Source organism: Bifidobacterium pongonis (genome assembly GCF_019331805.1).
Classification (GTDB): domain Bacteria; phylum Actinomycetota; class Actinomycetes; order Actinomycetales; family Bifidobacteriaceae; genus Bifidobacterium; species Bifidobacterium pongonis.
This window is the reverse complement of sequence record NZ_JAHBBE010000022.1, coordinates 1-42,555: the sequence shown is the minus strand read 5'-3', so window position 1 is coordinate 42,555 and position 42,555 is coordinate 1. Positions and strand designations below refer to the sequence as shown.

At 58.5% G+C, this 42,555-nt stretch carries 34 protein-coding genes and 1 tRNA gene; 20 read left to right on the top strand and 15 right to left on the bottom strand.

All coding sequences use genetic code 11. The features are described from left to right. Nucleotides 1–354, top strand: a 354-nt coding sequence (locus tag KIH75_RS06630) for a hypothetical protein (RefSeq protein WP_219055975.1), incomplete at its 5' end; no start/stop codon positions are given. A 339-nt stretch (nucleotides 355–693) separates the two neighbouring features. Here KIH75_RS06630 and KIH75_RS06625 read toward each other — a convergent pair. After that, nucleotides 694–2,052: a hypothetical protein gene (locus KIH75_RS06625; RefSeq protein WP_219055974.1), complete on the bottom strand. Its 1,359-nt coding sequence runs from the start codon at nucleotides 2,050–2,052 to the stop codon at nucleotides 694–696. Nucleotides 2,053–3,010: 958 nt separating this feature from the next. Here KIH75_RS06625 and KIH75_RS06620 point away from each other — a divergent pair. After that, nucleotides 3,011–4,060, top strand: coding sequence for a DUF4236 domain-containing protein (locus KIH75_RS06620; protein WP_219055973.1), 1,050 nt, complete (start codon nucleotides 3,011–3,013; stop codon nucleotides 4,058–4,060). Between the two features lie 594 nt (nucleotides 4,061–4,654). Here KIH75_RS06620 and KIH75_RS06615 read toward each other — a convergent pair. Beyond that, nucleotides 4,655–5,017, bottom strand: a complete 363-nt coding sequence (locus KIH75_RS06615) for a YccF domain-containing protein (protein ID WP_219055972.1) — start codon at nucleotides 5,015–5,017, stop codon at nucleotides 4,655–4,657. A gap of 336 nt (nucleotides 5,018–5,353) precedes the next feature. Here KIH75_RS06615 and KIH75_RS06610 point away from each other — a divergent pair, with 336 nt between their 5' ends. The 3 genes from KIH75_RS06610 to KIH75_RS10310 all read left to right on the top strand — a co-directional run bounded on the left by KIH75_RS06610 (nucleotide 5,354) and on the right by KIH75_RS10310 (nucleotide 10,684). Further along, nucleotides 5,354–6,793: an MATE family efflux transporter gene (locus tag KIH75_RS06610; RefSeq protein WP_219055971.1), complete on the top strand. Its 1,440-nt coding sequence runs from the start codon at nucleotides 5,354–5,356 to the stop codon at nucleotides 6,791–6,793. Between the two features lie 282 nt (nucleotides 6,794–7,075). Further along, nucleotides 7,076–8,527 carry a tyrosine-protein kinase domain-containing protein gene (locus tag KIH75_RS06605; protein WP_420829185.1) on the top strand — a complete coding sequence of 484 codons (1,452 nt, stop codon included), beginning with the start codon at nucleotides 7,076–7,078 and terminating at the stop codon, nucleotides 8,525–8,527. Between the two features lie 213 nt (nucleotides 8,528–8,740). Continuing rightward, nucleotides 8,741–10,684, top strand: a complete 1,944-nt coding sequence (locus tag KIH75_RS10310; protein WP_219055969.1) for a DUF4012 domain-containing protein — start codon at nucleotides 8,741–8,743, stop codon at nucleotides 10,682–10,684. 128 nt (nucleotides 10,685–10,812) lie between these two features. Here KIH75_RS10310 and KIH75_RS06595 read toward each other — a convergent pair whose 3' ends face one another. After that, on the bottom strand, nucleotides 10,813–11,067 hold the full coding sequence (locus KIH75_RS06595; protein ID WP_219055968.1) for a hypothetical protein: 255 nt from the start codon (nucleotides 11,065–11,067) through the stop codon (nucleotides 10,813–10,815). Nucleotides 11,068–11,281: 214 nt separating this feature from the next. On the opposite strand from KIH75_RS06595, the gene KIH75_RS06590 reads away from it, so the two are divergent. Further along, nucleotides 11,282–11,842 carry a hypothetical protein gene (locus KIH75_RS06590; RefSeq protein WP_219055967.1) on the top strand — a complete coding sequence of 187 codons (561 nt, stop codon included), beginning with the start codon at nucleotides 11,282–11,284 and terminating at the stop codon, nucleotides 11,840–11,842. A 334-nt stretch (nucleotides 11,843–12,176) separates the two neighbouring features. Here the strand turns inward: KIH75_RS06590 and KIH75_RS06585 are convergent, their stop codons facing one another. The 3 genes from KIH75_RS06585 to glgB form a co-directional block, all read right to left on the bottom strand. Next, complete coding sequence (locus KIH75_RS06585; RefSeq protein ID WP_420829184.1) at nucleotides 12,177–13,169, bottom strand: sensor histidine kinase; 993 nt, start codon at nucleotides 13,167–13,169, stop codon at nucleotides 12,177–12,179. A gap of 105 nt (nucleotides 13,170–13,274) precedes the next feature. Beyond that, nucleotides 13,275–14,003 carry a response regulator transcription factor gene (locus KIH75_RS06580; protein ID WP_219055965.1) on the bottom strand — a complete coding sequence of 243 codons (729 nt, stop codon included), beginning with the start codon at nucleotides 14,001–14,003 and terminating at the stop codon, nucleotides 13,275–13,277. A gap of 28 nt (nucleotides 14,004–14,031) precedes the next feature. Next, complete coding sequence (gene glgB, locus KIH75_RS06575; protein WP_219055964.1) at nucleotides 14,032–16,290, bottom strand: 1,4-alpha-glucan branching protein GlgB; 2,259 nt, start codon at nucleotides 16,288–16,290, stop codon at nucleotides 14,032–14,034. 145 nt (nucleotides 16,291–16,435) lie between these two features. Here glgB and KIH75_RS06570 point away from each other — a divergent pair, with 145 nt between their 5' ends. Both KIH75_RS06570 and ispF read left to right on the top strand, forming a co-directional pair. Further along, nucleotides 16,436–17,029, top strand: coding sequence for a CarD family transcriptional regulator (locus KIH75_RS06570; protein ID WP_219055963.1), 594 nt, complete (start codon nucleotides 16,436–16,438; stop codon nucleotides 17,027–17,029). Between the two features lie 120 nt (nucleotides 17,030–17,149). Further along, nucleotides 17,150–17,686 (top strand): 2-C-methyl-D-erythritol 2,4-cyclodiphosphate synthase, encoded by a 537-nt coding sequence (ispF, locus tag KIH75_RS06565; RefSeq protein ID WP_219055962.1) that lies wholly within the window; start codon nucleotides 17,150–17,152, stop codon nucleotides 17,684–17,686. Nucleotides 17,687–17,871: 185 nt separating this feature from the next. Here the strand turns inward: ispF and KIH75_RS06560 are convergent, their stop codons facing one another. The 4 genes from KIH75_RS06560 to KIH75_RS06545 all read right to left on the bottom strand — a co-directional run bounded on the left by KIH75_RS06560 (nucleotide 17,872) and on the right by KIH75_RS06545 (nucleotide 22,353). Continuing rightward, the gene (locus KIH75_RS06560) at nucleotides 17,872–18,351 is read right to left on the bottom strand and encodes a hypothetical protein (RefSeq protein WP_219055961.1); all 480 of its coding nucleotides are present in this window, start codon (nucleotides 18,349–18,351) and stop codon (nucleotides 17,872–17,874) included. A 224-nt stretch (nucleotides 18,352–18,575) separates the two neighbouring features. Beyond that, complete coding sequence (locus tag KIH75_RS06555; RefSeq protein ID WP_219055960.1) at nucleotides 18,576–19,412, bottom strand: metal ABC transporter permease; 837 nt, start codon at nucleotides 19,410–19,412, stop codon at nucleotides 18,576–18,578. A 180-nt stretch (nucleotides 19,413–19,592) separates the two neighbouring features. Continuing rightward, nucleotides 19,593–20,471: an ABC transporter ATP-binding protein gene (locus KIH75_RS06550; protein WP_219055959.1), complete on the bottom strand. Its 879-nt coding sequence runs from the start codon at nucleotides 20,469–20,471 to the stop codon at nucleotides 19,593–19,595. Between the two features lie 676 nt (nucleotides 20,472–21,147). Then, entirely contained in the window at nucleotides 21,148–22,353 is a 1,206-nt protein-coding gene (locus KIH75_RS06545; protein ID WP_236028091.1) for a metal ABC transporter solute-binding protein, Zn/Mn family, read from the bottom strand. Between the two features lie 108 nt (nucleotides 22,354–22,461). Between KIH75_RS06545 and KIH75_RS06540 the strand changes: the two genes are divergently transcribed. From KIH75_RS06540 to pyk, 6 genes are all read left to right on the top strand, one after another. Beyond that, nucleotides 22,462–23,349, top strand: a complete 888-nt coding sequence (locus KIH75_RS06540) for a bifunctional methylenetetrahydrofolate dehydrogenase/methenyltetrahydrofolate cyclohydrolase (RefSeq protein WP_219055957.1) — start codon at nucleotides 22,462–22,464, stop codon at nucleotides 23,347–23,349. Between the two features lie 155 nt (nucleotides 23,350–23,504). Further along, entirely contained in the window at nucleotides 23,505–24,977 is a 1,473-nt protein-coding gene (gene rpsA / locus KIH75_RS06535; protein WP_219055956.1) for a 30S ribosomal protein S1, read from the top strand. 262 nt (nucleotides 24,978–25,239) lie between these two features. Beyond that, complete coding sequence (gene coaE, locus KIH75_RS06530) at nucleotides 25,240–25,851, top strand: dephospho-CoA kinase (protein ID WP_219055955.1); 612 nt, start codon at nucleotides 25,240–25,242, stop codon at nucleotides 25,849–25,851. Between the two features lie 21 nt (nucleotides 25,852–25,872). After that, nucleotides 25,873–27,984, top strand: a complete 2,112-nt coding sequence (gene uvrB, locus KIH75_RS06525; RefSeq protein WP_219055976.1) for an excinuclease ABC subunit UvrB — start codon at nucleotides 25,873–25,875, stop codon at nucleotides 27,982–27,984. 85 nt (nucleotides 27,985–28,069) lie between these two features. Continuing rightward, nucleotides 28,070–29,086: a TerC family protein gene (locus KIH75_RS06520; RefSeq protein ID WP_219055954.1), complete on the top strand. Its 1,017-nt coding sequence runs from the start codon at nucleotides 28,070–28,072 to the stop codon at nucleotides 29,084–29,086. A gap of 568 nt (nucleotides 29,087–29,654) precedes the next feature. Next, nucleotides 29,655–31,100 carry a pyruvate kinase gene (gene pyk / locus KIH75_RS06515; RefSeq protein WP_219055953.1) on the top strand — a complete coding sequence of 482 codons (1,446 nt, stop codon included), beginning with the start codon at nucleotides 29,655–29,657 and terminating at the stop codon, nucleotides 31,098–31,100. Nucleotides 31,101–31,397: 297 nt separating this feature from the next. Here the strand turns inward: pyk and KIH75_RS06510 are convergent, their stop codons facing one another. Further along, nucleotides 31,398–32,012: an NUDIX domain-containing protein gene (locus tag KIH75_RS06510; RefSeq protein WP_219055952.1), complete on the bottom strand. Its 615-nt coding sequence runs from the start codon at nucleotides 32,010–32,012 to the stop codon at nucleotides 31,398–31,400. Between the two features lie 345 nt (nucleotides 32,013–32,357). Here KIH75_RS06510 and KIH75_RS06505 point away from each other — a divergent pair, with 345 nt between their 5' ends. The 6 genes from KIH75_RS06505 (at nucleotide 32,358) to KIH75_RS06480 (ending at nucleotide 39,264) form a co-directional block, all read left to right on the top strand. Beyond that, nucleotides 32,358–33,656 carry a hypothetical protein gene (locus tag KIH75_RS06505; RefSeq protein WP_219055951.1) on the top strand — a complete coding sequence of 433 codons (1,299 nt, stop codon included), beginning with the start codon at nucleotides 32,358–32,360 and terminating at the stop codon, nucleotides 33,654–33,656. Nucleotides 33,657–33,812: 156 nt separating this feature from the next. Beyond that, nucleotides 33,813–33,886 (top strand) — tRNA-Leu (locus KIH75_RS06500). A 410-nt stretch (nucleotides 33,887–34,296) separates the two neighbouring features. Continuing rightward, nucleotides 34,297–34,932, top strand: coding sequence for a hypothetical protein (locus KIH75_RS06495; protein ID WP_219055950.1), 636 nt, complete (start codon nucleotides 34,297–34,299; stop codon nucleotides 34,930–34,932). 585 nt (nucleotides 34,933–35,517) lie between these two features. After that, nucleotides 35,518–35,955 carry a TnpV protein gene (locus KIH75_RS06490; protein ID WP_219055949.1) on the top strand — a complete coding sequence of 146 codons (438 nt, stop codon included), beginning with the start codon at nucleotides 35,518–35,520 and terminating at the stop codon, nucleotides 35,953–35,955. Nucleotides 35,956–36,395: 440 nt separating this feature from the next. Continuing rightward, nucleotides 36,396–36,656, top strand: a complete 261-nt coding sequence (locus KIH75_RS06485; RefSeq protein ID WP_219055948.1) for a HipA domain-containing protein — start codon at nucleotides 36,396–36,398, stop codon at nucleotides 36,654–36,656. A 202-nt stretch (nucleotides 36,657–36,858) separates the two neighbouring features. Then, nucleotides 36,859–39,264, top strand: coding sequence for a cell division protein ZapB (locus KIH75_RS06480; RefSeq protein WP_219055947.1), 2,406 nt, complete (start codon nucleotides 36,859–36,861; stop codon nucleotides 39,262–39,264). 65 nt (nucleotides 39,265–39,329) lie between these two features. On the opposite strand, the gene bcp is transcribed toward KIH75_RS06480, so the two are convergent. The 4 genes from bcp to KIH75_RS06460 form a co-directional block, all read right to left on the bottom strand. Next, nucleotides 39,330–39,887, bottom strand: coding sequence for a thioredoxin-dependent thiol peroxidase (bcp, locus tag KIH75_RS06475; protein ID WP_219055946.1), 558 nt, complete (start codon nucleotides 39,885–39,887; stop codon nucleotides 39,330–39,332). Nucleotides 39,888–39,988: 101 nt separating this feature from the next. After that, nucleotides 39,989–40,399 carry a hypothetical protein gene (locus KIH75_RS06470; RefSeq protein WP_219055945.1) on the bottom strand — a complete coding sequence of 137 codons (411 nt, stop codon included), beginning with the start codon at nucleotides 40,397–40,399 and terminating at the stop codon, nucleotides 39,989–39,991. Between the two features lie 5 nt (nucleotides 40,400–40,404). After that, nucleotides 40,405–41,139: a hypothetical protein gene (locus KIH75_RS06465; RefSeq protein WP_219055944.1), complete on the bottom strand. Its 735-nt coding sequence runs from the start codon at nucleotides 41,137–41,139 to the stop codon at nucleotides 40,405–40,407. A 434-nt stretch (nucleotides 41,140–41,573) separates the two neighbouring features. After that, a complete protein-coding gene (locus KIH75_RS06460; RefSeq protein WP_219055943.1) occupies nucleotides 41,574–42,275 on the bottom strand; it encodes an HAD domain-containing protein in 702 nt (233 codons plus the stop codon). Nucleotides 42,276–42,555: the final 280 nt, after the last annotated feature.

The window sequence follows — 42,555 nt, the reverse complement described above, 5'->3', positions numbered from 1 at the left end:
CGAACGAATGGTCGAACCGCCGCTACCTGGACATGTCCCGGCTCGATGACAACCTCGTGGAAGCGAACTGATCATCGCGCCATGGACGGCCATGATCCAAAGTGCGCAACTTTTCGGGCACTACCGATGTTCGATGACGGAAATCGTGCTTTGAAAACCGATGACGAAAACTTTGTCGCGCTGATTGGGAAAATCAACCAGTATGCCAAGCGAATCGATATTACTTCAGAAGCTATATGGCGTAATCCTCAGGAAGACGGAAATGCAACCAAATTTACAGTGGCCTATAGCCTTGTGCGGAAACTGAATGACGAAATTAGTCAGCTGACCAAGAGTCAAGCGTCAAACCAATAAAATTATACCGGTGGTTTCAGCTCCGACAATGTGATATTGGGTAAGTCCAGCATGCTGATATGGAGCCGAATCCAGGATTGGTCGCAGCGTCTTCGTCGTCAATTACTTTCCGTCCTATCTGCTGATTCCGACGGTTCGCGTCGTTGACGAGTTCTAGCATCGCCTCGCTTGGCTTGCGTTGGTGCCCTTCGGGGATATTGAGGTAGTGCCCGAAAACCTGAACCACACAAGAATACGGATGTTATCAGGAACCGACTTTGAACCGCATTTCCGACCGTCCAATTTGAAGAAAATCGAATCCAATGACCGGAAGCGCGGTTTTGCGTCTACGCAATCAAGCTACCAATCAAGCATTTCCGCAGTGCAGCTCTTTGAAGCCCCCAACGTCTCAAAAAGCAAGTATCTGCACCATGTCTCTAAAGTATTTACCAATTCTTGGAAGCCGAGATCATCGTACTCCTGAGCCCCATGACTTATTTTGTTACGAATATTCATAACTGCAGCGAAAGCGCTGTTCACGCCCGCCTGCTCGCGGATGATTCTTGCGACAAACGAGTTCGCGTCAAGCCTTTTTTCCACTTCTGGAACAGTTTCTTTGCATAACTTCAGAAGACCATCAGCCGTAGCGCGCATAAATGATTTCCTCGGAAAAGCTGATTCTAATAAAGAGAATTGTTCATTACTCAAGATACCCTTTTCTTCGATTATTTGCAGTATTTCCTTCCTCTCCTTCTTGTATTCCTTATCGGATTGCTTAATTTCCATCTTGTACCGTGAATTATATTCACCTTCAAGAGCTTGAATCAGAAGAAGAAATCTTGAGCGCAACAGGCCTTCCCTTTGCAACGCCAAATTCCCATATGTTCCAACGATAGGATGGCTTTGCGTCTCTTGCCATTTTAAAAGAAACGATTTCATCTCATCAAGAGAAACGCTCTTCCGAGGTTGCCGTCTTACGCCTTCGCACTCTTCTGGACCAAGTTGATTCATTATGGCCTCGCCTACAACTTGAAATCTGCAATCCGCACTGCCAATCTTTCCTCGCGCAAAAACCCAGTCAATTAACTCAATCTGATCCGCAACGAGGGAACACAGTATCTGCAACGGTCCAATCCAAGCATCCATCAAATCGGCAATCGGATATTCACGGCCAATATTCACGCTTATCGAGCTGCCAGAACATCCAGACAATATCCTGTCAATCTGTTCGATATCGCATTCGAATGCGTCAAACGTCACAGGGCACGGCTCATCATCCGTCACACGGGCAACATCATCCACACAAACGATTAACGTTTGTGCACTAATATGAACTTCAAAAACATAATTATCCATTACAGGATTTAATGCAAAAACCGTTTGATTGGTCTGAAGAAGAGTTCCTCTCAACATTTCCAGCCTCATCCCGGAGACGGTGGGGAGACCTCCCCACTCCGAATCCTGAGCACCGGGGAAAAGCTTCGCAATGCGAAACGTTTCGAAAAGATCATTCGAGATGGAAACACTACTGCGAATCCCAGTACGATCCCGAATGCTCACCTGCCCCTTGCAAGCGTGACATGTACCATCCTGCAACGGAATATACCATTCAACGTCGTAGGTACCGTTAGCAAGAAAGCTAACATTGTTATCGGCGCCAGCAGAAAAACGTTTGATTTCATCACAATATTCTTCATTCAGCTCATTCTCAATCGCCAAAGTACATTCCTCTACTAACTGCCTTACGAATACCACGCCCAGCAACGCTATCGGCAAATCCCCGCCTCATCCAAGCGCAAGATTCGCCGGCACTACTCCTGCCAGTATATGCACACCCTATTGTCGCTATCCGTCTTGGCCATCTCCAAATTCTTTCACCAAGACCGCCGACTACAACCGTTGTGGCCGTATCAAAAACTTTGACGGCAAAATAGCGCATCAGGAGTTTGCAAAACATATGGAAGATAATTACGGTATTGGAAAGCCGAGCACACTTCTAGCCAAATCAGAAGCCGTACGTAAGTGTCGAAGAAAAGTGATATTTGCAGCATTGCGCTGACTTGGGGGTTGTGAATGAAACCCAGACGAAAGTGCAACCATACGCAGGAAGTGTGAGGCGTGCTTGATGCGGACCGCATTGCGCTCAACATGCACGACGAAACGAAAAACCGCATTCGACTACGCCGAAGAAGCTGAGTCTTGCCTGTATTTTGCCCCTTGAAATGAAAATTCAAGGCTGGAAGTTGGTGCTCGTATTGCATACAAGGTCGAACCAGCCGAGGCGAACCCGGAGAAGAACCAGTAACACGTCACATATGCTATCTGCGATAGATGTGGTTTCGTCTGCCGTTGTGGACGCGCCTAATTGGTGGTGAAAGAAATGGCTGATGTATCATGGCAACCAACAGCAGCTCCCTAGGCCTCCTAACAGTGCCCAACCCTGGGAGCTCTTTTCGTAGCACCCAGAGAGCGGAACGCATGGAACACAAGATGCTGCATATCGGAACGGAATAATGCATTCTTTGCGCTGGAAGTAAGAGCTCTGAGGCTAGTATGCAATTGCTATGAACGTCATGTGTGGACTCGGCTTTCAACCGATTTGGACGGTTCTTACCTAGGCCAGCCCTCGTCTCCCCGTATAATCGACTGTGAGAGATGGTAGTCAAAGGAGAGTTCCATGGGGTTTCGAGTTCGTAAGAGCATCAGCCTGGGCAAGGGTGTGCGCATTAATCTCGGCAAGGACGGCGTGAGCAGTGTATCGTTCGGCAAACGCGGCGCGCCGCATGTCACCGTTGGCAAGCGGGGGACGTATGTGGGTGCCAGCATTCCGGGAACCGGCATCAGCTACAGCCATAAGATTTCCGACAACAAACACGCTAAAACATCCTCGTCCGGATCCTCGGCGAAATCCCACGGAAAGCATTCAGCCGAGCCGATGTACGCTGTGACGTCCGAGGAGCAAATACCTATCGTGCCGACCTCCGAAACGTATAGAGGATCGCACCAGACCAATGCGTCTGCCGCTTCTGAACCATCCTCGTCCACCGGGCCGTCCAACGGGGGAGCGGGCAAGCCTCCGGTGAATACCTCCCAAGGCGGTCGCACATCATCTGGCAAGCAACCAGGAAAATGGAAGCGGCGGATCACGCTTGTCATCGTCGCGCTCATCGCTTTCTGCATCGGCTCTATCACGGTCGATCCCACTGCGAGCACCCAATACCACGACCTGCAGCTGCAGCTGACCGAACAGCAGCGGCAGAACGATACGCTGAAAAAGCAGATCAACGATCTTGACCAGCAGCTTGAAGACATCCAGAATCTGAAGAACCAGCTCGACCAGCAGAAGACCGAGCAGGATAAACGGCAGCAGGAACAGGACGAACGCCAATCCCAGCTCGACGCTCGCGAGAAGAACATCGCCCAACGAGAGGAAGCCAAGAAGCAAGCCCAAGAACAGGCAGTCCAAGCCGCGCAGAAAGCCCAAGCCGAGCAACAGGCCCAAGTCGAAGCCCAGGCCCAGGCTCAAGCTCAAGCCGCGCAGCAGGCACAGGCGCAAGCCCAGCAGGCTCAGCCCCAAGCGCCCCAGCAGAATCAAGCAGTTTCATCAGGACTGGCGCACGGTGGTGCATTCTGTTCCCCTGCGGGCGCAACGGCCCAGTCAGACAGGAGCTCGTCGATCCTCACCTGCCGTACCGCCTCCGACGGCCGCCTGCGTTGGATGCGTTAGCCCAACAAAAGTGCATGGGCGTGACGAAAAGTGCAGCGGCTGCGCTAAAAATGGTGCAAACCATGTGTATTTGCCGGGCACTGGCGTATCTCACTCTGGTGTTCCCCGTGGATTGCGCCATCGAAATCGCGGTGGTGAATGGGGACGTCGTAGACCGGGAGAAAAGTCTCCGCAAGGATGCCCACCCGGCTTATTTATGGCAGATTCGAAGAGTTGGTTTTTACTAGGTGGCTTATATATGGCACCCTTTCCTCGATATCCCGAGTATGAGCTGCGGAATTCCAACGGTCATACTCGGGGTTTTCCGTTTTTGGTGCCATATATAAGCGAAGTAGCATTTCCGAACTGTCGAAATCTGCCATACATAAGCGAAGTAGGGTCCCTACGTCGGAAAAACGGCAAAACAGCAGCAAAAACCGGCGCCGATCAGCCTCCGAAAACACAGGGGAGAGCCAATCAGTGCCGGTCATACACACAAAGTGCCGTCATAATGCCATCATGGGCGCATATCAACGGAGTTCAACAGTGCTCAGCGGAGCACAATGGAATGCAACGGAGTTCGGCGGAACGAAATGTGCTCAGGAACGCCAAACATCACCCGCGGATCTGCGAACCAAACGGCCACAAAGCCAGCTTGGCCATCTTGAACGACTGAATGCCGAACGGAATGCCAATAATGGTGATGCAATTCAGTAGTCCGGCACCTACATAGCCAATCGCCATCCACACACCGGCCAGCACGAACCAGATGATGTTCAGCAGCACGGATCCCACGCCGCCGCCGTACTCCACGGTCTTGCCGAACGGGGTCAACGTCAGTCCCGCCATCTTGAACGCCTGCATACCCAGCGGAATGCCCACAATGGTGATGCACAGCACCAGTCCGATAACCGCCCAACTGGCGGCGAGCAACAGTCCGCCCAAAATCAGCCACAGAATATTACCAAGAAGTCTCATGATGCCATCCTAACGAGTGCTAAGGAATGCGAGAGCGAGGCTGCAGCATAGGGGGTAATCGCTGCCTCGGGTAAAGGCTGCAAATACAAGGAAGGACAGTGAACCAACCCATTCGACATGCTTGGGCAACGGGGGTATGGAAGAAAAGCGAGAGAGGAACAAATGGGAATAAAGGAAGGCCGGGAAAGGGCAAGCGGGGGAGCGGAGCCGGTCTCCCCGGCCTCCTGTCAAACACTCCACCGAACCCTCCCAGCAACCCCTTACCAACGCCCGCCAACCCTAACGTCAATTCCTCGAACAAATGTCCCCCTTGCAGATGTACCCTCTACAGCTGTTATGGATAATGAACTCTTCGAGAAGACGCCGATCCCGCGCGCGTATATGACCCTGGCCATTCCCGTCGTACTCAGCATGATGGTCACGCTCGTCTACAACACGGTGGACACCTATTTCATCGCGCACACCGGCAACACGAACATGGTCGCCGGAGTAGCCATCGCAACCCCGGTCTTCACCGTCATGATCGCCCTCGGTGACATTTTCGGCTTGGGCGGCAGCTCCGTCATTTCGCGCCTCTACGGCCAAGGGCGCTACGATGATGGCCGTCGACTCAGCGTATTCTGCTTCTGGGGAGCCGTGCTCACCGGCATTCTCGTCATCATATTGGGCCTCGCATTCCATGACCCGATCCTGCGTATGCTTGGCGCAGATGACTCCACTTGGCGGTACGCTTCGCAGTTCTATTCGCTGATCATTCTCGGCTCGCCCTTCATCATCGTGTCGATGACCCCGACCAATCTTCTGCGCACCGAAGGATTCGCCGGTCCCTCCGCGATCGGCTCCGTTGCGGGAACCGTCATCAATATCTGCCTCAACCCGCTGTTCATCCACGTGTTCGGCTGGGGTGCGGCCGGTTCCGCGGGCGCCACCGTCATCGCCAACATTTGCACCGACGCCTACTACGTGTGGTTCCTCATCAAGCGCAGCCGCAACCTTTCGCTCGATCCGCGCCTCATGATTGTCAGCTCCGGTGCGGTCGACGTGTCCAGAACCGGCGAACCTCGCAAGCCCGGCGAATCCCGCAACCCCCGCAAACTCGCCCTCACCCGCCGCGAGGCGGCCGACATCCTCGCCATCGGCATCCCCGCATCCATCACCAATCTCATGCAAAGCCTCGGCATCATCATGGTCAACCTGTGCCTCCTCTCATACGGCACCGACGCGGTCGCCGCCATGGGTATCGCGCTGAAGATCGTCATGATCGCCGTCATGATCCTCGTGGCATTCGCTTTCGGTGGCCAGCCGCTCATCGGCTACAACTATGGCGCGGGCAACATGCAGCGTCTCAAAGACCTCCTCAAATTCGCCTACAGCTTCCTCAGCCTGCTCGCCCTCGCCATGACCGCCCTGCTCATCGCCTTCGCGCACCCTCTTATGGGCTTCTTCACCACTGACCCCCACGTCGTCGAACTTGGCTCCGGCATGCTTCGCGTCCAACTCCTCAGCACCGTATGCGTGGCGATCGTGCTCGTCACCACCTGCACATTCCAGTCGGCGGGCAAAGCCGTCGGCGCGCTGTTGCTGTCGATCAGCAGACAGGGTGTCATGCTCGCCATCACACTGTTCGTGGGCAAAGCCATCGCCGGGTACCATGGCGTGATCGCGGCCCAGGCGGTGGCCGACCTGCTCACCGCCGTTCTTGCGGTGGTGCTCTTCGTGGTGCTCCTGCCGGAAGCTCGAGGGCGTGCGCGGAATATCCGAAAGGGGAGGGAATAGCGCTTTCCCAAAGCGCTGAAACCGGCTCGAACCTCTTGTGTCAATTGCGATTGAGCGCTTAACTATACAGAGGTTCACCCTTATACCCCCTAGTAATCTGCACCTAGCCGTAAACTGCCAGTGATTGAGACATTCAGACAGGAGAGAAGCGTGGCTGAAGAGCAAGCTCAGCAGAATATTCTTATCCCCGAAAATCGCGTTCTTATCCCGGAAACCCGCGTCGAAACGGTCCCGCAGAACGTGGTTCTCGCCGAAAGACAGGAATCGGATTCGGACGAGGGTCTGACCCTCATGGACCTGGCACGCATCGTCGGTAAACATTTGTTTACGGCGGTGATGGTGTTCGTGCTCGTGGTCGCGGGGGTGGCCGCGTTCACGTTCACCGCGCAGAAGAAGTACACCGCCACCGCGCAGCTGTTCGCCAGCTACAACAACACGAACGTCGATGCGCTCGACAACACCGTCAGCAGCCAAAGCACCGCCGGCACCTACATCGCCACGCAGCTCAAGAGCTACCCGAACCTCATCAAAACCGAGGCCGTGCTGCAGCCCGTGGTCAACGCCATCAACGACGATTCCCTCACCACCGACGATCTCGCGGACATGGTGACGGCATCGAACCCCACCGATACCTACATGCTGAACGTCTCCGTTGAAGCGACCGACCCGCAGCTCGCCGCCCAGCTTGCCAACGAGATCTCGCAGTCCCTGTCGAAGGTGGTGTCCTCCGAACTGTACGCTTCGGGCAAGCGTTCCATGGTGAAGCTGTCCGTGGTGCAGAAAGCCAAGACCCCGGAGTCCGAAAGCTACCCGAACAAGAAGCTCAACATCGCCGTGGGCGTGGTGGCCGGTCTGGTGCTCGGTATTTTCGCAGCGCTCCTGCGTGATGTGCTCTCCCGTAAGCTTCAGGACATTGCGGATCTGCAGGCCGTCGATGCGAAGGGCAGCATCGCCGGTGTTATCCCGAAGGACGAAGCGCTGCAAGGCACCAAGCCGATCATCGTCGCCAAGCCCAGCAGCCCGCTGGCCGAGGAATTCAGGCGCATCCGCACCAACCTCTCCTTCGTCACCTCCAAGGACGGCGACAAGGGCCGTCTGATCGTGATCACCTCGTCCATGCCGTCCGAAGGCAAGACCACCGTGTCATGCAACCTGGCGGCTGCGCTGGCGGAAAACGGCGCTTCCGTGCTGCTCATCGACGCCGATCTGCGCCACCCGTCCGTGGCCAAGCGCCTCGGTCTCGAAGGCAACGTCGGTCTCGCTCACGTGCTGAGCAACCAGGCCAGCGTCAAGGACGTGGTGCAGCGCTACTGGAAGCCGAACCTGCACATCATGCCGGCCGGTCCGCGCATTCAGAACGCTTCCGTGCTGCTCAACTCGCGCGTGATGCGCGAACTCGTGCATCAGGCGGTGCAGCAGTACGACTATGTGATCATCGACACCACGCCTATGTCCGTGGCGAACGATGCCGCGGTGTTCGGTCAGATGGGCAATGGCGTGGTCATGATCTCCGCCAAGAACGTGACCTTCAAGCGTGTGCTGCGCGGGGCCGTGAACGAACTGCGCGAGCTCGACGTGCCGCTGCTCGGCTACGTGTTCAGCTTTGCCGACGAGAAGCGCGGCCGCAGCTATGGTGGCTCCTACTACTATTACGGCTCCTATTACCGTGAAAACTATGGCAAAGAGGACAAGGAGCACGGCAAGCCCAAGAAGCGCCGCAAGCGTTCCAAGTGACGTGCCGCCGGTGCCCGCGGTGACGGTTCGCCCGTGGTGGCGGTCGTTCCGGGAAAGGTCGTTCCAATAAAGGTCGTCTCACCTCCTGACGGAGGTGGACGGCCTTTTTGTATGGGGTCCGCGCACTGAGTAAGAAGAGCACGCCGGGCAAGAAGAGTGCGGAAAGAAACGGGTCGGAGCAGGAGAGGCGCCCCTTGCTGTTACAGTGGCGGCGTGGCAGAGTTTGAAGAGATGAACGTCGGGCAGTCCGGCGATATGGAGAGCGCGAATAATCGCCATGGATTCGATGAAGCGGCTGAAGCCGCTGAAGGTGCCGAATCTGCCGACAGAGAGCAATCCAGAGGCAAGCGTCGCCGTGACCACCGTCGCCATCACAGCCGGTGGCATGTGCGAGAAATCGTGCTGTTGCTTACGGCCATTATCCTGTCCGCGATCATCCTCATCAGCGTCTATTTCGTCATCTCCACGGCCGTCGTGGCCAAGGAAGTCAAAGCCGCGGCCAATACGGTCACTTCGCTAAGCGGCATAAGCCTTACCGACGAATCCTCCGCGGCGAAACTGTCCAGCACGGCGAACGAGCTCGACAAGCACGTCGGCATCGCCTATGCGAATACCAGCAATCCCATCTGGCACATGATGAGCGGCGTGCCGCTGTATGGCGGCAACGTCAAAGCCATCTGCACCACGGTTGACACGTTGCACGACATTTCGCATGAAGCGCTGCCGCTGATGGTCGACGCGGTTGACGGCATCGACATGAATCAGATCGGCATCAAGGACTCCAGCATTTCGCTGCCGGGCGTGAAGGAAGCATCCGTCAAACTTGCCAAGGCGAATACGATCGTGCAGCAGGCCAACGCCAAATTCCAGTCCATCGACGGCGTGACGATCCGTATCCTGAGCAATGAGCTCACGCCCGCGCAGAAGAAACTCGACAAGGTCGCACAGTCCACCGACAGCCTGTCGAAGGCCATGCAGCTGCTGCCCTCCATGCTCGGCCTCGACAATCCGAACGAAAGCCGCACCTATCTGATTCTCGCCCAGGGCAACGCGGAGCTGCGAGCCACCGGCGGCGTCTCCGGCTCCTGGGGAACCGCCACCGTGGCGAACGGCAAGATCACACTCAACGACTTCGTCTCCGAAGGTGAGCTGGCGGTATTCGATTCCCCGGTCACGCAACTGACCGATGACGAGCTTGCCCTATACGGCTACAAAATGGGCAGCAAACCGCAGGACGTGAACTTCACGCCGGACTTCCGCCGCACCGGCACCATCGCCAAAACCATGTGGGAGCAGCGTTTCGGCCAGCACATCGACGGCGTGATCAGCATTGACCCGGTGTTCCTGCAGAAGGTGATGGCCGTGGTCGGCTCCGTCCAAGTAACGTACAACGACTATTCGCCGGTGCTTGACGGGCAGAGCGTGGCGCGTGTGCTGCTGAATGAGGTGTATGCGGCGCTTCCCGATTCGAACGACCAGGATGCGTTCTTCTCGCTCGCCGCGAAAACCGTATTCGATCACATGCTGCACATCGACGGCGGCCAGTCCGCCAGCCTGATCAAGCAGTTGACCGAAGCAGTGCAGAACGGGCACGTATACGTGTGGAGCGCGAACGGTGACGAGCAGGCATTGCTCGATGATTCCGCGGTCGGCGGCGCCCTGGTCACCGCGAAATCCGGCAACTACATGGGCGGCAGCACACCGAAGCAGGTCATCGGCGTGTACTTCAACGATGCCATGGGTTCGAAGATGGACTGGTATCTGGAACGCAAGGTGACGGACAGCATCGTCAGAACCTACGCGAACGGCAGTGAACAGCATGAAATCACGATCAGCCTGCGCAACACCCTGGCCAAAGACGACGTAAGCAAGGTTCCGAGCTACGTCATCGGTTCGCTGGAAAACGGCGCGCAGGTGGGTGATATCCAGCTCATTAACTACCTGTATGCGCCAGCCGGTGGTTCCATACCGCAATACGAGGCCGGGCCGAACAGTGAGAAGGGCGACAACTACAACCTGCACGACGGGTTGACGGTGATTTCCAAACAGGTGAACCTCAAGCCGGGCGAAAGCTACGAGATCAAGGCCACCGTCTACACCGCGCCCGGCTCGCTGCCGGGGGAGACGGCGCTGCGCCAGACGCCGCTCGTCCAGTAAACGGTCAGGTCCCGCGCCAGTGCGGCGACTATGGGCGGAACTGGGGAGCGAAATGAAATGCGGATGGGCTCGGCCGATTGTGGGAATCGGTCGAGCCCATCCGCATTCTCACACTGTGCCGCAACGCCTTACTGCAACGACTGCAACGCGAAAATGACACCTGCGCCACAGATGCATACGATCATCAGCAGAATCATGTCCAACTTGAACAGGAAGCGTTCGCGGCGGTGGCGATGATGAATCTTCCGCATATGCTCCGCGCTCATACGCCTATGGCCAGTGCGGGACTGCGGCGTCTCCACCTGAATCACGGGCGTGGCTTCATTGATCTCATGAATGTCGATTGCAATGTTTTCCCCGGATTGCTGCTGATCCTCTGCCACCGTGGTCGTTCCTCCGATTTCGATGCCTCTTCGACGCTTTCGTGCATTCCGAACATAGCGTAACCCGGTGGGCTGCGCATTGATATACGCGGAATATACACGCGAATGGATGTTTAAGGGATATGCTAGCGTGACCCGTTGAGGACGGTACTACACTCTAGTATTGCCAAAGGATCTGCATACGCGACGAGCGCATGCGGGAAGGAAACTTAAGATGAAGAAGATCTCCGCTGTTTTCGCAGCTATCGCGACGCTGCTGATGTCGGTGTTCGCCTTGGCCCCGTCCGCGCTTGCAGATGACTACTCTGCAACCGTGAACGCCAAGCCGAATACTGACGGCACTGCGACCATCACCGTCACCCTCGACGACGCGACCTACAACGCGGGTTACCACTTCGTCGGCCTGACCGTCGACGATTCCCAGGTCAGCGGTGTCACCGCTGCCGCCGAGAAGACCTACGGTTGGTGGGAAGCTAGCGCCGACGCTCCGCACGCTGTCAGCATCAAGCTGACCACCCTCAACTGCAAGGACGCCAAGGTGAACGTGCTGGCTTCCAAGACCGCTGATGGCGAAAACGCCATCACCGTTGGTTCCCAGACCGTGAACTTCCCGGCCACCTGCTCCGTGAATGGTAACACCGGCACTGCTGCCGCCGCAGGCAGCACCTCCGGCACCGCCCAGACCGGCGCTTCCGTGCTGCCCTACGTTGCAGCCGTCGCCCTCTTGGCCGTTGCCGGCGTCGCTTTCCTTGCCCTGCGCAAGAAGAGCCGCTGAGCCGTTCCGCTTCACTGCATCAGGGACTTCCCTCACGGGAAGTCCCTTTTTGTTTGTTTAAGGCGTCTAGACGCTGATGGGTTAAGAGTAGGAAAGCCCGAGTTTGGGAGCGTAGGAGATTGCCCGGCATATTTCGTTGGATGGCGTATATGTATGGCGTATACGGCGGTATGCGTATGCATGGGCGGGCAAACCATGGGCTATGCGGGATCCCGGGTACACACCGGTCCATGCGGATTTTGGATATGCGAAAGGGCTGGCCCGCAAGCCAGCCCTTATATCGGATTGCATAACGGAGCGTACAACGGATTGCACGGCACGCCGGCCGTGAGCGCTACTCGTTATCCTCGATGTGGTACTTGGGCAGCACGATCTCGAAATTGGCGCCGCGCGAATCATCCACCACGCGCACCGTGCCGCCGTGCAGCTGCGCGGCCCAGCGTGCGATGGACAGGCCGAGCCCGGTGCCGCCCGACTCGGTTCCCGGGCCATTCTTGCCCTTGACGAAACGGCGGAAGATATCCGAACGCGATTCCACCGGGATCTGCGAACCGAAGTTCACCACATTGGTCACCACGGTGCCGTGCGGAATATCCTCATAGGCTTCGACGAGCACGTTCGTGCCGTCGGGGGAGTGCTTCAGCGCATTGCCGATGATGTTCGTGAACAGCTGGCGCAGACGGTCCTGATCGCCTTCGATCATGATGCCGTCCGGCACGTTCAGTTCGATCGTGTGCGCGTGGCCGCCATCCGCGATCTCCAACGGTTCGATGGTGTCGTCCAGGAACTCGGCGAAATTGAAGCGTTCGATGTCCAGGCTGGCCGCGCCCGCCTCCATGCGGCTCAGGTCCAGCAGGAACGTGATCAGGTCGCTCAGGCGGCGCGTCTGATTGAGGATGCTCTCCAGATTCGCGGGCGTCGGCTCGATCACGCCATCGGCCATGTTCTCCACCTGCGCCTGCAGCGCGGAAACCGGCGTGCGCAGCTCATGGCTCACATTGGCGACCATATCCCTGCGCATCTTATCCGCATGCTGCAATTCGGTGGCCATCTCGTTGAAGGAACGGGCGAGCTGCTCCACCTCGTCATGGCTGGAATCGTCGATTGGCACGCGCACACTGTAGTCGCCGTCGGCCATCGCCTCGGCCACGTCGCGCAACTGGCGCAGGCGTGCCGTCAGGCCGCGGGAGAACGTGTAGGTGAACCCCAGCGCCACCACCAGCGTGATGGGCATGGCAATCCACCAGCTCAGATCGATTTTGAGTAGGATCCAGCACATCAGGAACGCGATCGCCGTGGCGATCACGATCAGGGCGCTGAGCTCCATTTTGAGGGAACGAAGGAACAAGATAGGGCGCACGCCTGTACGACGTGCGCCCTGGAAGCGCGGTTTACGCTGCTTGATAGTCATCAACAACCTTGGGTAGAAGCCTTATTCACCGTCGGATGGCGGTTCAAAGGCATATCCTACGCCGTGCACCGTGCGAATCATGTCAGGACCGAGCTTGTGTCGCAACGCCTTGACATGGCTGTCCACGGTACGGGTGCCGGAAGCATCCACCCAATCCCACACCTCTTCGAGAAGCTTCTCGCGGGTGAGCACCGACTTCGGCTTGCGTGCGAGGGTCGCCAACAGGTCGAATTCGGTGGGCGTCAGATGCACGTCGTTGCCGTCGAGGCTGACGGTGCGCTGCGCCGGGTCGATGATCAGGGAACCGAAGTCGAGGATCTTCTCGTTCTCCGCGTTCTTGGCGATGACCTTCGCACGATCCACGCGCCTGAGCAGCGCCTTGCAACGGGCGATGAGTTCGCGCATGGAGAACGGCTTGGTCATATAGTCGTCGGCTCCCGCACCGAGGCCGATGACCTTATCGGCCTCGTCATCGCGTGCGGTGAGGATGAGCACCGGCACCGGACGGTCGGCCACGATGCGCTTCGTGGCCTCAAGACCGTCCATTACCGGCAGCATGATGTCCATGATGACCAAATCCGGTCTCAGCTGGGCCGCCGCCTGAACGGCGCTCGCCCCGTCTCCGGCAACGCGTGCGGACCAACCTTCGGCGGTGATGCGCTGAGCGATGGCGGTGGCCAGCGTCGGTTCATCTTCGACGACCAGCACGGTGCGGGGCTGAGCCTGCTGTTGTGCTGTTGAGTTGAGCATTTCGTTAGCTGCCTTTCAGCTGGATATATCAGTTTTCCGGCTTCAAGAATACCGCAGCAAGCGCAGGAACGGTGATTCGTGCGGAAGCGGGGCGGGAATGGTATTCGCCCGCGTCCGCCTCGAACGTGCCGTTTGAAATGCCGGAGCCGCCGTACACGGTGGAATCCGTGGTGAGCACTTCCTTCCAACGTCCGCCGTGGGGGAGGGCGACCTGGTAGTCGGACCATGCCTCGCCGGAGAAGTTCACCACCACGACGCATTCCTCGCCCTTCGTGCCGATGCGCACGAAGCTCAGGGTGTTATGGTCGGCGTCGTCGCTGGTGAGCCACTGGAAGCCGTCGGGGGTGAAGTCCTGGCTCCAGATGGCCGGCGTTTCCTTATACAGCTTGTTCAGGTCGGCCACAAGGCGCTGCACGCCCGTATGCTCCTGCCAGTTCAGGCAATCCCAGTCGATGGAGTTGTCGTGATCCCATTCGCCCCACTGCGCGAGCTCATTGCCCATGAAGGTGAGCTTCTTGCCCGGGTGCGCCCACTGGTAGGCGAACAGGGCGCGCACGCCGGCGTACTTCTGCCAGTTGTCGCCCGGCATCTTGCCGAACAGGGAGCCCTTGCCGTACACGACCTCGTCGTGGCTGATCGGCAGCACGTAACGCTCGGAGTAGGCGTACACCATGGAGAAGGTGATCTCATCGTGGTGCCACTTGCGGTTGATCGGCGTCTCATGCAGGTACTGGAGCGTATCGTGCATCCAGCCCATGTTCCACTTGAGGCCGAAGCCCACGCCGCCGGCATCGGTCGGGGCGGTGATGCCCGGGTAGGCAGTGGATTCCTCGGCGATCATCATGATGCCGGGGTTGTTCTTGTACGCGGTGGCGTTGGCTTCCTTGAGGAAGTCGATGGCCTCCAGGTTCTCGCGGCCGCCGTAGATGTTCGGATGCCACTGGCCGGGTTCGCGGCTGTAGTCGAGGTAGAGCATGGAGCTCACGGCGTCGACGCGCAGGCCGTCCATGTGGTATTCGTCCAGCCAGAAGCCGGCGTCGGCGACCAGGAAGTTACGCACTTCGTGCCTGCCGAAGTTGAAGATGTAGGTGCCCCAGTCCGGGTGTTCGCCGCGGGTCGGATCCGGATCCTCGTACAGCGGGGTGCCATCGAATCGGCCAAGAGCGAAATCGTCCTTCGGGAAGTGCGCGGGGACCCAGTCCATGATGACGCCGATGCCGGCCTCATGCAGCTTCTCGACCAGGTACTTGAAGTCGTCCGGGCCACCCAGTCGGGAGTCGACCGCGTAGTAGCCGGTGACCTGATAGCCCCAAGAACCGGTGAACGGGTATTCGGCCAACGGCATGAACTCGACGTGAGTGAAGCCCATCTTCTGCACGTAGGGCACGAGCTTGTCGGCGAGTTCGCGGTAGTTGTTCACGTCCTTGCGCCAGCTCAGCGCGTTGAGCTCGTAGATCGCCACAGGGCCGTCATGCGGATCGGTGGCGGCGCGGCGGGCCATCCACTCCTCGTCATGCCATTCATGCTTGGAATCCACCACGATCGAGCCGGTCGCCGGCGGAATCTCGTGCGAACGCTCCATGGGGTCGGCCTTGTCGGTCCACTCCCAGTTGGCGTTGAGGATCTGGTACTTGTACACGTCGCCGGCCTTGGCGCCAGGGACGAACAGTTCCCACACGCCGGAGGAGCCGAGCGCGCGCATCGCATGGCAGCGGCCATCCCATCCGTTGAAGCTGCCGATCACACGCACGGCGTGCGCGTTCGGCGCCCACACGGCGAAGGAGACGCCCGTGACCTTCTCGCCCGGCGTGCCGTCCACGCCGCCCATCGGATCCTCGTATTCGCGCACATGCGCGCCCAAGGCGTCCCACAGGCGCTCGTGACGTCCCTCGCCGAACAGGTACATGTCCATCTCGCCGACGGTCGGCAGATAGCGGTACGGATCGTCCTGAACCGTTGCGGGAACGCCGTCATACTCGACCTTCACACGGTAATCCGGCACGGAATACCCGCCGTCCTCGTTGACGGAGGAGGGGATGACCGCGACGAACACGCCGTTGAACTCGTGGGTCGCCGCGTATTCGCCGGCTTGCGTGACGATGGTGACCGTCTTCGCAAACGGGCGCAAAACGCGGATTGTGGTGTACTCGGCATTCTCGCCTTCGGCGAGGTGACCGCCCAAGATGGCGTGGGGGTTGTAGAAAGCGGCGTTGCTTACCTGATCAAGGTCGCCCTGGTTGACCGGGACGGCAACGATATCGTCATTGATGTTCGTATTAATGCTCATGCTCATTAGTGTACGGCCTTAACGCTTGAAAATGGAACATTTGGCGCGTCGTAGTGCAATTTTTCCGAACTTTCTTGCAAGTCCAGCGGCTATGGCATACTCATTCAGGTTTTTGTGTGTCCGCTCAAGCTCAATCGGAGGTTTCATGGGATACAAGGTCGGCGATATGGTCGTCTATCCGCGTCACGGCGCGGCAAGGGTTGAGGCCATCACCGAGCGGACGGTACGAGGGGTAACCCGCGAATATCTGGAGCTGTCGGTGCTTTCCTCCGACGGTCTGGTTATCAATGTTCCGGTGGATAATGCCAAGAAGGTCGGCGTGCGTGACATCGTCGACGCCAACGAGGTGGCCAAGGTGTTCGAGATCCTTCGCACCCCGATCATCGAGAAGGAAATGAACTGGTCCCGACGCTACAAGCTGAACGTCGAGAAGATCGCGACCGGCGACGTGAACAACATCGCCGAAGTGGTGCGCGATCTGGCGCAGCGCGACGTGGACGAGCATGGCCTGTCCGCGGGCGAGAAGCGCATGCTCACCAAGGCCCGTTCCATCCTCACCTCGGAGATCGCGCTGAGTGAGAAGATCGAGGAGAGCGAGGCCCAGCGTCTGCTCGACGTGAACCTGGGCTACCAGCCCGCGCAGCCGGGCGACGAGAAGCACCACACCGAGGAGCCGGAGGAGGCCGCGAAGGACACTCTGGCCCGCGTGGAGGCTTCGAAGAAGTCGAAGAAGAAGTGAGCGCACGCCACGGTGCCACGGGTGCCGTGGAAGCGTTGCGAAGAGGGAAGGAAGCGCCTATGGCGGCTTCCTTCTTTTGTTTTCCGGCGGTTATGCGGGCCGGGGATTGGAGAGTGCGATATGGGTATGCGCATTGGCCAGGGCTTCGACGCCCACCGTTTTGTGAGCGTTGACGGCGGTGGCGACGGCCGCGGCTGCGATTGCAACGGTGAGGGCTCGCCGGCGGGGCGCGAGCTGTGGCTCGCCGGATTGCGCTGGGATGGTGGGAGCGTTGCCATCGAAGGCGATTCGGACGGCGACGTGGCGGTGCACGCGCTCATCGACGCGTTCCTCGCCGCATCCGGTCTGGGCGATATCGGCTCGCTGTTCGGCGTGGGCAAGGATTCGCGTGGTGCGGGCATGCACGGCGCCGACATGCTGCGCGACACCATCGAGCATCTGCGCTCCCATGGATTCGCACCATGCTCGGCATCCGTCGCGATCATCGGCAACAAGCCGAAGATCGGACCGCGGCGCGCCGAAGCGGCATCCGTATTGTCCGAAATCGCAGGCTGCCCGGTTTCCGTGACCGCCACCACCACCGACCACATGGGATTCACCGGGCGCGGCGAAGGCATCGCGGCTATCGCCAACGCGCTGGTGGAAGCCGCCGAATAAGCCGAATACGCCGAACACGCCGAATAAACGGTACGCGGCGCATACACGAGGGCCGTGGCCGAATCGGTTCGCACCGTTCGGCCACGGCCCTTATATGTGCTTTATGCGCGCTTTATACGCGTATGTGGCAATCCGTCACGCACGTTGCGAGACATGCGCACCGTACGCAGTGGAATCGCTATGCCTCACTTCTTGGAGGCTTCCACGGCCTTCACGGCCTTCTGCAGCGAAGCGGTGTGGCTCTTGTACCAGGAGATCTGCTCGTTCAGCTTGCCGGTGATCTCGTTGTACTCCTTCATGCTTTCGGCCGCGCACGCCATGTATTCCGGCGCCTGCGCCTCAAGCTCCTTGGCCAGCGCCTTGACGGTCTTCGGATCCTTGACCTGATCGGCGGTGATGTCGCTCGCGTCGCTCGCCTCATTGTTCACCACGTCGCTGTAATCGTTCATGGCCACGCGCAACGTGTCGGAGGTCTGCGCGCACTCCGCCTTCGCATCGGCGAAACGCTGCTTGTTCCACATGAACCAGCCGCCGGCGCACAGGCAGATCACCAGCACCACGGCCACGATGATCACCAGAGCGCGATGATTCGCCTTCTTCTCCTGCGCATTCTGTTCGCCGTTCGCGTTCTTAGCGTTCTTGCTGTTCTTCTCAACGTCTGCCATCGCTGTCCTTTCTCTATTCCGTTATCCTGTTTCATCCGCCGTTTCCGAAATCGAACCCAGACCGGGAAACGGCACAAGGGACACACCTTAGCAGAGTTCACGGATTCGGTGACGTGCGGCGTGTGGCGGCGACGCGAGGAGACGAGTGTTTGCGTGGCCGTGCGGCCGTGCGGTGGCGCAACCAAACGGGCATACAGGGCCGTGCGGCCGCGAAACGGCCGCACCTAGCGGCGGCGCCAGGCCTCGATGCCCTTGGCGATCGCCCAGAACAGCGTGGACAGCGAGACGATGATAAAACTCGGGGGAGCGGGGAACATCGCGGAAAGCACCAATCCGCCCCAAATCGCCGCGAGGCACAGCAGCCCGGACACCACCATCGACTTGAACGGCGTGCCGGTGAGAATATTCGCGGTGGCGGCCGGTGTGATCACCAGCGCGAAAATAAGCAGCGTGCCCACAGCCGGCACCGCGATCGTGATCACACCCGCCATAATCGCCATGAACGCCACATTCATCACGCCATTCGGCACACCCTTGGCCTGCGCCACCTCCTCATCCAAGGAACTGAACAGCAGCGGACGATAGATCACCGACAACACCACAAGCAGCAGCACGTCGAACACCGCGAAACCGACGACCTGACCGTCGGTGATCGTCAGAATCGAACCGAACAGAATCGACTGCATCTGCGAGGAAGCCGACGACGACAGGCGTGCGAAGAACAAACCCAAACCGGTGGCGAACGCCAACACCGTACCCGTGGCGATCTCACGCTCCGAAACGCGCTTGCCCAACGCGCCGATCACCAGAGCGCCGCCCAACGCGAACACGCCCATGCCCAGCGACACCGGAAGACCCAGCAGCACCGCGCCCGTCGCGCCGGGCAAACCGATATGCGCCAGCGCGTGCGCCGCGAACGTGGAATGCCGCACGATGGTGAAATACCCCATCACGCCCGCGGCGAGGGCGATGCACAGGCCCGCGATGAAGGCGTTCGTCATGAACGGGGCGGTAAGCGTCTCCATCCAGTTCGGGTCGAAGCTGAAATCGATGTTGGTCATGGGAGTCCTTGATTGAATGGTTGCTGGGTTATTGGGTTACCGGTTGGGTGGATGAGCGGATGGCTTTCCGGACGCGGACGATTCGGATCGGTTGCGGGCCTTGTCCACATACGTTGAGCACCGTGCGTGTCGGGAGTGTCGAGCGTGTCGCCGACGCCACCGACCGCGCCGGGTGAGTCGCTAATGCGTGTCGCGCTCGCCTCCGTGACCGGGGTGCGTGTGCCGGTGCATGCGGGCGAGCTCGTCCGCGGTGTGCATGTCCTGGATGCCGTCCTCCGGTTCGTCGGGCGTGGGCGTGACGAACATGTCGCCCTGCGGCGTGGTGACCACCTGCACGTTGGTGCCGTACAGGTGGGTGAGCAGCTTGGAGTCGAGAACCTGACGCATGTCGGCGTAATGCGGGTGGCCGTCGAGCAGATAGACCGCTCCGGTGAGGATCGGCAACAGCATGTTGAGATCGTGCGCCACCACTTGGATGGTCATGCCGAGCTCGCGGTTGAGCTGGTTGAGCAGATGCACCACGGAACGCTGCGAGGCGAGGTCGAGATTGGCGAGCGGCTCGTCGAGCATGAGCAGCTTCGGGTCGGAGACGATGGCCTGGGCTATGGCCACGCGCTGGCGCAGGCCGCCGGAAAGTTCGGACAGGCGGTATTTCGCCTTGTCCGCGATGCCCACGAACTCCATGGCCTGGTACGCCTTGGCTCGCTGGGCGCGGGTGGTGGGGTGCAGGCCGAGACGGGTGCCGGTCAGGCCCAGCAGCACCGACTGTTCGGCGGTGAGGTTCGATTCGATGTCGGCCGCGTAGTTCTGCGGAACGTAGCCGATGGACTTGTTGGCCTGACCGGCCGGAACGCCGAGGATGGTCGCGGTGCCTTCGCTGAGGGGCAGCAGGCCGAGTTCCACCTTCATCATGGTGGTTTTGCCCGCGCCGTTCGTGCCGACGATCGCGGTCACCGACCCGGCGGGGATGGCGAATGTGCCGTGCTGCCAGATCGTGCGGTCGCCGCGTCTGACCGCGGCATCGTTCAATTCGATGGCATAGCTGGTCTGGTTCTGCACGGTCGTATCTCCTTGGCGGTTCGGCGAATCCTTATGCTCGGATTATCCCAAACGATGTTGACAATCGTTTTCAATAAGGAGAGCTGGGGGGGGCTGGTGGCCCGTGCGCGGGCTTGGCGGAAATTTGAACGGCGATTTGCTGGGAAACTGACCGGAGGTTTGCCGGAAACCGGAGTGGCTTCGCCGAAGATCCGTTGGAAGCTTGATCGAGGCTTGCTGAAAACCGGGGGAGATTCGTCGGGGGCCCGTTCGCTGGGGTCTATCGGCGCCCCAGCGCCGGTGTGCCGGGGGACTAACTTGCTTATCTATGGCAGATTCCGGCCTTCGCGATTTGCTAGGTGGCTTATGTATGGCACCCACCTCACGAAAACCCGAGTATGGACGTTGGAATTTCAAGGCGGATACTCGCGGTTTCCCGGATTACGTGCCATAGATAAGCCACCTAATATTTGCCGAAAGCCAAAATCCGCCACAAATAAGCGAGATAGCGGGAATCGGCGGGCCAAAGGCGAGTCGGGGGAGTCGTAGCGGGGCCATGAGTGGCCAGAAGAAGTCAGAGGAAGACAAGGAAAGCCAGAGGGGAAGCGGGAAAACTCAGGGAGCCGTAACGGAACGGCGGCCATTCCATACGAACCCGTATGGAATGGCCGCCGTATGCAATCCGCAATCCGCGCTATCAGTTCTTGCCGTCGCCGGTGCCGCTACCACCATCGCTGGTGCTGCTATTGGCATCGCCGGCGCTGCCGTCGCTGGTGTCGCCGCCGCTATTGGCGTCGGCACTGCCGGAACCCGAACATTTCCTGTTCTTGGAGGAGCCATCGGCATCCTTCGAATCCGAAGCGCCATCCGAATCCTTCGAACCGGCGTCCTTCGAACCGGAATCAGAATCAGAGCCGGTAGAGTCAGCCGAGCCGGCATCATCCGCCCCATCGCCATCCTCCACAGCACAACCGAACTCCGGATCAACCGCAGTGGCAATACCGTCAACCAAAGCCGAAATCCAATCAGTCAACGACTCATACTCCTTCGGCATCTGCTCGCTCACATCCACCACCGGAACCTCAGCCTTACGCGCAGTACCCGTCAACATATTCGTCGTATCCGAAGCCTCCTGCGGATTATTCACCAGCAGCGAAGCCTTCTTCCCCTCCAACAACTCCTGGAACTCCTGTAAATCACCCGGCGCAACCTCACCACCATTCATCACTGCCTGCAAATAATTCTGAGGAGTCACATCCTTCAACCCCATATCGGACATCAGATAATACGACACCGACTCAGTCGCCGCATACGTGGCCTTCTCATGCCCCTCCGCGAACTTCCGCATCGTCTCATCCAACACCTTCTCCTGCTGCTGCCACTGCTTCAACCGCTTCTTGAACGCAGCCTTCTTCGCAGGACGCGCCTTCGAAAACGCCGCCGTCAACTCCTGCGCCACACTCAAACGAGCATCCTTCGAAAACCACAGATGCGGATCATCACCCTTCGTCGCACCCACAGTCTGCCCAGCCGAAACCACCGTCACATTACGAGACAACGACTTCGTAGCCCACGAATCATAATCCACACCATTGGCCACCACGATCTCCGCCTTACTCAACGCCGTCAAATCCGACGTCTTCGGCTCAAAATCATGCGCATCCACACCAGTCGACGCCAAAACCGACGTCACCTTCACATCATCGCCGCCAATCTGCGCAGCCAACGACCCCCACTGATTAATCGACGACACCACCGTAATCACACCGGTCCTCTCCACCACCTTAGGCTGAGAATCCTCAGTAGTGCGCCGGTCACCGAAACCACATGCCGCGCTCGCCAGCAGCACTGCGGAAGCGAGCAGCACTGCGGCCCCCTTGCGTATTGCGCGATTCGTTTGCATGGTCACATTCCGCCTTTCTCGCGGCCGTACGTCGAAGCAGCCGATACGATATCCTATCGTAGTGCCCCGCGAACGCGGGTACGGAAACGACAGAAGAGGGAATAGCGCATGTCCATAAAACTCGACGGCAAGGCGGTGTCCGCACAGATTAAGGATGATCTGCGCGAACGTGTGGCGAACCTGAAGCAGCAGGGGGTTACGCCGGGCCTTGGAACGCTGCTGGTGGGCAACGACCCCGGTTCGGTCAAGTATGTTGCCGGCAAGCACGCCGACTGTGAGGAAGTCGGCATCCGTTCGATCAAGCGCGAACTGCCGGAGGATGCGACGTTCGAACAGATCGCGCAGGCCGTGCGCGAACTGAACGAGGATCCGGAATGCACCGGGTTCATCGTGCAGATGCCGCTGCCGAAAGGCATCGACGAGAACGCGATCATCGGCATGATCGACCCGGCCAAGGACGCCGACGGCATGCATCCGTACAATCTGGGCGAACTGGTGCTGCATGTGCGCGGGGACGTGTCCACGCCGCTGCCGTGCACGCCGCGCGGCATCATCGAACTGCTCAAGGCGTACGACATCGACCTTGACGGCAAGGAAGTGTGCGTGCTCGGGCGCGGCATCACCGTCGGGCGTACGATCGGCCTGCTGCTGGCCAGCCGCGGCGTGAACGCCACGGTGACCCTGTGCCACACCGGCACCAAGGACGTGCATGAGCATATGCGCAGGGCGGATGTGATCGTGGCGGCCATGGGCGTTGCAGGATTCGTCAAGCCGGAGGATGTGAAGGACGGTGCCGTCCTGGTCGACGTGGGCGTGAGCCGCGTGTTCGACGAGGAGGCCGGCCGCTACCGCATCAAGGGCGACGTCGACAAGGATTGCCGCGAGAAAAGCGCCGCGTACACGCCGAATCCGGGCGGCGTGGGGCCGATGACCCGAGCCATGCTGCTGGCCAATGTCGTGGAGGCCGCCGAACGGCAGGTCGCGGCGCGCGCGTGAAAGGCGCGACACGCCTAGAATTTTGGGGCTGGGTGCCTGTAGACTGAATATTCGTGTGTGCACACGGGATTATGTCTGCACGGCACCCATGCGCGCATACAGCCAAAACTGAATATCGAGTAATATCCACCAACTATAAGAAACCATTTATTTATATGGCACAGAACAATAGCGAAGTCGCCAAGGTCGCCATCAACGACATCGGCACCGAAGAGGACTTCATCAAGGCAGTCGATTCCACCATCAAGAACTTCGACGATGGTGATCTGGTTGAAGGTACCGTCGTTAAGATCGATCACGACGAGGTGCTCCTGGATATCGGCTACAAGACCGAAGGTGTGATTCCTTCCCGCGAACTTTCCATCAAGAAGGACGTGGATCCGGACGAGGTCGTCGAGGTCGGCGACACCGTTGAGGCCCTTGTCGTCACCAAGGAAGACAAGGAAGGCCGTCTGATTCTTTCCAAGAAGCGTGCACAGTACGAGCGCGCTTGGGGCGATATCGAGAAGATCAAGGAAGCCGATGGCGTCGTCGAGGGCACTGTCATCGAAGCTGTCAAGGGCGGCCTGATCGTCGACATCGGTCTGCGTGGCTTCCTGCCGGCATCCCTGGTCGAAATGCGTCGCGTCCGCGACCTGTCCCCGTACATCGGCCAGAAGATCGAAGCCAAGATCCTCGAGCTCGACAAGAACCGCAACAACGTTGTGCTGTCCCGTCGTCAGTACCTGGAAGAGACCCAGTCCGAAGTTCGCGAGACCTTCCTCTCCCAGCTCAAGAAGGGCCAGATCCGCGAAGGCGTCGTGTCCTCCATCGTCAACTTCGGCGCATTCGTCGATCTCGGTGGTGTTGACGGCCTGATCCACGTTTCCGAGCTTTCCTGGAAGCACATCGATCACCCGTCCGAGGTCGTCAAGGTCGGCGACAAGGTCACCGTCGAGGTGCTCGACGTCGATCTCGACCGTGAGCGCATCTCCCTGTCCCTGAAGGCGACCCAGGAGGATCCGTGGCAGCGCTTCGCTCGCACCCACGTTCCCGGCCAGATCGTCAAGGGCAAGGTCACCAAGATCGTTCAGTTCGGCGTGTTCATCTCCGTCGAAGACGGCATCGAGGGCCTGGTGCACATCTCCGAGCTCGCCAACCGTCACGTCGAGAACCCGGAGACCGTGGTCAAGCCGGGCGAGACCGTGTTCGTCAAGGTGATCGACGTCGATCTCGATCGTCGCCGCATCTCCCTGTCCCTCAAGCAGGCCAACGATTCCGTTGACCCGGCTTCCGAGGACTTCGATCCGGCTCTGTACGGCATGCCGGCAGAGTACGACGAAGAGGGCAACTACAAGTACCCCGAAGGCTTCGACCCGAACACCAACGAGTGGCTCGCCGGTTACGAGAAGCAGCGCGAAGAGTGGGAATCCCAGTACGCCGCTGCTCACGACCTGTGGGAAGAGCACAAGGAGTTCGTGGCCAAGGAACTCGAGCACGCGGAGGAATCCGCCGCTGCCGACGGCCAGGCTGCCAAGGAAGAGAAGGTCGAAGAGGTGTCCAACTACTCCTCCGAGAGCACTTCCAACGGCACCCTCGCCGACTCCGACCAGCTTGCCGCCCTGCGTGACAAGCTGCTCGGCGAGTGAGCTGACAGCAGTCACTAAGGCTATACCTGCAAAATAAGTTGCAACATTAGCAGTTAGCTGCAAATGAGAGCCCGACCGGTTATCCGGCCGGGCTCTCATTGCGTTTTGGTGGATTTTCGTAGGTGCGGACTGCGGTTCCATGCCGTGCGTACACGGACAGCCGCGGTTCGTCGCGTTCGCAGCACGCGCAACCGGGAACCTGCGATTCGCACGTCGCCATGCTCGGCGGTTCGCAACGCGGTACGATACCTGTGTGAACGGTATGAGAATCGGATTGACCGGCGGCATCGCCGCGGGGAAAAGCACGGTCGCCGCGCGTTTGCGCAATCTGGGCGCATGTGTGATCGACTATGATGCGCTGGCTCACGCGGTGGTCGAACCCGGGGGAGTGGCGTTGCCCCGAATCGCCCGCGCATTCGGCAAAGATGCCCTGAATCCGGACGGTACCCTGAACCGCGCATGGCTCGCCGAACACGTGTTCGGCCCATCCGCCGAACCGGGGGCGCGTGAACGGCTCAATAGTATCGAGCACCCGCTCGTCTACCGCGAAGCGGAACGCATCGAACAAGAGGAATCGTCCGAGCATCCGCACGCGGTCATCGTGCATGATGTTCCGCTGCTCGCCGAAGTGATCGGCACCATTCCGTTCCGATTCGATCGCATCGTCACCGTGGAAGCGCCCGAAGAGACGCGCATCGCCCGCATGATGGCAACGCGTGGCATGACACGCGATCAGGCGTGCGATCGCATCCGCAATCAATCCAGCTCGGAGGAACGTCTCGCCATCGCGAGTGACGTCATCGATTCGACTCAGCCGTTGGAACAAATGTTCGAACAGGTTGATAGGCTGTATAGCCAGTGGAATAACGCGTAACGGTTCGGCAAAGGGGTCATGATGGGATTCAACATCGAGCGCACGAATAAGCCGTTTGTGGTCAAATCGCCGTACAAGCCGAGCGGCGATCAGCCCAAGGCCATCGAGGAACTCGCCACCCGCATCGAAAACGGCGAGAACGATGTGGTGCTCATGGGCGCCACGGGTACGGGCAAGACGGCCACCACCGCGTGGCTGATCGAACGGTTGCAGCGCCCGACGCTCATCATCGAACCGAACAAGACGCTCGCCGCGCAGCTGTGCGCCGAATTCCGCGAACTCATGCCCGACAACGCGGTGAGTTATTTCGTCAGCTACTACGACTACTACCAGCCGGAAGCCTACATTCCGCAAACCGATACGTATATCGAGAAGGATTCCAACATCAACGACGATGTGGAACGACTGCGCCACGCGGCCACCGCGAACCTGCTCACAAGGCGCGACTGCGTGGTCGTGGCCACCGTCAGCTGCATCTACGGTTTGGGTACGCCGGAAGAGTATGCGGGGCGCATGCTGTTCCTGCGGGAAGGCGACCAGATCGAGCGCGACGATCTGCTGCGCCGCTTCGTGGACATGCAGTACAAGCGCAACGACATCGCGTTCACGCGCGGCACGTTCCGCGTGCGCGGAGACACCGTCGAAATCATCCCCGTGTACGAGGAACTGGCCATCCGCATCGAATTCTTCGGCGACGAGATCGACCGCATCTCCACGCTGCACCCGTTGACGGGCGATGTGATCGCGCATGAGAGCGAGGTGCATATCTTCCCCGCATCGCATTATGTGGCAGGCCCGGAGCGTATGACCCGCGCGCTGAAAAGCATTCGCGCGGAACTCGACGACCGTGTGGCCGAATTGAAGAAGCAGGGCAAGGATTTGGAGGCGCAGCGCCTCTCCATGAGGACCACCTACGATCTGGAAATGCTGACCCAGGTGGGCGTGTGCTCGGGCGTGGAGAATTATTCGAGGCATTTCGATGGGCGTGCGCCGGGCACGCCGCCGCATACCCTGCTTGATTTCTTCCCCGACGATTTCCTGCTGGTCATCGACGAATCGCATGTCACAGTGCCGCAGATCGGCGCGATGTACGAGGGTGACGCGTCGCGTAAGCGCACGCTGGTCGAACACGGTTTCCGTCTGCCTTCGGCGATGGACAACAGGCCGTTGAAGTGGCCGGAATTCCTGCAGAGGGTCGGCCAGACGGTCTACCTGTCCGCCACGCCGGGCGATTACGAGATGGGCCTTTCCGACGGCGTGGTCGAACAGATCATCCGCCCGACCGGCCTGGTCGACCCGAAGATCGAAGTGCGGCCGGTCGAAGGGCAGGTCGATGATCTGCTGGCCGAAATCAAGACGCGCGTGGAACGCAACGAACGTGTGCTGGTCACCACGCTCACCAAGAAGATGGCCGAGGATCTGACGGATTACCTGCTGGAACGCGGCATCAAGGTCGAATACCTGCATTCGGATGTGGACACGCTGCGCCGCGTGGAACTGCTGCGCATGCTGCGCGAAGGCAAGATCGACGTGATCGTCGGCATCAACCTGCTGCGTGAGGGCCTCGACTTGCCCGAAGTCTCTTTGGTGGCGATTCTGGACGCGGATAAGGAAGGATTCCTGCGCTCCTACCGTTCGCTGATCCAGACCATCGGTCGTGCCGCGCGAAATGTGGACGGCACCGTGCTCATGTACGCGGACAACATCACCGAAGCCATGCATGAGGCCATCGACGAGACGAACCGCCGCCGTGAGATCCAGATCGCCTACAACAAGGAGCATGGCATCGATCCGAAGCCGTTGATTAAGAAGATCAGCGACGTGAACGACATGCTCGCCAAGGAGGATGTGGATACGCAGACGCTGCTCGAAGGCGGGTATCGCAATGCGGGCAAGGCCGGCAACACGCATCTTGGCGTGCCCGTCATGGACGAGGAGGAGGCGAACAAGCGCCACGAGGAGATTCTCCAGGCCGGTTTGCCCGCGCAGGATCTGGCCGGGCTGATCCGCCAGCTTTCCGAACAGATGCATACGGCCGCCGAACAGCTGCAATTCGAGCTTGCCGCACGCTTGCGCGACGAGATCCGCGACTTGAAGAAGGAACTGCGCCAGATGACGGAGGCCAATAAGTAGATGCCGGCAAAACGGCACGCAAGCGCGTTTCTCCGATTGCTAAGCGCTATGCGTGCCGTCATCGCCAGTCCGTACCATGGTGGGCATGGCTGAAACCCCTCTTGCTTTTGAAATCGCCACATTCGTGGTGCTCGCGTTGTTCTTCGCGGTCGATCTTTTCATCATCGGACGCAGGCCCCACGTTCCATCCACCAAGGAGTGCGTGCAGCATATCGCGTTCTTCGTCGTCATGGCGCTGATCTTCGGCGGACTGATATGGGCTTTCGCCGGTTCCAAGCCCGCCATCGAGTTCTATTCCGGCTGGCTCACCGAATATTCGCTGTCCATCGACAATCTGTTCGTGTTCGTCATCATCATGTCGAACTTCGCCGTGCCCAAGCAGATACAGAAATATGTGCTGAGCGTGGGCATCACCTTCGCGCTGGTGTTCCGTGGCGTCTTCATCCTCATCGGTTCGGCGCTGATCAGCCGTTTCACCTGGGTGTTCTTCATCTTCGGCGCGTTCCTTATCTACACTGCCATCAAGCTCGTCGTGGGTGACGATGATGACGATGAGTACAAGGAGAACGGCGTGATCCGCATGTTGCGCAAGGTCGTGCGCATCAGCGATGAATATGATGGCGAGAAGCTGCGCACCACCCGTGACGGTGTGCGCTACTGGACCCCGATGATGATCGTGTTCCTCGCCATCGGCACCACCGATGTCATGTTCGCCTTCGACTCGATTCCCGCAATCTTCGGCCTGACCAAGGATCCGTTCATCGTGTTCACGTCCAACGTGTTCGCGCTGCTCGGCCTGCAGCAGCTGTACTTCCTGCTCGGCGCCCTGCTGGATAAGCTCGTGTACCTGCCCGCCGGCCTGTCCATCGTGCTTGGCTTCATCGGCGTGAAGCTGGTGCTGGAGGCGCTGCACGAGAATACGGTGCCGTTCATCAACGGCGGCCAGCCGGTCGCCTGGGCGCCGGAGATTCCCACGTGGGTGTCGTTGGCCGTGATCGTTGTGGCGATCGGCGGCGCGGCGCTGCTGTCCGTGATGAAGATGAAGCAGATGGATTCCTCGTCCAAGGACGCCAAGGCAGTCAAGAGCTCCAAGGAAGCGTAGGGGATTTCGTTTCCGTGGTTTTCGGGCGGGTTCGTGTAAGGCGGGCCCGCCTTTGTTGTATTCGGTGGCGGCGTGCGACGTAGCGTGCTTCGTGTTGCGTTGTTCTGCGATGGGTCGCGCTGCGTTGTGCTGTGTTGTATTGCACTGTATTGCATTGCGACGAATTTAAACGGGCGATGGTGCCTAATTCGTATAAATAGACGTGGGAATAGGCACGATTGGGTGCAGATGGGCGCTGAATGTAGGCATGGGGAATACTGGGCGAATTTCTAGAAAATGTCTATTAAATAGCGGAAAAACAATAGGCGAATATCCGGGGGATTACGTTTGCCTGCAGTGATTGATGATCCGGTCCGGATGGTGGGTAGGGGAGCGGGTGGAGCGCGGAACCGTTGGAACTGCTGGGAAACGCCGTGTCGACTCGGAATATGCCTATAATTGTTAGCGCTCACATAAAAAATAGGTAAAACGGTGTTTATCGCAAAACGCGCGAGTAGACTTGCGCGAGGAAGACAAGGTTGTCAGACCTTGTCCGTTGCAATAACCGCAGTAGTTAAGGAAAAGGCATATGCGTAAAGCCAAGATCGTCGATACCATCGGTCCCGCCACCGAAACCCTCGAAGGTATCACCAGCCTTGTCGAAGCAGGCATGGATGTGGCTCGTCTGAACCGCTCCCACGGCACTCCTGAGGATCACCTCAAGGTCTACAACAACCTGCGTGCGGCTTCCAAGGCTACCGGTCGCAACGTCGCCGCCCTCGTCGACCTGCAGGGCCCGAAGATTCGTTGCGGTTGGTTCAAGAAGAACGCCGAAGGCGAAGACAAGGTCCAGCTGACCGAAGGCCAGGAATTCATCATCACCACCGACGACATCGAAGGCGACGAGCACATCACCTCCACCACCTTCAAGGGTCTGCCGGGCGACTGCCACGCCGGCGATCCGATCCTGATCGACGACGGCAAGGTCCGTCTGGAAGTCACCAAGGTCGAAGGCAACAACGTGCACACCAAGGTTGTCGTGGCCGGCCCCGTGTCCAGCCACAAGGGCATCAACCTGCCGGGCGTCGCCGTGTCCCTGCCGGCTCTGACCGAGAAGGACGAAGAGGATCTGCGTTGGGCCATTCGCACCGGTGCCGATATCATCGCCATGTCCTTCGTGCGTTTCGCCACCGACATCGACCGCGCCCACGAGATCATGGACGAAGAAGGCCGTCGCATCCCGGTCGTCGCCAAGATTGAGAAGCCGCAGGCTCTGGAGAACCTCGAAGAGATCGTGAAGGCCTTCGACGGCATCATGGTCGCCCGTGGTGATATGGCCGTCGAGTGCCCGCTCGAAGAGGTCCCGCTGGCCACCAAGCGCTGCATCGAGCTGGCTCGCCAGTACGCCAAGCCGGTCATCGTCGCCACCGAAGTCCTCGGCTCCATGGTGAACTCCCCGGTCCCGACCCGTGCAGAGGCCTCCGACTGCGCCAACGCCGTGCTCGACGGCGCCGACGCCACCATGACCTCCAACGAGACCGCCGTCGGTAAGTACCCGGCAGTCACCGTGAACACCATGTCCCGTATCTCCAACTACGCCACCGAGCACGGCTTCGACCGCATCCCGAAGCTGAGCGATCTGGACATGTCCTCCACCGGCGCCGTTTCCTCCGCCGCCGTGAACCTGGCTTACAAGCTGAACGCCAAGGCCATCGTCGCCTACACCCAGACCGGTTCCACCGTGCACCGCGTCTCCCGTGAGCGTCCGTCCGTCCCGATCTTCGGCCTGACCAACAACGAGCACACCTACCACTGGCTGGCTCTGAGCTGGGGCACCGAGTCCTTCCTGATCGAAGAGGACTACCACGACAAGTCCCGTCGCGACCTGATGGAATTCACCGACAAGATCCTCAAGGATGCCGGCAAGGTCACCGACGGCGACAAGATCGTCGTGCTGAGCTCCGCCCAGGGCGAGCACCAGCCGGGCAGCACCGACAGCATCTACGTGCACACCGTCGGCGCCAGCCAGGAGTGATTGCATGTCGCCTCGCAGCGTGACGTCACAGTGCGGTAAGCCGTGACAAAGCGCCGCGACAGTGCGACAGAGCAACGCTATAGCGCAATGCGGGTGTCTGCCTCCTCGCGTGGGGAGGCGGGCACCCGCATTTATTGTTCATGGCTGATGTTTGCTTATGCCTCGGTGCGCGCGCCTATGCGTCACACGATGGTGCGACGGTGGCGGTGCCCGGTACTGCCGGCTGCCCAGTTGTTCCGGCGGCTGGCAGTGCGCCTTGTTGCTGGACGGGTTGCCGTGTGGATTCGGTGAGTTGAATCAGGCGTTGGAACCGTCTGCATCCTGGGCGTCGAGCAGGCCATCATGCAGACTCAGCAGTGCGACCAACGACTTCGCGTCGAGAATCGTGCCGTTGATGACCAGCTGATGCGCCTCCTCCGGCGTCACCAGACGCAGGCCCGGACGAGGTGTTTCGGGACCGAAATCGGAGATCTGCGCAGGCGTGAGATCGGTCGCATAGAACAGCGATGTGTACTGGGTGGAATAGCCAGGCATGTCCATGATGCGTGAGAACTGCCTGATCTTCCCGGCCCTGAAACCGGCCTCCTCCTCCAACTTCTGACGGGCGATATCCACGGGGCGATCCGTATGGGAAGCGCCATGCCCGCCCGGAATTTCCAGCGTCCACCGGTGGGTGGAAAGACGATACTGTTCGACCAGCGGAATCCTGCCGTCATCGGTGACGGCGAGCACCCCGACGGTGTCTCCATGCTTCACATGGATGAAATCGCGTTCGAAAGGCTTGCCTGCCAGCGAGTCGAACGCCACATGATCGATATTGAAGCAGTGCGTTTGCAGGACCACCTTGCGCGACATTTCCTGAACCGGGGCGGTGCGCCATGGGTCGAATTGCCGATGTGTTGTGTTGCCCATTCGAGCCTCCTTGCGTGAGCGAACACTTCCATTCTACGGGTGAAACGCCCGAAAACGGTGTGAGACACTGTGAATACGCGTGCAAGGGAATAGGGCGATGGGCTGGCGCGGCGGCACAAAGCATGGCATGGGATGCTGCCGTCAGATGAGTTGTTATAACATTGCCGGCGCGTTCCTGCACCCTTATGCTGGAATCATCGGTGCCGCCCGACGATGAGCGGCTCGTTTCTCTTCCGCTCACCGATATGCTCACTGACATGCTCACTGACATGGTCGTGTCCGCATTCGTAAACGCCACATCCGGAAATACTGAATATAGCTGGCCCCGCAAGGAGATCAATAGCCATGCAACGCTTTTCATATGAGCCGCGACGTGTGCTGAGGTGTTGCGGCGGTATTCTCAAGCGATATGCGGTTCTCATTCTGGTTCTGCAATTCCTTACACTGTCCGCCTGTACGCAGCGTGCGAACGTCGTGAAATTTTCCGACGCTGATCTGACGGATGCGGTAATCGCGTTTTCGATGAACTATCAGGTGCGGAAAATTGACATCATGGAACATAAGGGTTACATGATTCTGGTCCGCAAAGACGGTTCATACAGTGCGATAGTCACTTCCGGAATGGGAACTCAGGTGCCGCTTTGGACACGGCGCTTCCTGTATTTCTCCGACCGTGATAAGGATTACCGTCTTTCCGCGGATGGCACAGAGCGTCACGTCACTGATTTCCCTAAGACCAATGTTCAGAACCATATGCTCGAAGTGGATGAGAACACGGTTCTCGGCGTATACGACAAAGGATTCACTAAAGATCGGGACAACCAGTTGCAGCTTGTATGGTATACCCCCGATCCCACGAATATGACCACCGTTAATACGAATCGGATGCATGCCATCGCCTCATGTGATGGGCAGGTGTACGGCGTCAAACAGGAGACTCCAGTCCTCGGTGACGATTTTCGATTGAATCTCATCGCGTTCGCGCCGAACATGCCGGCTCGAAAGGTCGCGTCCGTCGACAATGAGAACCCCAGCTTCCAACTGCACGATACGTCCAACGGAGTGCCCTGCGTGGCGGGGAGAATACTACTGCTTGAGAGTTTGGATAGTGAACCCGACGAGTCGCTCACTCCCGGTGATGGGCTTGATGGCTTGACCATGTTCAACGCCCCGTCCACCTTCAGGGCTGTCATGAAGTGGTGGAATGTCAAAACGGGTGATATCCAGACCATACCTGTTCGCTACCCGGATGGTACGGAACTGGCCGGCGAACGCATTATGGGATTCGAGTATGACCCATACTGTCTTGATCAGAACGGGAGGTTGCTTGCCGTCGACTCACGGACAGGAACGTTGCGAGCCATTGATTCACGGACGGGAACGATACTGCAACAGGTGCAGCCGACGTTTATCGAAAAGGAGGACAACGGCTACTTCTACCTACGGGCTACGCGTGACTACGCGTTTCTGCTTTTCGACGCGGTAAGGATCGGCTCATACCTTCCGAAACTGTTCATCTACCGAATTCATGATTTGGAGCCGGTAGCGGAGATCACATTCGGTCCCGCACTGATGAAACTGATCGATGACGAGCCGGATCTGCATCTCACCGAGTTCGTACCCAATCCTGTGATTGCGTTCTGAACGCAGTGGTTGCCGGCGCGCGTGGGGAGGGATTCCGCAGATGGGTTGTGGCTGGTTCTGTGAACTGTTCGGTGAACCGGATGCAGAATCAGCCACAGACAACACGGAGTTGGAATAAATCAGGATTGTGTTGTATACTGCTCAAGGTTTGCATACGCCCCTGTATCCCAATTGGTAGAGGAAGCAGCCTCAAAATCTGCGCAGTGTGGGTTCGAGTCCCACCGGGGGCACCGATTCGACGAACAGCCGCGGCCGGGTATTTCCCGCCGCGGCTTTTTCGTTTTGGTAGACGTCTTTCTTCTTCGATCCTTTCTCGGCGACGAGGAATTGCTGGTCACACGGATTAAGACTGGGTATATACGCTCGTATGAAACGGTGTCTCCGATTACAAATCCGAATTTCTTTAATCGAGGTGCGGCCTATCTGTGATTGCTATGGCTGTGGACAAGTAGGTGTCTCTTCGGCTGCGGTCATGACTGTAATTATGGCCGCAATCATAGAGCTGCAGTCCAAAATGTGTGCCTTATGGCAAGCTGGTCGGCGATGCTGCTCTTTCTCCGCATGGCAGAATGGGTGCTTCATAGGCCTTTCGTGTAGACTGGTCACAGTCAGTGATGTGTTGAGAAATAAGGGAGGGGTCGTGCACGATGAAGAACACGATGAGAATCATGACGATACCGGGGCTGAGCGGCGCACGGAAACTGGAACAGCGTCGGGAAGAATCGATGCAGTTCGCTCAGATGAATCTGGACAAGCAGACAAGGAGCCGGATTGTGATTTCAATGCTCGGCAAGATTCAGATGTCGAAGGCGGAGGCCAATCAGAAATAGCGAATCGTGAGATAGTGGCGCAAATGATTGCGACGCTCATGCAAATGGGTGTGAGTGAGTCGTACTCCGGAGCGTTGCCGAAACCGGATGATTTTAATAAGTATCCGGTCGACGTACAAGAGCGTATGTGCCGCTGGAATGATGCCTTTACAACTGACGAATCGGAACGGCAGAATCTTCTTGTCGAGGCGGAGATTGATCAGGCCCGTAAAGGTATGTGGATCAGCGGCGCCTTATTCCTAATTGCGATGCTGTTTTCACTCATTGCATACATCACCACGATGTCGCCGTGGTCGTTTGGGTTTTTGGCAGTTCCGGTCGTGTCCATGATTGTTAATCTGTTCGAACCGGTGTCATCGCGCAGTAGTAGGGATAAACAGAAAACGACTCAGCCCGCATCATCCGGGAATGCTCGGGGGACAGAGAACGATGCTCGGAGTAGCTGAGACAATTCAGATTGCCGGTGTTCTTACTGTTTCGGGGATGAGATGTCGTCTGACTGGGATATACAGTTGAAGTTAATGGCCTTTACCATGCTTGGTTTTCATGCCGGGCGGGCAAGGCTGGGCGGCATCCGGGCCAGCTACCGTGAGCGCAGCCCCGCGCGAGGATTCGTGCGGACGTGAGTGGGCGTTGTAGGCCAGCAGTCGGTCGAAACACTGGAATGTGCGACTGTGCATCCTCATGATGAGGCTTTGTCATGTAGCCGACAGTAACGAATGGTTCGGGTTCGATGGGAAAGGCGCCTGATCGGCGTCTTTCCCTTTTTCTTCTTACGGAACGTTTCCCGATGAGGAGTCTCTTGAGAAACGGCGGTTCGTTTTCGGAATATCCGTGACCGCCGAACCCATGTGACAAGCCATGTTTACGGCTGGATATATCGCGTTTTTTACGGTCCTCCATAGCGGATGAAGCGGAATCGGGGAGACGGAATGAGGGCGACACGCTGGGGAAAGACCGCGGAGAAAAGCGTGGTAAACGTTTACTCACGCGTTTCGGCGCGAGAAACCAAAAAGCAGAAGGGATCGATCATGGAAGAGATGGTCTGGAAGGACAAGGACCTCGAGGCGCTGTACAGGAAGAACCTGGAGGCCATGAGGGAACGGCACAGGAAGTATCCGGAACTCGCGAGCCCGCTGGCCAAGCCGTACACGGTGTTCACGGAGAACAGCCAGCACGGGATCCAGAACATGCGCATCCGCTGGCTGATGGACAACCACCCGCGGGAGTTCCGCGAGATGATGATGGCCAACGTGCTCGAGGAGCATCTGCAGGAGACGGAGCGCCGGACGATGCACCGGTACGGCAGGTACATGGACCTGCTCATGGAGCGCAGGCACCTCGTGAGGCGCACGGACGTGATGGCCGCGCACCCGGAGATCACGGAGCGCGACCGCTACTACGGGATGCAGCAGGCGCAGCACGACGCGATGGAGATGGCGATCCACGAGGTCGTGGAGAGCTTCTAGCGTCGCTCGACCGAAAGAGGGGAGAAAGAACCGGGAGCGGATGGAGGCATGAAATGGCATGATGCAACCGTGGAATCGCGAGACAAGCAACCATGCGGAAATTGCTTCCATCCGCCCATACCGGGTTCATTGCGCAGCTGAAGGAATAACCATGATTATGCTGGTCGACTTCGATGACTGTCCCGGATCCGGGCGTTTCCACTCAGGCAACACCGAGCGCAAAGTTGGCGTGAAATGGAAGGAATCGTGCTGGATACTCAAATCCCCGAAAACAAGCGGAGCATCTCAAAAGGTCGTGTCTTCATCTTCATATGCCGTGTCTTCGTTGGGTGAGTACTTGGGGTCGCATGTGTATGAAATGCTCGGCATTCCCGTCCACGAGACCATGCTTGGCGTTCGAGAGGGAAAGATGGTGTGCGCGTGCAAGGACTTCGCCATGAATGGACTGCGGCAAGCCAATCAACCCTCTGGAATACATGGCATCCGGGCAGGAACCCGAATGCAGCCACGCTTTGGATCGCTTCATGGAGCGATACGATCCATCGAGCCTAGACAAACTGATCGACTCACTGCCCGAGCATGCTTTCGGTCTGACCGTTCTGCCGGACATACTCCGCGAATACTACAAGCGAGTCATGGCATACCGGTACGAACATGCGTTCCTGCCGGCGTGGAAGGCCACCGTTCCGTTTGTGGGATGAGCCCTGCCTTCCAATGAACGAAACAAATAGAACAGGCGGATCGTTGTAGAACGGCAATCGGTCGAAGCGTCAGTTGAGGCGGCGGGCCGAACCTGCCACTGGGAGAAAGCGCGGCGGGGCGCCTGCTTGGCCGCACTATAATCGGAGTCAGCCATTCAGCCTTCAACGGCGATTTCAGTGTGTTCAGCGGAAGGGAACGGTCATGAACGAACCTGAAGACGGTATGATTATCCGTGACTCATTCGAGTTGTCCAATTTTGTCAACTGGCTGCGCCGTTCGACCCGTGATCGGATCTGCGTGCTCGTCTCCGAACGCAAGAACGGGCGGCCGCCCGTCCCGATCAAACGTATTCGTTCCGCCATCAACGATCGCGCCATTGTTGTCGAACTGCCCAATCATCTGCAATCCGTATCCCGCACGATGCTGGACACCGTCGACCCTTACTTCGGCGCCTCCCGCGTCTTTCCGCCCGGCGATTCCTGGTGCACCGATTTCGCCCTTGTCCCGTTTATACAGCCGCAGCTCACCGAGGATGAGTATCTGCGTCAAATCAGTGATTGTATCGACGCCATCGAGCGCCCGCGCACCGCACGAACAGAACCGGTGGAGGACCCGTCTCCCTCGGAGGGTACCAGTCTCGCCGATGTCCGCGTCCGCGAAGATGCGAAATGGTATCTCATTGATGAAACGCATGTCGACGAATGCGTCGGGTCCATTCTTTCCGCGAATCGTGATATCCCGGTGATCCTGGTGTCGAAAGCCTTGGGGTATGCCAAGCCGTTCATTGACATGGAAGCGCTGGTGCAGGCCGTGAGCGACGGGGCGATCATCTTCGAGATCAAGGATGAGGGCACGAGCAAGCTGCTTTACGACAGGCTGCCCAATTGGGCTCGGGCATACCATGGGGCGATCAGATTCATTCCGTTCGACGCCGTGGACACCAACGGCGCCGGAGCGAATCTGTATAAAATCTATGGCGTTGCGGAGAGCAAACAGACGGTGGAAGAGCTCGTCGACAGGGTCAATGAGGATTTGTCGTCGAGCGAGTACGACAGTTACGGACTCGACGAATCCAAAACCGGCGAAGACCCCGACTGGAATCGGGACGCTGCCAACACCGAAGGCGCTGGAACGGAAGATTCCGGCAGCGGCAAAACCGATTCCACGTCAGTGGTTCCCAAGAAAAAGCAGGGCAGAAGCTGCGGTCTTTGGAAGCAGCTTGCGCGTATGAACACCTCGACAGCGAAGGCGCAGGGGGACACGGTCGAGGCTTATGTGAAGATGATCCTCGAAGGTGATGTTCCCTACGTGCAGATTCCCGGCGAGACGAAATTCCGTAAGGTAAACGTGACCGGCCTGACACGTGAAGTCGCCGAAGCCTTCGTGAACGCGGGATACGAACCGGAACCGGGCGGGGAACGCATGTATCCGAGCAGCTGGATACTACGCCCGGACCAGCGCGTACGAGGCTGGCGAGACGGTTCCGACGGGCTCATCCTGGCCGCTGACTGGGTTGCGCCACGCCAGACGCTGCAACACTACATGCCGGGGAAAGTGGTCGCCGGCATGGTTACCTACGTATGCGATGACATGTTCAAGCTGCTGTTCCACCCGGGAATCGGAGACAATCCGCCCGTGGAGGCGACGGTGCAGCGCGCCGACTTCCTTGCCGGCACGCACGTCGCGTCGGACATCGACCTGCGCCCGGTACTACGCAAAGGCCAGGTCATTGCGGTGAAGATCATCTCGCGCGAACAACACGACGCCGTCTCGGACGACGAGTGGCTATGCGCGCTGCCGCCCCAAGGCGAAACCCATACGTTGGAGGAACCGCCAAGCCTGCTCCCAGACGGCCCAAGCTGGCTGTGGATCGACCCACGGTTCATCGCCGCCGCCCCACGCAAAAAAGGAGACAACGAGCGATCCGGTGGCAGCAACCCATTCGCATACCTGCCGTTCATGCAATCCAAACAGACGCTTACGGCGGTCTCGTTCAAGGATCTCCTCGAATCAACGGCAACACTGGCATCCGCGCATGAAACGATGCACACGCTATACGAACAGCTTGCGGACAGCCAACAACGGAACGAAAAACTCGAACAGGAAAACAAACGGCTCAACGGCAAAAACCAAAAACTCAGAGAACAAAGCAGGGGAGCAGAAAAAATGCTAGACGACACCAACCCGATCATCCCCTTCGAAGGGCACTTCGCCACCCTGCAGGAAGAAATCGATTGGATGATACGAGCCCAGTCGATCCTGCAATTCACCGCGGCGGAACGAGCCAAACGACCCCTAGACGACTGGTCATACGCCCCTGACTTCTTCGACTCGCTACGCGAATGCGAACACGGCGACATGTCACGCGCATCACTGATACGCACAATGGTGTTCGTCCTCATGGGCAAAGAAGCGACGCAAAAAGGCCTGCAACAACATCGACTCCGCGAAGGACGCGGCGGTGACGACGCGGACCGTCTAGACGAGGAAGGCAACGTGATCTACCGGGTGACGGTGCACGGACAATACCGCCTGCACTACACGCGAAACGTCGCCAACCACGTGAAATTCCTATCCGTCAACACCCATGACGAATTACTGAGATAACCAGCCGAGATGGCCAACCACCCGCGACGGTAGGCTTGGTTCCCGCCAAACAACGGAACCTAAACCTACCGCCGCAACCACTCCTGATCGCCAAGCTTGTCAAGCTTGTCAAGCGCCCGAAGCAACGAATCGACATGCCCCTTCGCACGCACGTTATATCGGGCGACACGAATCACACCATCACCATCGATCACGAAAGTCGAACGAATCACACCTTCACGAACCTTGCCATACAACTTCTTCTCACCATACGCGCCATACAAACGATGCACTGTCAAATCGGAATCCGACAACAACAGGAACGTCAGATGATCGCGCTCGCGGAATCGGGCGAGTTTGTCCAACGGATCCTTCGATACGCCGAGCACGGTGAACCTGCGGGAGGACAGGCGTGCGAGATTGTCGCGGAAATCGCAGGCTTCGGTGGTGCAACCCGGGGTCATCGCCGCCGGGTAGAAGTACAGGACGATGTTCGTGCCACGCAATGTGGAAAGCGTGACGGTACCGCCGGTGTCGGAGGGGAGCGTGAAGTCCGGGGCCGTCTGCCCGGCTTCAAGCCGTGCGGGAACGGCGGCGGTTGTGAATTGGGATGCGGGGATCGCTGACGGATCGATGCCGGTCATGATTGCCTCCTTGTGACCTTTCAAGGCTTTGAGCGACGGCCCGATCGGCTATCGTTTCCCGATGGTCTCGCGCCGTCGCCGAACCCGTGACAGCACCCATCCTACGCGCCCAAATGCGTGACGTGATCGAGATAACAGCGCAACGCCAGCTTGTACGTATCCCAGTCCTCTGCCGGATCGGGCACATTGGTATTGGCATCCATCGCATCAATCACGTAATGCAGGTACAACAGGTAGTGGCGTGCGCAAAACTGCTGCTCGTAATGAGCCTCCAAGTCGTAGCAGTCAAGCCAGGAGATGCGGTATTCCGCCTTTCCTTCGCACTCCCCGTACCTGTAATCGCACTGGCGATCCTCATCATCATGATGATCGTCGGGCAAAGCGATCGGAGGAAGATCCCCGGTGAAGTCTTCGCCTTCGACGGTATCGAGCATGAACGTGATCTGGGTGAGGGGCGTCTCACGGGGTATGGCGCGCTCGATCAGCGGCGAACGGGTAATGGTGCAGGTCATGTGAATTACTCCTTCTGATTGTTGTCGTACAAGGAACCGCAGATACGGTTCAGCTGTTCCTCCAACGCAAGAATCTCCGACATCATGTCGTATTCATCAACCGGACAGTCATCGAACAGCTTCGGATAGCGCGTCATAAGTGCGGACAGCGAGATGCCGTCCACAACCGAGGCCTCCACGCCCCAACCGCTATGCCACTGATTGATGATGATGGCGGACTGGTCGGGAAGCAGAAGAACATTGCCCGTCGTCCGGTCACGCAACAGCAGAAGCGTGGAATCGTATTCGTCATATCTATCGTCGGAGATGAGCCCGTTTTCATCGAGCTCCTCGTAGTGCGCGATGGACCGATACGAGATGGACGATTCCTTGCTTGCAACGGGCCAACCGTTCCTGCCGACATCGAACGTCGCGAACTCGTAGGAGAAGGATTGCATGTTGATCGGCTGATTTCTGCGCATCCTGGCCATGGTTGCAGCCTCCCGACATTGCCAGAGATCGGTCACGAGCTGTTCCTCCTCCTCGTCCGGCCGATCGTAAAGAGGCATGTAGCGCTTGAAATAGCGGCGCGACGACACGTAAGAACGAATATCGACAGGGCGGATCACCTCGTAGAGGGCGGCGAGGAAACCGATGCTGTTGATCTGATCCTGCACAAGTTCGACGGCATCGGGCACCGTCGTGTTGCCGACCCAAACGATATGGCTACCGGATGATTCCGTATTGGCTGCAGTACTCATACTCCCACATTCCTTTCATACGCGCGGCGGTTACATGCCTATTCATGCGTCCCGCTTATTCATGCGTCCCGCTCCGCTTCGTCTGCCGAAGGTTTCTTCCAACCGGTCTCTCGCCGGCTCCATCGGCCTCCACTGTGTCTAACCGGACAAAACGTTGCGGAGCAAAAGAGGGGGAACTGTAATAGCTGCGATGTTGCAATGGGTGGTGCGATTGCACTCGCGTGTTTTCCGCATATGTTTGCATATGATCATTGGGCGGGAGCAAAAAAGGGTGCTCCTTCCATGGTGGGAAAGCGGTACAACGAAGGAAAAGAGGACTGAATCGGAAAGCTAACGGGGAACCTCAGTCCGGCAAGGACAAGCGAGACGAAGGATTCGGCGCGTGTCCCGATTCCTTTCCGGAGGGCGATCTGTCTTTACCTTCGGTTTGCGTTTCAGAAACCGTGATGGATGTTCTGCGTTGCGCAGGAGGGTTCCATGTCGAATGTGACGGCGCTGAACTGTTCCGGTTGCCGCACGAACGTGTCGATCAGTTTCCACTGGCGACGGCTGATGCCGATGCGGTAATCCGGGCGAACCATGAGGACCGGCGCTTGCGGTTGCAGTTCCTCCAGTTGCCGTGCCCGTTGTGCGGTGCATTCGTCATCGTCGATCCAGACGGTCGGCGCCGGGCTGTCCATGCGGTTTTCGATGCTGACGTGGCGCTGAATCGTCTGCCATTTGCCGGTGCTGCGCCGCGCATTCGTAATCGGGTCGTACCAGGTGACGACCTCCACCAGTTGGGGATCCCAGCCGAGCAGCGGATCGAGTTGCTGCTCGCAGTACGGTTGCCAGGTGGAAAGCCAGTAGAGTTCCGCAAGGCCGTCCGTTGCGAGTCGGTACATGGCGTCGGACAGTTCGCTCGACCAGTGGATGCGCCAGGAACCTTCGGGCGTATGCGCCATTTCGTTGCCGTCCGTATGGAACGCGTTCGCCGGGTCGTACAGTTTCGCATACGGGCTGTCGGATTTCGCCCACGATGGCACCTTGTTCACGCCGCCGCGGCGCAGTACTTTGCTGTCGGGGAACGTGTTGAGCACGCCGTCGAAGTCCGTGAAGATTATGGGCTTCGAGAATGCGGTCTGATTGTTTGCCATTGCGGTTCACTCGTCCTTTCCGTTTGCTTGGGGAATCATAGCCTGCCTGCATAGGGCTTGCCATACTCACCCTGCTTAACCGGACAAAACGGTTGGTTTGGTGCTGAGGTTCCTGCGCCACCACCCATTTTCGGACAGAATTACGCCGATTTTGTCTGATTCCGGTGAAGGGGGTTCTGCGAGGAGAGGCGTGGTGTTTTACCGTTTTCGGACAGAATTGGGCGGATTTTGTCTGATTCCGGTCTGTCTCTTCTCCACATCTGACGCTGCCGACGAATAG

Excerpts from the sequence above, each read along its gene's own strand:
- KIH75_RS06590 (WP_219055967.1), top strand. The coding sequence starts at position 11,282 with ATGAAGAAGATCTCCGCTGTTTTCGCAGCTATCGCGACGCTGCTGATG.
- KIH75_RS06485 (WP_219055948.1), top strand. The coding sequence starts at position 36,396 with ATGGACTGCGGCAAGCCAATCAACCCTCTGGAATACATGGCATCCGGG.
- KIH75_RS06520 (WP_219055954.1), top strand. The coding sequence starts at position 28,070 with ATGGCTGAAACCCCTCTTGCTTTTGAAATCGCCACATTCGTGGTGCTC.
- KIH75_RS06555 (WP_219055960.1), bottom strand. The coding sequence starts at position 19,412 with ATGACCAACATCGATTTCAGCTTCGACCCGAACTGGATGGAGACGCTT.
- KIH75_RS06585 (WP_420829184.1), bottom strand. The coding sequence starts at position 13,169 with ATGGAGCTCAGCGCCCTGATCGTGATCGCCACGGCGATCGCGTTCCTG.
- KIH75_RS06505 (WP_219055951.1), top strand. The coding sequence starts at position 32,358 with ATGCAACGCTTTTCATATGAGCCGCGACGTGTGCTGAGGTGTTGCGGC.
- KIH75_RS06470 (WP_219055945.1), bottom strand. The coding sequence starts at position 40,399 with ATGACCTGCACCATTACCCGTTCGCCGCTGATCGAGCGCGCCATACCC.
- KIH75_RS06570 (WP_219055963.1), top strand. The coding sequence starts at position 16,436 with ATGGGATACAAGGTCGGCGATATGGTCGTCTATCCGCGTCACGGCGCG.
- uvrB (WP_219055976.1), top strand. The coding sequence starts at position 25,873 with ATGGGATTCAACATCGAGCGCACGAATAAGCCGTTTGTGGTCAAATCG.
- KIH75_RS06480 (WP_219055947.1), top strand. The coding sequence starts at position 36,859 with ATGAACGAACCTGAAGACGGTATGATTATCCGTGACTCATTCGAGTTG.
- pyk (WP_219055953.1), top strand. The coding sequence starts at position 29,655 with ATGCGTAAAGCCAAGATCGTCGATACCATCGGTCCCGCCACCGAAACC.
- coaE (WP_219055955.1), top strand. The coding sequence starts at position 25,240 with ATGAGAATCGGATTGACCGGCGGCATCGCCGCGGGGAAAAGCACGGTC.
- KIH75_RS06460 (WP_219055943.1), bottom strand. The coding sequence starts at position 42,275 with ATGGCAAACAATCAGACCGCATTCTCGAAGCCCATAATCTTCACGGAC.
- rpsA (WP_219055956.1), top strand. The coding sequence starts at position 23,505 with ATGGCACAGAACAATAGCGAAGTCGCCAAGGTCGCCATCAACGACATC.
- KIH75_RS06560 (WP_219055961.1), bottom strand. The coding sequence starts at position 18,351 with ATGGCAGACGTTGAGAAGAACAGCAAGAACGCTAAGAACGCGAACGGC.
- KIH75_RS06545 (WP_236028091.1), bottom strand. The coding sequence starts at position 22,353 with ATGCAAACGAATCGCGCAATACGCAAGGGGGCCGCAGTGCTGCTCGCT.
- KIH75_RS06610 (WP_219055971.1), top strand. The coding sequence starts at position 5,354 with ATGGATAATGAACTCTTCGAGAAGACGCCGATCCCGCGCGCGTATATG.
- ispF (WP_219055962.1), top strand. The coding sequence starts at position 17,150 with ATGGGTATGCGCATTGGCCAGGGCTTCGACGCCCACCGTTTTGTGAGC.
- KIH75_RS06615 (WP_219055972.1), bottom strand. The coding sequence starts at position 5,017 with ATGAGACTTCTTGGTAATATTCTGTGGCTGATTTTGGGCGGACTGTTG.
- KIH75_RS06620 (WP_219055973.1), top strand. The coding sequence starts at position 3,011 with ATGGGGTTTCGAGTTCGTAAGAGCATCAGCCTGGGCAAGGGTGTGCGC.
- glgB (WP_219055964.1), bottom strand. The coding sequence starts at position 16,290 with ATGAGCATTAATACGAACATCAATGACGATATCGTTGCCGTCCCGGTC.
- KIH75_RS06465 (WP_219055944.1), bottom strand. The coding sequence starts at position 41,139 with ATGAGTACTGCAGCCAATACGGAATCATCCGGTAGCCATATCGTTTGG.
- KIH75_RS06490 (WP_219055949.1), top strand. The coding sequence starts at position 35,518 with ATGGAAGAGATGGTCTGGAAGGACAAGGACCTCGAGGCGCTGTACAGG.
- KIH75_RS06540 (WP_219055957.1), top strand. The coding sequence starts at position 22,462 with ATGTCCATAAAACTCGACGGCAAGGCGGTGTCCGCACAGATTAAGGAT.
- KIH75_RS06510 (WP_219055952.1), bottom strand. The coding sequence starts at position 32,012 with ATGGGCAACACAACACATCGGCAATTCGACCCATGGCGCACCGCCCCG.
- bcp (WP_219055946.1), bottom strand. The coding sequence starts at position 39,887 with ATGACCGGCATCGATCCGTCAGCGATCCCCGCATCCCAATTCACAACC.
- KIH75_RS06580 (WP_219055965.1), bottom strand. The coding sequence starts at position 14,003 with ATGCTCAACTCAACAGCACAACAGCAGGCTCAGCCCCGCACCGTGCTG.